Below are 57,671 nucleotides of genomic sequence, written 5' to 3'. Positions count from 1 at the left end.
CGTACCCGCTGGACAGCCACCTGCGGCTCGGCGTCGAATACAACCACGGTGACGTGGAAACGCACTTCCGCTACCCCGACGACTCCGGCAGTTTCGGCCGGGCCGTGCTGCGCTGCGTCGGCGTCGGCAGGTGCCGGCGGGAGCACGGCGGGGTGATGTGCCCGTCCTACATGGTCACCCGGGAGGAGAAGCACGCCACCCGCGGGCGCGCCCGGCTGCTGTTCGAGATGCTCGACGGCACCGCCCGGGGCGGCGTCATCGGCGACGGCTGGCGCTCCGAGGCCGTGCACGACGCCCTGGACCTCTGCCTGGCCTGCAAGGGCTGCAAGGCCGACTGTCCGGTCAACGTCGACATGGCCACCTACAAGGCGGAGTTCCTGTCCCACCACTACCGGGGCCGGTTGCGCCCCCGCGCGCACTACTCTATGGGCTGGCTGCCGGCGGCGGCCGTGGCCGCCGCGTACGCGCCGCGGGCGGTCAACGCCCTGGCGCACGCGCCCGGGCTCAGCCGGATCGCCAAGGTGGCCGGCGGGATCGACCGGCGCCGGGACATCCCGCTCTTCGCCACCGAGTCCTTCCAGCGCTGGTTCGCCCGTCGCACGCCGGGCGGGACCGGGGCGCGCGGCGAGGTGCTGCTGTGGCCGGACACGTTCACCAACCACTTCCACCCTGGCGTCGCCCGGGCGGCCGTCGAGGTGTTGGAGGCGGCCGGCTGGCGGGTCCGCGTCCCGGCGCAGCCGGTCTGCTGCGGGCTGACCTGGATCTCCACCGGACAGCTCGGGACGGCCAAGCGGGTGCTGCGGCGCACCCTGACGGTGCTGCGCCCGTTCCTGCGCGCCGGCACGCCGGTGGTGGGGCTGGAGCCGAGCTGCACGGCCGTCTTCCGCAGCGACGCCCGCGAGCTGTTCCCCGACGACCGGGACGTCGACAAGCTGCGGGAGCAGACCGTCACCCTGGCCGAGCTGCTGCGCGACCACACCCCCGGCTGGCGGCCGCCCGCCCCGCCGGCGCGCGCGCTGATCCAGACCCACTGCCACCAGCACGCGATCCTCGGCACCGCCGCCGACCAGGAGGTGCTGCGGGCCGCCGGGGTGCGCGCCGAGTTCCTCGACTCCGGCTGCTGCGGCCTGGCCGGGAACTTCGGTTTCGAACAGGGGCACTACGAGGTCTCCGAGGCGTGCGCCGAACGCGTGCTGCTGCCGGCCGTACGCGGCGCCGCCGAGACCGACGTCGTCCTCGCCGACGGGTTCAGCTGCCGGACCCAGGTCGAGCAGGGCGCCGCCGGCGGTCGCACGGCGATCCACCTCGCCGAACTGCTCCGCGCCGGCCTGCGCGGCGAGCCGGTGACCGGCCGACCCGAACGGCGGTGGGCCGAACGCCCCGAGCCGCCGTCCCGGGCCGCGCGGCTGCTCGCCGCCGGCCTCGTCGGCGCGACCGCGCTCGCGCCCGTCGCCGCGCTGGCCGCCCGCTGGCGCGGTGGACGGCGGCGTGCGGCGCCGGGCCGGTGACGCCGTGCGGTTGAGCGCCGCCGCGTACCGGGTGCCGACCGACGCGCCGGAGGGCGACGGCACCCTCGCCTGGACCGACACCACGATGGTGCTGGTCCGCGCGGAGGCCGACGGGCACGACGGGATCGGCTGGACGTACGGGCCGGCCGCCGTCGTCCCGGTCGTGACGGACCTGCTCGCCCCCGTGGTCACCGACCTCGACCCGGACGACGTGCCCGCCGCCTGGTCCAGCATGCGGCGGCGGCTGCGCAACGCCGGCCGGCCCGGGATCGCCGGCCTCGCGCTGTCGGCCGCCGACTGCGCCGTGTGGGACCTCAAGGCCCGCCGGCACGGGCTGCCGCTGGCCCGACTGCTCGGCACGGCCCGCCGACGGGTCCCGGTGTACGGCAGCGGCGGGTTCACCACGTACGACGCGCAGCGGCAGCACGGGCAGCTGTCCGCCTGGGTGCACGACCAGGGCATCCCCCGCGTCAAGATCAAGATTGGTGGGTCCTGCGGGACCGAGGTGCCGCGCGACCTGGCCCGGATGGCCGCGGCGCGGCGCACGATCGGCGACGCCGCCGAGCTGTACGTCGACGCCAACGGCGCCTACCAGCGCAAACAGGCGATCCGGGTGGCCCGGGCCGCCGTCGACCTCGACGTGCGCTGGTACGAGGAGCCGGTCAGCTCCGACGACCTCGCCGGCCTCGGGCTGGTCCGCGACCAGGTGCTGCCCGACGTGGCGGCCGGCGAGTACGGCTTCGACCTCGCCTACTTCCACCGGATGGCCCCGTACGTCGACTGCCTCCAGATCGACGTCACCCGCTGCGGCGGGATCACCGAGTTCCTCCGGGCGGCGGCGGTGGCCGCGGCGGCCGGGCTGGAGGTCTCCGCGCACTGCGCCCCGCACCAGCACCTGGCGGTCGCCGCGGCGACGCCGAACCTGCGGCACCTGGAGTGGTTCCACGACCACGTCCGCATCGAGTCGATGCTGTTCGACGGGGCGGTGCCGGCGACGGGGGGCGCCGCGCCCGTGCCGCTGGACCGGCCGGGCAACGGGCTGGAGCTGCGCGCGGCCGAGGCCGAGGCGTACCGGGTGCGTTGAGGCGCCGCCCGCACGTGGGTGTCGGCGGCGGAGTAGCGCACGAAGGTGCCCTCGCGGCGCCCCGCACCAGGCCGGGCCGGGATCAGGCCGCGCGGATCAGGTCGGCGGCCCGCCAGGCGAGCGCCATCACCGGGGCGTTGAGGTAACCGGAGACCAGCAGCGGCAGCACGGAGGCGTCGACGACCCGCAGCGCGTCCACGCCCCGCACCCGCAGCCGCGGGTCCACCACCGACTCGTCGTCCGGGCCCATCGCGCAGGTGCCGACCGCGTGGTAGCCGCAGTAGCCGAGCCGTACCGCCGCGTCGACGATCTCGTCGTCGTCCTGCACCTCGGGCCCGGGCAGGGTCTCCGCCGAGATCCGCTTCGCGATCGGCCCGGTGGCTAACAGCTCCCGCACCCGGCGGAGGGCGGCCACCATGACCCGCCGGTCGTGCGCGGTGTCGAAGTAGTTGGCGACGACGCGCGGCGGCGCCTCCGGGTCCGCGGACGTGATGGCCAGGCTGCCCTCGCTGTCCGGCCGGGTCACCGTGGCCAGGGCCATCAGCCCCGGCTCGGTCTCCAGCTCCAGCGCGCGTCCCGGACGCCGTGGGGCCGCCGAGAACGGCGCGACCAGCAGCGTCGTGTCGGGACGCTCGGCCTGCGGGTCGGACCGGACGTACGCCCCGACGTCGTGCACCGGCAGGGCGAGCAGCCCGCGGCGGGTCAGCAGGTAGCGCAGCGCGGCCCGCGCCTGGCCGAGCGGGCTGCCGAGCACGTGGTTGTAGCCGCCCCTGGCGGCCAGCCGGAACTGCGTCGGCACCGCCCGGTGCTCCCGCAGGCCGGCGCCCACCCGGGGGCGGTCGAGCAGCACGTCCACCCCGGCGCGGCGCAGCGTGTCGGCCGGCCCGATGCCGGAGAGCTGCAGCAACTGCGGGGTGGCGAGCGCGCCGGCGGCGAGGACGACCTCGGCGGCGGCGGCGTAGTCGACCGTCCGCCCCTGCCGCCGGGCGCGTACCCCGACCGCCCGGCCGCCGTCCAGGAGGATCCGCAGCACGAGGGTGTCCACGGCGACGGTCAGGTTGGGCCGGTCCCGGACCGGGTGCAGGAAGGCGTCGGCCGCGCTGCTGCGGCGCCCGTCGCGGATGGTCGCCATGACATAGCCGATCCGCTCGTCGTCGCCGTCGTTCAGGTCGTCCGCCCGGCGCCAGCCCAGCTGCTCCCCGGCGGCGATCGCGTCCTCGCACAGCTCATCGGTGCCGGTCGCGGTGGACAGCCGCAGTGGTCCGCCGGCCCCGCGCATGTCGGAGGCGCCGAGCGGGTTGTCCTCCAGCCGCTTGAAGATCGGCAGCATCGTGTCCCACCCCCAGCCGGGGTTGCCGAGGCGTTCCAGCTCGTCCCAGTCGGGGCGGTCACCGCGGCCGTACACCATGCCGTTGATCGAGCTCGACCCGCCGACCAGCCGGCCGCGCTGCCAGACCTCCTCGTGGCCCGGCCCGGCCTGCGCCGGGTAGTGCCAGGCGGTGCGCCGGTCGTCCATCAGGCGGCTGAAACCCTTGGGGATACGGACGAACGGGCTGCGGTCCCAACCGCCGGCCTCGATCAGCAGCACCCTGGTGCGGCGATCCTCGGTCAACCGGTTGGCCAGCACGCATCCGGCAGAGCCGGCACCGACCACGATGTAGTCGAACTCCTCCACGAGGCACTCCCGTCCACGGGCACGAACGTCGCACACACCGTAGTTCGTCGGTCACCTATCGGAGAAGGTGGGCGTGCCGCCGCGTGTGCCCGGTGAACGGCCGCCGTCTCCGGTCGCGGAGACCCGACGACCGCCGGGATCTCCGCGACCGGCGTCCGTCATGCGGTGGCGGGCGGCAGGTCGGCGCGCCGGGGCGGGTCGGCGCCCGCTCTCGGGCAGGTCGGCGCGGCGACCACGGGGGCGTGGTCGAGCAGGGCGGCGAGCCGGTCCCCGTCCAGCTCGCCGGCAGCTATTTGACCTTGCGGGTCGACCTGGCGACGATGTCGTCGTACTCGGGGTGCCGGGTCAGCCAGTCGGCGAGGAACGGGCAGACCGGCACGACGGCCCGGCGCCGGGCGCGGGCGTCGTCCAGCACCGCGCGGGCCAGGGCCGAGCCGACCCCCTTGCCCTCGTACGCCGGGTCGACCTCGGTGTGGGTGTAGACGATGATGGCGCCGGTCAGCTGGTAGGTGACCACCCCGGCGACGGCGCCGGTCTCGTCCCGCGCCTCGAACCGCTCCCGCTCCGGGGCGTCTGTCGCAGTCAACTGCACACCGCCATCCAACCACGCCGGGAACTGTCCCGGCCACGGGTGTCCGCGACCGGCCCTGGGCAGGCCCGTCCGCTCCCGTGAACGGGCGTTTTTCTGGGATGTCGCCCGTCTTCTTCGCCTTTCCGCGTGGCTGGTCGGCTATTTCCCGAGAGGGCGGATGGGTGGGCGGCGCGGCAGATCTGCCGGCGTCACTCGAAATGCCGCCTGTACGCGCAAAAGCTCGACCCCGCGGGTCGGGCGGGCGCGGCGGCACGGCCGGCTGCGGGACAAATCCCTCCGCGGTCGATGTTTCGAGACTGTCAACCGCCCGAAACCTTTGCCCCCGGCTTCCGGTGGAGACTGCGGCGGGGATTGATGGAACTGCCCAGCATACGGGAAATTGATCGAGAATCATATATCTCTACAATCGACCGGCGTCGGCCTAGGATCGCGTCACTGTTGCAACACTCATCGATTGATGCGCCATGCGCGCACGATCAGGTAACAGAGGGAGACAGGGTAGATGAGGCTCGCACGATCATCCGGGCGCCACTGGCGCGTCGCGGCCGTGGCCGCCGCGGCCGTGGCCGCCGCGGCGTTCGCCACGCCCGCCTTTGCCGCGCCCGCCGAGGGGCAGATCCTCCGCGCCGGCGGCCCGACCGCGGTCACCGACTCGTACATCGTGGTGCTCGACGACGGCGTGGCCGGCAGCGCCGTCGCCGCCAACGCCAAGACGCTGGTCGGTCGGCACGGCGGCGTGGTCAAGCGGACGTACCAGAACGCCCTGCGCGGCTTCGAGGCGCGGATGTCGGCGGCGCAGGCCAGGCGGCTGGCGGCCGACCCGTCGGTGAAGTACGTCCAGCAGAACCACACCGTGACGCTCTCCGGCACGCAGTCGCCGACGCCCTCCTGGGGCCTGGACCGGATCGACCAGCGCAACCTGCCCCTGAACAGCTCCTACACCTACCCGAACACCGGCTCGGGCGTGAAGGCGTACATCATCGACACCGGCATCCGCTTCTCGCACAGCGACTTCGGCGGTCGCGCGGTGAGCGGCTTCGACGCCATCGACGGCGGCGCCGCGGACGACTGCAACGGGCACGGCACCCACGTGGCCGGCACGGTCGGCGGCACCAGCTACGGCGTGGCCAAGACCGTCAACCTGGTCGGCGTCCGGGTGCTCGACTGCGGCGGCAGCGGCAGCTACGCCCAGGTCATCGCCGGCATCGACTGGGTCACCGGCGACCACGCCGCCGGCCAGCCCGCGGTGGCGAACATGAGCCTCGGCGGCGGCTTCGACCAGGCCACCAACGACGCGGTGACCAGGTCGATCGCCGACGGCGTGACCTACGCCGTCGCCGCCGGCAACGAGTCCGCCTCGGACGCCTGCGGCAAGTCCCCGGCCAGCACCCCCAACGCGATCACCGTCGGGGCCACCGAGAGCAACGACGCCCGGGCCAGCTACTCCAACATCGGCACCTGCCTGGACATCTTCGCGCCGGGCTCGGGGATCACCTCGGCCTGGTACACCAGCGACAGCGCCACCAACACCATCAGCGGCACGTCGATGGCCAGCCCGCACGTCGCCGGCGCGGCGGCCCTGGTGCTCACCGCCAGCCCGTCGTACACGCCGCAGCAGGTGCGCGACAAGCTCGTCAACGACGCCACCAACGGCGTCGTGACCAACCCCGGCGCCGGCTCGCCGAACAAGCTGCTCTACGTCGGCAACATCGTCCCGCCGACGCAGGACTTCTCGATCAGCGTGTCGCCGAACTCCGGCTCGGTCAACCCGGGCAGCTCCGTCACCGCGACGGTCGGCACCACCACCACCATCGGCAGCCCGCAGACGGTGAGCCTCAGCGCCAGCGGCCTGCCCACCGGCGCGACCGCGACCTTCAGCCCGTCGTCGGTCACCTCCGGCAGCTCGGCCGCCCTGACGATCAGCACCACCGGCAGCACCGCCCCGGGCACCTACGCGGTGACCATCACCGGTCGGGGCACCGTGACCACCAACACCACGTCGTACACGCTGACGGTCAACGGCCCGCCCGGCTGCTCGCAGACCAACGGCACGGACGTCACCATCTCCGACAACACCACCGTGGAGAGCTCGATCACCATCTCGGGCTGCTCCGGCAACGCCTCGGCGACCAGCACCGTCGCGGTGGACATCGTGCACACCTACATCGGTGACCTGGTGGTCACCCTGGTGGCGCCGGACGGCACCGGGTACGTCCTGCACAACCGGGCCGGCGGCGCCGCCGACAACATCAACCAGACGTTCACGGTGAACCTGTCCAGCGAGGTCGCCAACGGCACCTGGAAGCTGCGGGTCCAGGACGCCGCCGGCGGGGACACCGGCTACATCAACAGCTGGACGCTGAACCTGACCGGCGGCGGCACGCCCGGCTGCACCGGCACCAACGGCACCGACGTGACGATCCCGGACAACAGCACGGTGAACAGCACCATCGCCATCAGCGGCTGCTCCGGCAACGCCTCGGCGACCAGCACCGTCGCGGTGAACATCGTGCACACCTACATCGGTGACCTGGTGGTCACCCTGGTCGCCCCGGACGGCAGCGCGTACGTCCTGCACAACCGCGCCGGCGGCGGCACCGACAACATCAACCAGACGTACACGGTCGACCTCTCCTCGGAGGCCCGCAACGGCACCTGGACCCTGCGGGTCCAGGACGCGGCCACCGCGGACACCGGCTACATCAACAGCTGGACGCTCAACCTCTGATCCGCCGACCGCGGACCGACCAGCCGGGCCCCGACCTGACGTCGGGGCCCCGGCCTCTGCCGTGGCACCTTCGCCTCGCCTCGCCTCGTCTCGCCGGGCCGGGCCGGCGCCGGGCCACCAGTCGCCTCCCGGCCGGCCCGGTTTCGCGGGAAGCCCGGAACGCCGCCCGCGCCCGGCGGCGGTACGCGATGGTGGAGGAGACCCGGCCCAGGAACGGGGCCGGGCCGGGCGACAGCGCGGGCCGGAGGCGACAGCGTGCCGACCAGGGTGTTCATCGAGCGCGTCGGGACGCTGTTGGATCTCACGGGCGTACTGGTCATCGCCGTCGGCGTCGCCGGCGCCTCCGCCCTTTTCCTGTACCGCTGCTGGCGTACCCGCCGCGTCGTCGACCTCTACCGTCCGTACCGGCAGGCGGTGGGCCGGGCCATCCTGCTCGGCCTGGAGCTGCTCGTCGGCGGCGACATCATCCGGACCGTGGCGGTCGCCCCGAGCTTCCGCAGCGTCGGCGTGCTGGCGTTGATCGTCCTGGTGCGGACCTTCCTCAGCTTCTCGCTCGAGGTTGAACTCGACGGGCGCTGGCCGTGGCAGCCGAGGAGGCCCGCACCGGCGGACACCAGGGCGGGGCCGCCGCGCTGACCGCCCGGGTCAGGGGATTTGGCGCGAATCGCAGAATTGCAGCGGAACAGGCTGGTTAAGGTGAATTCGCGCTGGTTCTGGGGGTGCCCGGACGAGCAGACACCGGCGGCCCCGTGCCCGGCAGGAAGGAAACGCACATGAGCCACAGCGCGGCCGTCGTTCCGGCGCGCCGGGTCGAGCAGGCCCGGACACGGGAGAACTTCCCGGTCGCGTTGCGGATCCTGCCCCGCCGGTACCGCCGCCACCTGCTCGCGCTCTACGCCTACGCCCGTCAGGTCGACGACCTCGGCGACGAGGCCCTGCCCGCCCCGACCGACCGGCTCGCCGCCCTCGACGAGGTCGAGGCCGAGCTTCGCCTGCTCTACGCCGGCCGCCGGGTGACCCACCCGGCGGTCCGCGTCCTCGTCCCCACCGTGGCCGAGTGCCGGCTGCCCCTCGACGCGCTCGTCCGGCTGGTCGAGGCGAACCGGGTCGACCAGCGGGTGACCCGCTACGCCACCTTCGACCAGCTGGTCGAGTACTGCACCCTGTCGGCCAACCCCGTCGGCGAACTGGTCCTGCGCGTCTTCGGGCAGGACAGCCCGGCGCGGATCGCGCTGTCCGACCGGGTCTGCACGGCGCTGCAGATCGTCGAGCACCTGCAGGACGTGGCCGAGGACCACCGCCGCGGCCGGGTCTACCTGCCGGCGGAGGACATGGCCCGGTTCGGCGTCACCGAGGCCGACCTCGCCCGCCCCACAGCCGGGCGCCAGCTTCGGGAACTGGTCGAGTTCTCCGCGGAGCGGGCCCGGGCGTGGCTCGACGCCGGCGCCCCGCTCGTCTCGGCCCTGCACGGCTGGGCGCGGCTCGCGGTGGGCGGCTACCTGGCCGGCGGCCGGGCCACCCTCGACGCGCTGGCCGCGGCCGACCACGACCCGCTGCGGACCACCGTCCGCCCCCGGGGCCGGCGCGTCCTGCTGCGTTGGCTGTCCGCCACCGTGAGGAGCGCCGGATGACCGCGACCTGCGACGTCGACACGGCCTACCGGCGCTGCGAGCAGATCACCCGCAGCCGGGCCGCCAACTTCGCGTACGGCATCCGGCTGCTGCCACCGGCGAAGCGCCGCGCCCTCTCGGCCATCTACGCCACCGCCCGGCGCATCGACGACATCGGCGACGGCACCCTGCCGCCGGACGAGAAGCTCGACCGCCTGGAGCGGACCCGCACCGAGCTGCACGTGCTGCCCGGCGACGGCCGGGACCCGGTGCTCACCGCGCTCGCCGACGCCGCCGCCCGGATGCCGATCCCGCTCGCGGCGTTCGACGAACTCGTCGACGGGTGCGCCGCCGACGTGACCGGCCGCGCGTACGCCACCTTCGACGAACTGCACTGGTACTGCCGATGCGTGGCCGGGTCCATCGGCCGGCTGTCCCTCGGCGTGTTCGGCGCCGCCGACCCCGGCCGGGCCCAGCCCCTGGCCGACGCGCTGGGCGTGGCGCTGCAACTGACCAACATCCTGCGCGACCTGCTCGAGGACCGGGCCGCCGGGCGGACCTACCTGCCGGCCGAGGACCTGGACCGGTTCGGGTGTTCCCTACGGCTCGACGGCACCCGCTTCGCCGACCCGCCCGACCGGCTGATCGCGCTCGTACGCTTCGAGGCGCGCCGGGCCGCGCAGTGGTACGACACCGGGCTGCGGCTGCTGCCCCTGCTGGACCGGCGCAGCGCGGCCTGCACCGCCGCGATGGCCGGCATCTACCGCCGGCTGCTCGACCGGATCGCGGCGGACCCCCTCGCCGTCACCCACAGCCGGGTGTCGCTGCCCGGGCGGGAGAAGGCCTGGGTCGCCGCACGCGCCCTCGTCGGGCGCACCGGATGAGCGCCCCGGGCCCGCCGCCGGGCGGAGCCGGCAGCGTGTGCGTCATCGGCGGCGGCCTGGCCGGCATCGCCGCCGCGATCCGCCTGGCCGACCTGCGCCTGCCGGTGACGCTGCTGGAGAGCCGCCCGGAACTCGGCGGAGCGACCTACTCCTTCCGCCGCGGCGGGCTGACCGTCGACACCGGCCAACACGTCTTCCTCCGCTGCTACGACGCCTACCGCGGCCTCCTGGACCGGCTCGGCACCACCGCCGGCACCCGGGTGCAGCCGCGGTTCGCGGTGCCGGTGCTGCTGCCGGGGCGGCCCCCGCACCTGCTGACCCGCCGCCGCCTGCCGGCGCCGGCGCACCTGCTGCCCGCGCTGGCCGGCTACCGGCCGCTCGCCCCCGCGCAGCGGCTCGCCGCCCTGCGGGCCGCCGCCGCGCTGCGGCACGTCGACCCCGACCTGCCCGAGACCGACGCGCGCAGCTTCGGCGACTGGCTCGCCGACCACGGCCAGGACGCCCGCGCCGTGCGTCGGTTCTGGGACCTGGTGACGGTGGCCGCGCTGAACCTGCCCAGCGCCCGTGCGTCGCTGGCGCTGGCCGCCCGGGTGTTCCGGACCGGGCTGCTGGAGGCCGCGGACGCCGGCGACATCGGACGGCCGCTGGTCCCGCTGACCGACCTGCACGCCGCCCCGGCCCGACGGCTGCTGGACCGGCTCGGCGCCCGGGTGCACATCCGCGCCCGCGTCCGGTGGATCCACCCCGAACCCGTCGGCTTCCGCGTCGGCACCGACGCCGGCGAGATCGCCGCCGACGCCGTCGTCCTGGCCGTGCCGCACCAGGTCGCAGCCGCGCTGGTCCCGCCGGCCGCCGCGCCCGCCGCCGGCGACTGGCACCGCCTCGGCGCGGCGCCGATCGTCAACGTGCACCTGCGCTACGCCCGCCCGATCACCGGGCTGACCATGGCCGCCGCCGTGGAGTCCCCGGCGCAGTGGATCTTCACGCGGCCGGACCCGGAGGACGGCCAGTACGTGGTGGTGTCCCTGTCCGCCGCCGACGCCGAGCTCGAGCGGCCCACCGCCGAGCTGGTGGCGACCCAACGCGCGGCGCTCGCCGCGCTGTTCCCCGCCGCGCGGCACACCCCGCTACGCGACGCGTTCGTCACCCGGGAGCCGCGGGCCACCTTCCGGCAGGCACCCGGCACCCGGGCGTACCGGCCGGCCACGGCCACCGGCCTGCCCGGGCTGGTACTCGCCGGCGCATGGACCGACACGGGCTGGCCGGACACGATGGAGGGCGCGGTGCGCAGCGGCCAGCAGGCCGCCGACGTCGTCGCCCGCCAGCTCGCGTCCCGGCCCCGACACCACACGGAGGCCGCACGATGACCATCGCCCGCAGCGACAGCACCACCCTGGTCGCCACCCACGTGGAACCGGCCATCCGGGCGCTGCTGGACCGGCTGGACCCGGCCAACCGCCTCGTCGCCGGCTACCAGCTGGGCTACTGGAACGCCGACGGCACACCGGCGGCCTGCCAGGGCAAGGGACTGCGTCCGGCGCTGGCGCTGTTGTCGGCCCAGGCCACCGGCGCCGAACCCGGGGCCGGCGTGCCGGCCGCCGCCGCGGTGGAACTGGCGCACAACTTCTCGTTGCTGCACGACGACGTGATGGACGGCGACACCGAGCGCCGCCACCGACCCACCGCCTGGACCGTGTTCGGGGTCGGCCCGGCCGTCCTCGCCGGGGACGCCCTGATCGGGCTGGCCCACGAGGCGCTCGCCGAGGCTCCCGGCGGCGGCGCGGCGGTGCGCCGGCTCGCCGTCGACGTGCGGGCCCTGATCTGCGGGCAGGCCGCCGACCTGGAATTCGAACGCCGCGACGACGTCACGCTCGACGAGTGCCTTGGCATGGCCGGCAACAAGACGGCCGCGCTGCTGGCCGGCTCGTGCGCGCTCGGGGCGCTGCTGTGCGGCGGGCCGCCGGGGCTGGTCGACGGGCTGTCCCGGTTCGGCTTCCACCTCGGGCTGGCCTTCCAGCTCGTCGACGACCTGCTCGGCATCTGGGGCGACCCGCGGCGCACCGGCAAACCCGTCGGCTCCGACCTGCGGGCCCGCAAACGCAGCATCCCCGTGGTGCGGGCGCTGACGGGCGGCGGCAGCGCCGCCGGTGACCTGGCGGAGCTGTACCGGTCACCGGCGCCGCTGACCGACGACGACGTGGCCCGCGCGACCGGGCTGGTCGAGGCGAGCGGGGCCCGCGACTGGACGCGGCGGCGGGCGGCGCGGGAGACCGAGCGGGCCCGGGCGGAGCTGGCCGAACTGGACCTGCCCGAGCACGTACGCCGGGAACTCGCGGACATCGCCACCTTCATCACCGGACGGGATCACTGATGACCGAACTGCTCTCGCCGAAGCCGACCGGGTCCGTCGTCGAGGCCCCGCCCGCCGCCGTGACCCCGTCCGACGCCGCCCGGGCGGCGCTGCGCCGCGCCAGTGACCACCTGCTCGGCCTGCAGGACGCCGCCGGCTGGTGGAAGGGGGACCTGGCCACCAACGTCACCATGGACGCCGAGGACCTGCTGCTGCGGCAGTTCCTGGGCATCCGGACCGCCGAGCAGACCGCCGAGTCCGCGCGCTGGATCCGCTCCCAGCAGCGGCCCGACGGCGCGTGGGCCACCTTCCACGGCGGCCCGGGCGACCTGTCCACCACCGTCGAGGCGTACCTGGCGCTGCGGCTGGCCGGCGACGCGCCCGACGCGCCGCACATGGCGTCGGCCGCCGCGTTCGTCCGCGCCCACGGCGGGCTGGCCGCCAGCCGGGTGTTCACCCGCTTCTGGCTGGCCCTGTTCGGCCACTGGCCCTGGCACCGGCTGCCCGCCGTGCCCCCCGAGCTGGTGCTGCTGCCGTCCTGGATGCCGTTCAACGTCTACGACTTCGCCTGCTGGGCCCGGCAGACCATCGTCCCGCTGTCCGTCGTCCGCGCGCTGCGCCCGGTGCGCGACCTCGGCTTCACCGTCGACGAGCTGCGCGTCGCGGCCGCGCCGCCCCGGCCGCCCCGGCTGCGCACCCGGGCCGGCGTGCTGCACCGCCTCGACCGGCTCGCCGCCGGCTACGAGCGGGTCGCCCGCGGCCCGCTGCGCCGCAACGCGTTGCGCCGGGCCGCCGAGTGGATCGTGGCCCGTCAGGAGGCCGACGGGTCCTGGGGCGGGATCCAGCCGCCGTGGGTGTACTCGCTGATGGCGCTGCACCTGCTCGGCTACCCGCTGGACCACCCGGTCCTGCGGGCCGGCCTGGCCGGACTGGAGCGGTTCACGGTGCGCCAGCAGACCCCGGACGGTCCGGTGCGCTGGCTGGAGGCGTGCCAGTCGCCGGTCTGGGACACCGCGCTGGCCGTCACCGCGCTGTCCGACGCGGGGCTGCCGGCCGGGCACCCCGCCCTGGTCCGGGCCGGCGCCTGGCTGCTCGACGAGGAGATCCAGGTCCGCGGCGACTGGGCCGTACGCCGGCCGCACACCCCGGTCGGCGGCTGGGCGTTCGAGTTCGACAACGACGGGTACGCCGACACCGACGACACCGCCGAGGTGATCATGGCGTTGCGGCGTACCGACGTGCCGGCCGACGCCGCCGTGCTGCGCGCCACCCGCTGGCTGCTCGGCATGCAGTGCCGCGACGGCGGCTGGGCCGCGTTCGACGCCGACAACACCCGGGCGGTGCTCGCCGACCTGCCGTTCTGCGACTTCGGCGAGGTCATCGACCCGCCGAGCGCCGACGTGACCGCGCACATCGTCGAGGCGCTGGCGGCGGAGAACTTCGCCGACACGGTGCCGGTACGCCGCGCCGTGGCCTGGCTGCTGCGGGCGCAGGAGCCGGACGGGTCCTGGTTCGGTCGCTGGGGGGCCAACCACGTCTACGGCACGGGGGCCGTGGTGCCCGCGCTGGTGGCCGCCGGTCTGCGGCCCGGCCACCCGGCGATCCGCCGGGCCGTCGACTGGCTGCTCGCGCACCAGAACCCCGACGGCGGGTGGGGCGAGGATCTGCGCTCCTACCGGGACCCGGCCTGGGTCGGCTGCGGCGAGTCCACCGCCTCGCAGACCGCCTGGGCGCTGCTCGCCCTGCACGCGGCCGGCCACGGCGCGGGGGAGCCGGCGTCCCGCGGGGTGGCCTGGCTGGTCGCCACGCAGCGCCCCGACGGCGGCTGGGACGAGCCCCAGTACACCGGGACGGGCTTCCCCGGCGACTTCTACATCAACTACGGCCTGTACCGGCTGGTCTTCCCGATCAGCGCGCTCGGCCGCATCCTGGACGCCCGCGCCACCGGCCTCGACGCCGAGGTGTTGGCGTGAGCGCAGCGGAGGACCATCCGTCCTGGACGCTGTACGCACCGATGCGCTCGGAGGCGTCGGCGCTGCGGCGCGGACTGGCCGACCACGATCCGCGCGGCCGGCCGGCGCTGCGGCGCACCGGCGTCGGGCCGCGCCGCGCCCGGTCCGCCGCCGCCCACCGGCCGGGCGACGGCACCCCGGTCGCCGTCGCCGGCATCGGCGGCGGGCTGGCCCCCGGGCTGGCGTCCGGCGACGTCGTGGTGGCCAGCGAGGTGCGCGCCGACCCACTGGCCCCCGACAGCCCCGCGGGTGCGGTCCGGATGCCGGACGCCGCCGTGCTCGCCGCCGCCCTGCGCCGCCGCGGGCTGCGGGTGCACGTCGGCCCCGTGCTCAGCACCGACCGGCTGGTCGACGGCGCGACCCGGGCCCGGCTGGCCGCGACCGGGGCGCTGGTCGCCGACTGCGAGTCGGCCTGGCTGCTGGCCGGGTGCGCCGACCGGCCCACGGCCTGCGTACGCGTGGTCGCCGACACCGCCGCCGGGCCGCTGTACCGGCCGGCGACGCTGCGCCGGGTCCGCGCCGCGCTGGCGGTGCTGCCGGTCGTCGCGGCGGCGCTGACCGAGTGGGCGGCGGCAGGCAGCGGCCTGCGGCGGGTCCTGCTGGCCTCGCCCCGGTCCTTCTGCGCGGGGGTCGAGCGGGCGATCGCGGTGGTGGAGCAGGCCCTGGACCGCCACGGCCCCCCGGTGTACGTCCGCAAGCAGATCGTGCACAACGCCCGGGTCGTGGCCGACCTGCGGGCCCGCGGCGCGGTCTTCGTCGACGACCTCGACGAGGTTCCGGACGGGGCCCTCACCGTCTTCTCCGCGCACGGCGTGGCACCCGCGGTACGCCGGGAGGCCGCCGACCGCGGGCTGCCGGTGATCGACGCCACCTGCCCGCTGGTGACGAAGGTCCACGCCGAGGCGCGCCGGTTCGCCGGCCGGGGCGACACCGTCCTGCTGATCGGGCACCCCGGTCACGAGGAGACCGACGGCACGCTCGGCGAGGCACCTGGGCGGATCCGCCTGGTGTCCGACCCGGCCGCGGCCGAGACGGTGCAGGTCGACGACCCGGATCGGGTGTCGTACCTGGTGCAGACGACCCTGGCCACGGACGAGGCGGCGGGGATCGTCGAGGCGCTGCGCCGCCGGTTCCCGGACCTGGCCGGCCCCGGCTCGGACGACATCTGCTACGCCACCACCAACCGGCAGCGCGCCGTCACCGAGGTCGCCGGGCGCGCCGACGTCGTCCTGGTGCTCGGCTCCGACAACTCCTCGAACTCCCGGCGGCTGGTGGAGGTCGCCGAGCGGGCCGGCGCGCGGGCGTACCTGGTCGACGACGTGAGCCGGGTGGACCTGCGCTGGCTGGCCGGCGCCACCACGATCGGGGTCTCCGCCGGGGCCTCGGCGCCGCCCGCGCTGGTCGACGAGGTCGTCGCCGTGCTCGGCGCGCTCGGGGCGAGGGAGGTGAGCGAGCACACCACGACCGTCGAGGACGTCGCTTTCACCCTTCCGAAGGAGGTACGGCAGCCATGAGCATGCCGCTGCGCCAGAGCCTGCGGATCGCGAGCTACCTGGTGGCACAGAAGATGCGCGGCCGGACGCGGTTCCCGCTGCTGCTGGAGCTGGAGCCGCTGTTCGCCTGCAACCTGAAGTGCGCGGGCTGCGGCAAGATCCAACAGCCGGCGCACCTGCTCAAGCGCCGGATGCCGGTGGCGCAGGCCCTGGCTGCCGTACAGGAGTGCGGGTCGCCGATGGTCTCCATCGCCGGCGGCGAGCCGCTCATGCACCCGGAGATCCACACCCTCGTCGCCGAGCTGGTGCGGCGCAGGAAGTTCGTCTTCCTGTGCACCAACGCCGTCCTGCTGCCGAAGCACATCGACAAGTTCCGCCCGTCGCCGTACTTCGCGTTCACCGTGCACATCGACGGCCTGCGGGAGCGGCACGACGCGGCGGTGTGCAAGGACGGCGTCTTCGACGCGGCGGTGGCCGCCGTACGGGAGGCCAAGCGGCGCGGCTTCCGGGTCACCACCAACACCACCTTCTTCAACACCGACACCCCGCAGACCGTGATCGAGGTGCTCAACTACCTCAACGACGAGCTGCGGGTGGACGAGATGATGCTCTCCCCGGCGTACGCCTACGAGAAGGCGCCGGACCAGGAGCACTTCCTCGGCGTCACGGAGACGCGGGAGCTGTTCCGCAAGGCGTTCGCCGGGGGCCGGCGCCGCCGCTGGCGGCTCAACCACTCGCCGCTGTTCCTGGACTTCCTCGAGGGGAAGGTCGACTTCCCCTGCACCGCCTGGGCGATCCCGTCGTACTCCCTGCTGGGCTGGCAGCGGCCCTGCTACCTGATGGCCGACGGGTACGCGGCCAGCTACCGCGAGCTGCTGGACTCGACCGACTGGGACAGCTACGGCCGCGGCCGGGACGCGCGCTGCGCGAACTGCATGGCGCACTGCGGGTACGAGCCGACGGCCGTGCTGGCGACCATGTCCTCGCTGCGCCAGTCGCTGCGGGCGGCGCGCGACACCTGACTCCCCGCCGTGCCCGGGACGCCGCCGTCAGCCGAACCGGGCGGCCAGGCGCCGGTACGCCCCCGGCAGCAGCGCCCGCACCGCCACCGGCAGGCGCAACCAGCCCGGCACGTAGACCTCGGCCCGGTCCCGCACGATCGCGTCGGCCAGCGCGTCGGCCACCCGCTCCGGCGGCAGCGGACGGGGCCGGCGGCGCCGGTACGGTTGTCCCCGGCGGGCGAAGAACGGCGTGTCGACCACCCCGGGAACCACCACGCTGACGCCGACCCGGCGACGGGCCAGCTCCAGCCGCAGGCTCTGCGCGAAGACGTCGAGGCCGGCCTTGCCGGCCGCGTAGACGGCCTCGCCGCCCACCCCGAGCCGGCCGGCGATCGAGCCCACGAACACGAGGTGACCGCCCCGGTGGCACATCCCGGGCAGCACCGCCCGGGTCAGCTCGATCGGCGCGCGCAGGTTCACCGCGAGCAGTTCGTCGGCGACCGCGTCGGCCATACCGCCGAACGGGCCGGCCCAGCCGACGCCGGCGTTGTTGACCAGGACGTCCACCCGGGTGTGCCGGGCCAGGACGCGCTCGGCCAGGTCCCGCCCCGCGCCGGGCCGGGCCAGGTCGGTCAGCAGCGTGGCGGCGCCGGTCTCGGCGGCCAGCCGGGCCAGGCCCTCCCGGTCCCGGCCGGCCGCCACGACCTGGCTGCCCGCGCGGGCGAGCCGTCGCACCACGGCCGCCCCGATGCCCGACGACGCGCCGGTGACCAGGACCACCGCGCCGGTCAGGCGCACCGCGACACCCCCGGCGGGACCGGGCCCCTCCGCCGCCGGGCGGGTTCGCCGTCCGCCGCCGCGCCCCCGGGGGCGCCGTCGAGCAGCTCGGCGAGCCCGGCGCGCACCGCGTCGACGAACGCCGCGCCGGCCTCGGCGAGCGGGTCGTCCAGCAGCACCCCGACATCGATGTTGTCCCCGCACCGCAGCACCCCCACCCCGACGGGTACGCCCCGGGCGAGCGCGACGACCGGCGTGGCCCCCAGCAGCGGGGCGCCGGCGAGCAGCCGCGACTGCCACGGCGTCGACACGTAGGAGACGACGACGTTGAGGTGCCGGTCGGTGTAGACACGCCGGGCCAGCGCCCGGTGCAGCGGCGCGGGCAGCGCGCCCATCGCCCGCATCACCACGCCGGCCGCCTCGGCCTCGCCGCTGCCCAGCGCGGCGCGCAGCGACTGCTGGACGGCCGCGACCCGGCCCCGCGCCGGGAACCGCCCCAGCGGGAGGTCGAGGGTGACCGCACCCGTCCAGTTGCCCTGGGTGGGCGCCCGCTGTCGCGGGTTGTCGGAGACGGCGAACATCGCCCGCAGCCGCGGCGGCGCCCCGTGGGGGTCGAGGACGTCCAGCGCCCCGGCGGTGAGGGCGAGCATCAGCTCGCTGGCGTGCGCCCGGCAGGCCCGCGCCGCGCGGAGCACCTCGGCGGCCGGCAGGGTCGCGGTGACCAGCCGGCGGCGCGGCGAGCGCAGCGGACGGTTGAAACCGGTGGCCGGCGCCGGCCCCTGCGTGGCCAGGCGGGCCAGGCCGCGCGCGACCAGGCCGAGCCGCAGCGGCGGCCCGCCCCGCGGCGCGGCGGCGACGGGTACCGGACCGGTCCCGGCCACCGGCCCGCGTCCCGTCCCGGCGGGCGCCGCCGGCCCGGCGACGTCCGGACGGTCCAGCAGCCGGGTCAGGACGCCGATCGCGGCCAGCCCGTCGCCGAGGCAGTGGTGCAGTTTGACGGCCACCCGGGTCCGCCCGCCGGGAAGGCCGCCGACCAGGAGCATCCGCCAGGGCGGCCGGTCGACGGCCAGCGGTTCGGACCAGAACCGGTCCAGCGCGGCGCCGCCGTCGTCGCCCGGTGCGACCCGGACCTCCTCGACGTGCTCGGCGGGATCGACGTACCGCTCGAGCACCCAGCCGGGCCGCCGCCACCGCCCCCGGTCGACCAGGCGGCGGCGCAGGCTGGCGATCACGGGCAGCCGCCGGGCCAGCAACGCCGTGAGGTCGGCCGCGTCGACCGGGCGGCCGTCCGGCCGGGGCCCGAGCTCCATGACCGTGCCGATCTGCTGGGCGACCGTGTCCGACTGCACGTGCAGGAAGAACGCGTCCTGCGGTCGCAGCGGCCAGCTGGCCGGCCGGGCGGCCGTCCGGCGAGGTTCCGCGCCCGCGTCGTCGGCCGCCGGGGACCGTGCGGCGGCCAGCGCGGGCAGCCCGAGGTCCGGCAGGCGCGGATGGGACGCGGGCGCGACCGGGGGCCGCCGGCCGAAGAGCTGGCTGCGGACGCAGGCGACGAGGGCCTGCGGGCTGCGGGCCGTCTCGGCCAGCCCGGCCGCGCTCATCAGCGCCGCGTTGGCCACGCCGTGCGCGGCGATCGGCCGGTACATCACGATCGGCGTCCCGGTGGCCCACGCCTCGAGCGCCGTGGCTCCGCCCGCGTTGGTCACCACCAGGCTGGCGGCCCGCAGCAGGGTGGGCATGTCGTCGACCCAGTGCCGGACCTGCAGCCGGCCGGGCGGAACGTCCAGCGCCGCCAGCCGCGCCACCAGCCGCTCGTTGCGCCCGCACACGGCCACCACCTGCACCGCGTCCCCGATGCCGACGAGCGCGCCGATGGCCTCCTCCACGTGACCGAAGCCGTACGAGCCGCAGGCGACCACCACCGCCGGCCGGGTCGGGTCGAGACCGCAGCGCCCGGCGGCCTCGGCCCGGTCGCCGGGACGGAACCGGTCGAGCACCGGGGGCGCCGCCACCCCCAGCCGCGCGCCGGGCGCCGCGACCGCCGCCACCGGCAGCGCCGCCGGATGGACCAGCACGTCCAGGTCCAGCTCGGAGTAGACCCAGGACGGGTGCGGCGCGAAGTCGCAGACCCACGCCCCGAGCGGTACGCCGAGGCCGCGACGCCGGCGCAGCCAGGCCAACCCGGCGCTGCCCAACGGGTACGTGGAGACGATCAGATCCGGGTCGAACGCCTCGACCACCGGTGCCAGTCCCCGGCCGGCCCAGGCGCCGGTGAACCACTTGGAGGCGGTCGCGAACCAGGGGTACCGCCAGATCGACGCCCAGAAGAACTCGTACAGCCAGGGCGTCGCGTCGACGTTGGTGACGTAGGTGCGCCGGAACAGCCGGCCGACCCCCGGGCCCATGACGTCGAGGGTGTCCACCCAGCCCACCCGGCTGCCCGGCCACAGCGTGCGGGCGCGTTCGGCCAGCGCCCGCCCCGTGGCGTCGTGCCCGCCGCCGATGTCGGCCGAGACGACCAGCACCCGCCGGGGCAGCGGCTCGGCGCCCCCGCCCGGCGCCCCCGGCCGCGCCTCCTCCCGGTGGCTCCCGCGGGACCCCGGCCGGGCGGCCGGGGGTGGCGCGGGGGTCGCTGGCATCTCGGGCGCTCCCAGGCGGTGGGTGGGGGAGGGACGCCGGGAGTCGCCCCTCCAGGGCGTTCACCAGCTTAACGACTTCTTTACGGATAGATGGGATATCTTCGGACATTAGGTGCCCGCCGGGCGGCACTGCCGGGAGGCGTCATGGCAACGGGGCGACCAGGGGCGCGGCGGGCGCGACCCCCGCGGCCCCGCCCGCTCGGCGTACCCGTGCTGACGCCCGTCCCGGCCGGCTGGTGGTTCGACGCCCTGCTGGTCGCCGCGTTCGCCGCGCTCACCGCGGCGCTGGCCTGGTCGCCGCCGCTGCTGCGCCTGGACATCGCCGTGCGGGACTGGTGCGACGCGCACCGCCCGCCGCCGGTGTACGTGGTGATGCGCATCCTCGACGGGTTCGGTCAGGGCGGACCGCTCACCACGGTCACCGTGCTGGTCTCCGGCTGGCTGGCCTGGCGGCACCGCACCGTGCGCCCGATCGTCCTGGCCGGCCTGGCTCCGATCGTGAGCACGCTGCTGATCGTCGGCCTGAAGCGGTGGACGTCCCGGGGCGCCCCGCACCACGGGTCGGCGGGCATGTACGGCGACGGCTGGGAGGAGTACTACCCGTCCGGGCACGTGAGCAACGCCGTCGTCTACCACACGGTGCTGGCGGTGCTGCTCGCACCGTATCTGGCGGCGGCGCCGCGCCGCCTGCTGCAGTGGCTGCCCGGCCCGCTGGCCTTCACCGGCGCCACGTACCTGAGCTACCACTGGCTCACCGACAGCATCGGCGGATACCTGCTGGGGCTGCTGATCGCGCGGCTGCTCCTGCGGCTGCCGTGGCGCACCCTCCCGCTGCCGCGCCGCCTCGACCGGCGACCGCCCTGAAGCGCCGACCGGCGTTTACCCCCGGTCGGGCCGGGTAGGCCCGGCCCGCACGCGACACCGCAAGGAGACGGTATGGCCGCCGGGACGATCGTGGTTGACGAGGCGCCCGCCATTCCGCCCCGCCCTGAAGGACGGGGCATCCTGGCGGTGCACCGGTGAGCGACACGGGACAGTTGGCGGCCGGCGCGCCGCTCGCCCTCGCCGCCGCCGCCGCGTTCGGCACGTGCTCGGTGCTGCAGTACCGCGCCTCCCGCCAGGTGCCCGAGGAACGGGCCGGGCAGCCGCGGCTGCTGGTGCGGCTGTTCCGCGTGTCGATCTGGCGTTGGTCGGTCGTGCTGGCCGCGGCGGCGTTCGCCCTGCAGGTCGCGGCCCTGAGCCTGGTGCCGCTCATCCTGGTGCAGCCGCTGCTGGTGACCGGGCTGATCTGGTACGTCCTGGTGCTCGCCGCAGCCGAGCACCACCGGCCCGACCCGCCGCTGCTGCTGGAGTCGACGCTGTGCCTGCTCGGGCTCGCCGCCTTCCTGGCGGCCACGCGGCCCACCCGCGGTCAGGGGCAGGGGTTCGGCTCCGTCGGCTCGGCCCTGCTGCTCGGCGTCGCGGTGGTGATCTCGGTGGGGCTGTGCCTGCTGGCCGCGGTGCGGCTGGAGCGCCGGTGGCGCCCGCTGCCGCTGGCCCTCGCGGCCGGCGTCTGCTACGGCGTGACGGCCGGGCTGATCAGCAGCCTCGGCTTCCACCTCGCGGCGAGCCCACTGTCGGTGTTCGGGCAGTGGCAGACCTACGCCATCGCCGTGCTCGGCCCGTTCGGCGTGCTGCTGAGCCAGAACGCCTACCAGGCCGGCCCGATGGGCGCGCCCGCCCTGGCGACCATCACCGTCACCGACCCGTTGGTGTCCATCGCGGTCGGGCTGCTCTGGCTGGACGAGCGGATCATGACCGGCGCCGGGCCCGCGGTGGGCCAGGTGCTCGGGCTCGCGGTCGTGGCCGTCGCGGTCTTCCTGCTCGCCCGGCGGGCGCCCCTCGCCACCGACGGGTAGGTTTCTCCACGTGGCCGGACGGGTAGTGTCCCACCGCGTCGATGGCATCGCGGACTCGCGGCCGTCAGTACCCGCCAGCAGAACAGGATCTCGTCGGCCATGAGCGAGCTGACCGCCCACCTCGACCTGCCCCTCGGCATACACGCGCCCGGTGCGGCACGTCGGGCGGTGACCGCCCTGCTCGAGGGCTGGGGTTTCCGGGACGAGGAGTGGCTCGACGCCGCGGCGGTGGTGACCAGCGAGCTCGTCACCAACGCGGTACGCCACGGGGGCGGTTGCGTGGAGTTCACCGCCGAGGCCCACGAGGGGAGGGTCGTGCTCTCGGTCGCGGACGGCTCCTCGGTCGTGCCCCGTCGCCGTGACCCCGATGGCGTCGGGGGGCGGGGCATCGCGGTGATCGAGGCCCTGTCGGCGCGGTGGGGCGTGCACGATCACGAGGGCGGCAAGCGGGTCTGGGTCGAGTTGCGCCCGTACCCCGGCAGGCCCGTGCGTTCGCCGGGCAGCGCGAGGGGGGAGCGGCGGTGAAGGTCGCCCGGCACGTCGACGCCGACGGGGCGGTGCGGTTGGTCCTCGCCGGCGAGCTGGACCTGGCCACGGTCGAGACGCTGTACGACAGCGTGGCGCAGGCGATCACGGCGGGCCGGCCCGGGCGGTTGGTCGTCGACCTCGCCGGGGTCACCTTCTGCGACTCCACGGGCATCGGCGCGCTGCTGGACGCCCGCACGGCCGCGAACAGCAGCGGCGTCGCGTTCCAGGCCACCAACCCGCGCGGCGTCACGCGCAGGACGATGCAGGTCATCGGGGTGTTCGAGGTGCTGACCGCCGGCACGGCCGCCTGACCCCGCGGCCGGCCCGGACGAGTCGCCGGCCCCTGTCCCGCCCCCAGGATCGACACGACTCCGCCAAGCGTGGGTCACCGCACGAGTGCTCTCGACGGCGACGGGTGGCGGTCGGCGAGCCTGCTGGAGAGACGGCGCGGTGACCCGGCCCCGGCCACGCCGACGGGGGCGGGATCGTCCCCGCAGGTCGGATCCCGCCCCACCGCCGGCCGGCGGTCGTCGCCGTGCGCCGCCCGGTCAGCGGTAGTCGCCGCGGCGGACCGGCGGGATGACCATGGTGGCCTCGTCGCTTGCCGCCACCGACTCGTCGGCGGCGGGCCGGGCCTGCGGCACGGCCGACCCGGGGTCGCCGGCGACGGGCTGGGCCGGCGGCCTGGCCGTCATCGCGGCGTCGGCGTCGCGGCGGCCGGCGGCGTAGGCGCGGGCGTGGCTGGCGATGGCCTGCGACTCCTCCTCGGCGCGGGCGAGCCAGCCCTCCCAGCGGCTCTGCATGGGGCGGACGAGGCCGCCGCCGACGCCGACGACGAGGATGCCGCCGACGGTGGCGAGCACGGCGATGAGCACCGGGGTGGTGACCGTGGTGGCCACGCCGATCTGGTTGAGGGCGGCGATGACGCCCAGGCCGAGGACGAACACCGAGGCCCCGGTGGCGAGGACCCGGCCGTAGGAGAGGCCGCCGAGGGCGCTGGAGATGACGTCCCTGACCGCCCTGGCGATGGCGGCGGCGACCACGACGATGACGATCGCGACGAACGCCCTGGGCAGCCACGCGACGACGCCGTGGATCAGGTCGGACACCGGGTTCGGGCCCCAGATGCCGAAGGCGAGCTGCAGGGTGACCAGCAGGACCGCGTAGTAGGCCAGCCTGGCGACGATGTCGCTGGCGTCGTAACGGGATCGGGCCAGGGCGGTCTTGATGCCGCCACGCTCGACCGCCCGGTCGAAGTGCACCCGCTCGAGCACCTTGTCGACGACCCTGAGCACGGCCTTGGCGATCAGCCAACCGACCAGCAGGATCGCGAGGAACGCGACCGCCTTGGGCAGGAACAGCAGCACCGAGCGGACGGCGTCGCCCACCGCGTTCGTGAAATTGTCCTTCATGGGAACGGCCTCCACGGCTATCGAAGTATTTCCCCGGCCCGACCTACCCGTGGCGCCGTCGCCCGAAACAGCAGCCCGGGCCCACCGGGAACGGCGGATCCGGCCGCAGCAGCGGTCAGACCCGAACCCGGCGCGGCGGGGTCGACGGCGGGACCCGCCGCCGTTACGGTCGCTGGCATGGTGACGGTCGCGGACGTACGGGCCCTGGCACGGACGCTGCCCCGCAGCACCGAGCACCTCATCCGCGACCGGGTGAAGTTCCGGGTCGGCTCCATCGTGTACGTCGCGTTCTCCCGCGACGAGACGACGATGGGCTTCGGGTATCCGAAGGAGGAACGGGACGCGCTGATCGCCGGCGAGCCGGACCTGTTCTTCCTGCCTCCCACGTCCGACCTGCGCTTCAACTGGGTCTGCTGTCACCTCGACCCGCTCGACCACGACCACATGACGGAACTGGTGACCGAGGCGTGGCGGATGGTCGTGCCCAAGTTCGTGGCACGGCAGCGGCTGGGCGCCTGACGGCGTCGGCCGGCCCTCGCGTCCACCAGCGCCTATATGGTGGGCGGCCGGGCCCGAGTCGTTCCCGACCGGCACGGCGGGCCCAGTCGTAGCCCGCGCGTCAGAGCCGAGGAGACCAGATGATCTTCATCACCGCCAAGTTCCGGGTGCTGCCCGAGCACGCCGAACGGTGGCCCGCCGTCGCCGACGAGTTCACCCGGGCGACCCGCAGCGAGCCCGGCTGCCTGTGGTTCGACTGGGCCCGCAGCGTCGACGATCCGACCGAGTACGTCCTGGTGGAGGCGTTCCGCGACGGGGACGCCGGGGCGGCGCACGTGCGGTCCGAGCACTTCAGGAAGGCGCAGCGGACGCTGCCGCCCCACCTCGCCGAGACGCCCCGGATCGTCACCGTCACGATTCCGCAGGACGGCTGGTCGCTGCTGGGGGAGATGGCCGTCCCCGGGGACCGGTAAGAGCCGCAGCCGTCCGGGATCCCGGGCGGGCGCGGTCGAGCGGCGGACATGGACCGGCGGTCGCTCCGCACGGTCAGCCGACCCGACAGTCCAGTACGACGGACTCGACGCAGAACAGGAGCGTGCGCCGCAGAGCGCATTTCTGCTGCAGTTTCTTCACTGCATCGGGTGCCCCCATCGGTCGGCGCCACGTCCGCTTCGCGACTCGATTTTTTGTCTGGGAGCGGTTCGACGGCTGACCCGTCCGGCTGGTGCGGCGTCCGCCAGCATTGACCGGGTTCGCTCTTGCCGATCATGCGGTTGTGGTGCCAGAAAACACGGTGAACGCCCCACTTTGTCAGGTGCCACAAATCCATGATCGACGCGCGACAGACAGTTGACGGACGATGCGTCGGAATTTACGATCCATCCCTGGATCAACAGCGATCGTGCCTCCTGCGTCACCTATGAACCCCGTCCCCAGCGCCATTTCTGGGTTACCCGTCCTCTCGGTTGGAGCTGCGATGGTCACCGAAACGTATAATCCTCTGACCGATGACACGTCCGTACACGCGCGAGCTGGTCTCGCCGCCAACCGAGCCACCGGTTGCCCAGTGTCCGAGATGGCTCCCGGACTGATGCTGGTCACCACCCATGAGGCGACCCGGCAGGCGCTGCTCGACCATGCGTCTTTGAGCAGCGCGGGGAACTTCATCCTGCACACTGGCAGCGAGGCCGTTCCATCCCTCATCTCGCAGAGCGACCCGCCTGAGCACACGTTCCTGCGTGGCGTCCTGCGTCCGGCGTTCCAGCGAAAGGCGATGGTGAACGCCCTGCCCTGGATCGGCGAACTTGCGGATGCGCTTATCGACCGGCTTCCGGCCGGTGGACCGGCGGACATAGTCACCGACCTTGCCATGCCGCTCACGTCCTCAGTCATCGGTCGCCTCGTCGGCATCCCCGAGGCTGACTGGTCATATGTGTCCCGCCTGTGTCTGGACTTGTCAGCGCACGTCCCGGGCGACATCTTCGCCATTCCCGCGTGGACCGAGCTCGAGGAATATCTGACCCGGCTGGCCATTGCTCGCCGCACCCAGCCGGCCAAAGCAGACGACATCCTGACCCGGCTCGTCACGGCCGAGGACAACGGCCGCGGGCTCACCGACCGCGAGGTCGCGTTCCACACCTTCCAGGTCGTTGTGGCTGGCCTGGAAAGTACCGCGTACACCATCGGGTGGACCGTCTACCAGCTGCTCGTCCAGCGGGCTCGGTGGGAAGAACTCCTGGCCGATGGCTCGCTCATCGCGTCGGCCCGGAACGAGGGCCTGCGCCATTGCACCGCGATTCAGTGGGTCATGCGCAAAGCGGTCGCCGACACCACCATCGACGGGGTCGCCGTGCCGGCCGGCAGCCGCGTCGTCATCAGCCTCGAATCGGCGAACCTTGACGAGACGGAATTCGGATCCGACGCGGCTGAATTCGACTTGCACAGGGGGAATTCCCGCAAGCATTTCGCGTTCGGGCATGGCATCCACCTGTGCCTGGGCAGCGAGCTGTCCCAGATCGAGATCACCTCGATTTTGGAGCGGCTGCTCGATCGGATGCCGGGCCTGCGCCTCGCCGACGGCTTCACCCCACAGGACGCCGGCGGTGCTCTCTTTCGCGGCCTTCGCCACCTGCCCGTCGTCTGGTAACCGTTCTTGCGCACCCGGCCGCCGTCGCCGAGTTGGGCGCGGTGACGGCCCGCGCCGCGGACCCGGACCGGTAGGCCATGGGAGGGCCGTCGGCGGGCGGGCCGTCCCGGGTCACGTCGTCGTCGGCTTGTACGCCGTGACCAGCTCCCACCCGCCCGGCAGCACCTCGATGCGCTCGAAGCCCACCTCCTTGAGCAGGCCGGTGTACCATTCCGCCTCCCGCAGCCGACTGAAGGCGCTGTCGACGCCGACGAGGAAGTAGCTCCAGAAGAACTGGATCGCGAGGCGGTCCGGGGTGCGGAACTCCTCGCAGATCAGCAGCAGCCCGCCCGGTTCGAGCGCCGCGTACGCCTTCTCGACCAGCCGCCGGGCGACGTCGTTCGGCCAGTCGTGCAGGACCCGGACGAACGCCAGCGCGTCGTACCCGGACGGCAGCGGCCCGGCGAAGAAGTCCCCGCCGACGAACCCCAGCCGGTCCGGGTGCCCGCACCGGGCCCTCGTCTGCTCCACCAGCGGAGCCACGGCCGGCAGGTTGTACACGTCGGCGCGTAGGTCCGGGACGTCGTCGAGGACCCGCGCGGCCAGCGTGCCGTCGCCGCCGCCCACGTCGAGGAACCGCCGCCGGCCCGACCACAGCCGGTCGGCGTGCCGGTGGATCGTCTCGACGGCCGGCCCGACGCCCGCTGACATGCTGCGCTCGAACGCGGCGGTCTGCTCGTCGGTCTTCGGCGGCCACACGAAGTCGTCCTCGGTCATGCTGACCTCGCCGCGCAGGCTCTCGGCCAGCCGGCCGTGCAGCCGCCGCCACGGGTACCGGTCCCGGTCGCGCTCGATCGCCTCCGGCCCGACGACGGCCAGCACCGCCTCCTTCAGCCCGGGTACGGCCCGGTACACCGCCTGCGCGATGTCGTCGCCGGGCTCGTCGCGCTCGACGACGCCGAGGGTCTCCAGGCAGTCGAGGAACTTGTACAGCCGCAACGGCCGTGCCCCGAGGCGCTCGGCCAGCTCGCCGAGGCGGCCCGGCCCCGCCTCGAGGGCGTCGAGCAGCCCGACGGCGAGCGCGGTCTCCAGCACGTCCACGGCCTTGGGCCCGTTGACGAGCAGGCTCATCAGCGCCCGGGGGGACAGGGTGACGCTCATCGGTCGCTCCCTCGCCGCTGGCGTTCCAGCGCGTCCATGAACTCGTCGATCTCTTCGAGGGTGTTGTAGACGTGCGGGCCGACCCGCAGGTAGCCGCGCCAGCTGCAGATCAGGTTCCGCTCGGCCAGCCGCTTCTTGACCGTCTCCCCGTCGGGGACGTCCAGGCACACCACGCCGCCGCGCCGGTGCGGCTCGGTCGGGCTGACCACGCCGATGCCGGCCGCCTCGGCCCGGTCGATGACCCGCTGGGTGCAGGCCAGCGAGTGCGCCCGGATCGCCGGCATGCCGACGCCCGCCAGCAGGTCCAGGCCGACCTGGGAGGCCAGCGAGGTCAGCGGGTACGGCGTGCCGCCGGCGAACCGCTGGGCCCCGGCCGCCCAGCCCGTCGACGGCTGGAACGTCATCGCCCGGTCGCCGGCCTGCCAGCCCGTCGCCGCCGGCTGCAGGTCGCCCACCAGGTCGGGGCGCACGTAGAGGAAGGCGGTGCCGACCCCGCACAGCCACTTGTGCGACCCGCCGAGGACGATGTCGACGCCGAGCGCGGTCACGTCCAGCGGCATCACCCCGACGGTCTGGAAGGCGTCCACGACCACCAGGGCACCGACGTCGTGGGCGCGTCGGACCAGGCGCGCCAGGTCCAGGGTGGCCCCGGAGCTGTAGCTGGCGTGCGGCACGCACACCAGCAGGGTCCGCTCGTCGATGTGCCGTTCGAGGGCGTCCTCGTCGAACCGCGGCCCACCGGAGCGGACCACGTCGAGGTGGGAGCCGTAGCGGCGGAACGCGTTCCAGATGAACGGCACGGTCGGGAACTCCAGGTCGGTGGTGACGACCCGGTTGCGGGGCGGGCGGTAGTCGAAGCAGGAGGCGACCCGCGCCAGCAGGGTGCTCAGGTTCGCGTCGGTGACCACGCTGCCCGGGGGTGCGCCGATCAGCGCGGCCACGGAGTCGGCGTACCGGGCGAGGCCCTCGAGCCAGCCCTGCCAGACGTCGTCCCGCCAGGTGCGCAGAGTCTCCCAGTAGCGGGCCAGGACGTGCTCCACGTCCCGGGGCACCGCGCCCGTGGAGTTGCTGTTGAGGTAGACGCAGCTTTCCAGCAGGGGGAACTGGGCGCGCAACGCGGCGTGCGGGCCGGCGTCGAGCGGCCGGGCCACGTCGGCGGTGGATTCCAGGTCGGGTGCGCTCACGCGGGGCAGCCTCCAGTCACATGGGTGGGAACGACGGGCAGGGACGGTGGCCGGCGTCCCGTTTGTCGAGCACGACGTCGAGGAACCGGCGCGGCAACCCGGACGGGCCGGCCGCGGCGCCCGGCCCGTCCGGGCCGACGTGCGCCCGGATCCCGTCCGACAGGGCGAGGAGTGCCCTGCCGGCGCAAATATCTGTCGGTCCGGTGGAACTCCACCACCCCGGCCGCGTGGGGAAAAATGTCGGGATCAGCCGTGCCCGACAGCCGCGTCGTCAGTTCGCGCACCGGCCGTACCTGAATTCATGAAGATGTCGTCAAGCCGGACGGTGCCGTGCCCTACGGTTCGCGAACCTCGGGGGTGCTGATTTCTTCGCCGGGAAGACCGCCCTCCGAGGTGCGGCCGAGGCCTACGCGGACCTGCCACAGTTCCGGGAAGAACCGGTACTCCATCAGCTTGGCGAGCATGTTCGCCTTGCTGTCCTTGACCCCCGCGGGCGCGTGCCCACCGATGCGGAGGGCGACCTTGTAGTGGCGCTCCCGCCAGAACACGACCCGCTCGTCCCACTCCGTCATCGCCTCCGCCAGCCGGTAGACGGGGTCCGCCGGGTCGCCGAGGTAGAGCTTCGCGAGATCCACCTGGCGCGCGGCGAGCAGGTCGGCGAACGCCCGGCCGAGCCCTCGGCTCACGGTCTGGACCTGCTTCCAGCCGGGCGACTCGGCGCCGGAGCCGTTGCCGAACGCGGGCTGCATGGACTGGAAGTCGACCGGGTTCAGGTACCGGAACATCTCCAGCTGGTCGGTGAGGAACCGTACCCCGAGCGTCGCCCGGGTCAGCATCAGTTCGGCCGCGGACAGTTCGTCGGTCTCGACGTGGGCGGTCGCCTGGGCCAGGTCGGCCGCCGCGAGCTTGAGCCACAGCTCAGCGGACTGGTGCACCACCTGAAAGAGCAGTTCGTCCCGGTGAATCATGTCCTCCGGGCGCCGTTGCAGGTCGAGCAACTCGTCCGTGCGCATGTATCGCGCGTAGTCCGTATCGCCGTTGCCCGGCAGCACAGGTGAGTAGTCCCGCTTCACGGAATTGTCCCTTTCGGTGAGTGTCGAGGGAGCTGAACCCGACCCGCGATGTCAGCGAGGATCATCGCGGCGGGCCATTATCCAACGACGCTCGGCAATAAGTCACGCCCATGTTATCCCTGTCCAAACTGGGGGGAAGGGACCCTTCTCGTCGCTTTTCTTACACACGAATGGGGCGTTCGTTAGCACATTAACAAACATTGGTCAATGGTGGCGTGAACAGTGCCACTCCTGCGGCGCCGCGGACGCGAGCGGCGGCGGAACCCGCGCCCGGCGTGCGGCGGCTCAGCCGTCCAGCGCCAGGTCGAGCACCGACCCCAGCCCGTTCGCCCGGCCCGGCTCGGCCTCCGGCAGCACCAGCACCGCGCAGCCGGCCCGCACCGCGCCGGCGTCGGCGGCCGTGTCGCCGACCATCAGCGCCCGCTCCGGATCCACCCCGAGCATCCCGCACGCCCGCCAGAAGATCGCCGGGTCCGGCTTGCACCGCCCCACCTCGTACGACAGGGCGTAGGCGTCGACCAGCCCGTCGAGCCCCCAGGCGGCGAACAGCGGCCGGATGTCGAAGCCGATGTTGCTCACCACCGCCACCTTCACCCCGCCCCGCCGCAGCGCCGTCAGGGTCGCCGCGGTGTCCGGGTACGGCACCCACCCGTCCGGCACCAGCAGCCGCTCGTACAGCGCGTCGGCGAGACCGTCGATGCCGGCGTCCACCGTCTCGGCCAGCCCCGTGTACGCGCCCCGGTGCGCGTGCGGGTACAGATCCCGGTCGGCCCACAGCTCGGCCAGCGCCGGCGGCACCCGGGCCGGCAGCGGCCCGCCCGCCCGGCCCGCGGTCAGCAGCCGGTCGGCCAGCGCCGTGGCCCGGACCCGCTCCAGGGTCACCCCGCACGCCCGCGCCGCCGCGAGCACCCACTCGTGCGGCTCCTCGACCTGGGCGAGCGTGCCGTGGAAGTCGAACAGCGCGGCCTCGACGGGCCGGCGCGACGCCCGGGTCGCGTCCTCCACGGCACCGCGGGCAATCGGACGGGGTGATTCGGCATGATCCGGCACGCCGTGCACCCTACCGACCGCCTCCGACGCCCCTGTCGGATGGCCTTGGCCGGTGGCCCGGCGGCGCACGCACTAATCTTGAGGACATGTCGAGTCCCGCCGAGCGGTACGCCGCGGCGCGCCGCCGGGCCGCGCAGGCCGCACAGTTTCCGGCGTTGGACGAGTTCGCCCTCGACCTGGGGTTCGATCTCGACGACTTCCAGCGGGAGGCGTGCCAGGCCCTCGAACGGGGCAGCGGCGTGCTGGTCTGCGCCCCCACCGGCGCCGGCAAGACCGTGGTCGGCGAGTTCGCCGTGCACCTGGCGCTGCGCGGCGCCCCCGGCCCGCCGGCGCCCGCCGGCGACGCCGAGGCGGCCACCGCCCGGCGCAAGTGCTTCTACACCACCCCGATCAAGGCGTTGTCGAACCAGAAGTACCACGACCTGGTCGACCGCTACGGCGCCGACCAGGTCGGGCTGCTCACCGGCGACAACGCGATCAACGGCGACGCGCCCGTGGTGGTGATGACCACCGAGGTGCTGCGCAACATGCTCTACGCCGGCTCGGCCACCCTCGAGGGCCTGGCGTACGTGGTGATGGACGAGGTGCACTACCTCGCCGACCGGTTCCGCGGCGGCGTCTGGGAAGAGGTGATCATCCACCTGCCCGCGTCGGTCACCCTGGTCTCGCTGTCGGCCACCGTCTCCAACGCCGAGGAGTTCGCCGACTGGCTGGTCACCGTCCGCGGCGAGACCGCCGTGGTGGTCAGCGAGCACCGGCCGGTGCCGCTGTGGCAGCACATGCTGGTCGGCCGGCGGATGTTCGACCTGTTCCACGACGCCGACGCCGCCCGCAAGCACGACGTGCACCCGGAGCTGCTGCGCTACACCCGGGACACCATGCGCCGCCTGGAGCTGGGGGAGGGACGCAGCGCCTTCCCCGGCGGCGGCCGCCGCGGCCCGCGCTGGCGCGGCCCGCTGCGCCCCGACATCGTCGACCGCCTGGACCGGGAGGGGCTGCTCCCGGCGATCCTGTTCATCTTCAGCCGCGCGGGCTGCGCCGCCGCCGTGCAGCAGTGCCTCGCCGCCGGCCTGCGCCTGACCTCCCCGGAGGAGCGGGCGGAGATCCGCCGCGTCGTCGAGTCCCGGGTCACCGCCATCCCGGGCGAGGACCTGTCCGTGCTCGGCTACTGGGAGTGGCTCGACGGCCTCGAGCGCGGCCTCGCCGCCCACCACGCCGGCATGCTCCCGGCGTTCAAGGAGGTCGTGGAGGAGCTGTTCGTCCGGGGCCTGGTCAAGGCGGTCTTCGCCACCGAGACCCTCGCCCTGGGCATCAACATGCCGGCCCGCTGTGTCGTGCTGGAACGCCTCGTGAAGTTCAACGGCGAGGCCCACGTCGACCTGACCCCGGGCGAGTACACCCAGCTCACCGGCCGCGCCGGGCGTCGGGGCATCGACGTCGAGGGGCACGCCGTCGTCGTCTGGTCGCCGGAGACCGACCCCCGGCACGTGGCCGGGCTGGCCTCCACCCGCACCTACCCGCTGCGCTCCAGCTTCCGGCCGTCGTACAACATGGCCGTCAACCTCGTCGGCAGCGTCGGCGCCCAGCCGGCCCGCGCCCTGCTGGAGTCCTCCTTCGCCCAGTTCCAGGCGGACCGGTCGGTGGTCGGCCTGGCCCGGCAGGTGCAGCGCAACACCGAGACCATCGAGGCGTACGGCGCGGAGGCCGCCTGCCACCACGGCGACTTCGACGAGTACTTCGCGCTGCGGGTGGCCATCGGCGACCGGGAACGCGCCCTCGCCCGGCAGGGCCAGCACCAGCGCAAGGCCGCCGCGGTGGCGTCGCTGGAGCGGCTGCGCGTCGGCGACGTGATCCGGGTGCCCTCGGGCCGCCGCGCCGGCCTCGCGGTCGTGCTGGACCCGGCCACCGGCGGGTTCGGCGAGCCCCGCCCGCTGGTGCTCACCCAGGACCGCTGGGCCGGCCGGGTCAGCGCCGGCGACTTCACCACCCCCGCCGAGGTCCTCGCCCGCATCCGGGTGCCCAAGCACTTCAACCACCGCTCGCCGGCGGCCCGCCGCGACCTGGCGGCCCAGGTGACCGGCACCGGCCTGGACCGGCACGCCGGCCGCCGCGGCGGCCGGTCCCGGCGGCCGGGCGCCGAGGACCACGCGCTCACCCAGTTGCGCGACGAGCTGCGCCGGCACCCCTGCCATGCCTGCCCCGACCGGGAGGAGCATGCCCGCTGGGCGGAGCGGCGCCGCCGGCTCGACCGCGACACCGAGGAGCTGCGCCAGCGGGTCGCCGGCCGTACGGGCTCGCTCGCCCGCACCTTCGACCGGATCGTCGCCCTGCTCACCGCGCGCGGCTACCTGGCCGCCGACGGGGCGGTCACCGACGCCGGGCGGATGCTCGGCCGGATCTGGACCGAGGCCGACCTGCTGGTCGCCGAGTGCCTGCGCCGGGGCGTGTGGGACGGGCTGTCCCCGGCCGAACTGGCCGCCGCCGTGTCCGTGGTGGTCTTCGAGGCCCGCCGCGACCTGGACGAGCGGGCGTCGCTGCCGCGTGGGCCCGTGGCGGAGGCCGTCGAGGAGACCCTCAAGCTGTGGGGCGAGATCGAGGCCGACGAGGCCGGCCGGGGACTGGCCGTCACCCGCGAACCGGATCTCGGCTTCGCCTGGCCCATCTACCGGTGGGCGCGCGGCGAGGCCCTGGCCAAGGTGCTGGCCAGCGGCCACCAGCTCGACGGCGAGATGCCCGCCGGGGACTTCGTCCGGTGGGCCCGGCAGGTCGTCGATCTGCTCGGCCAGCTCGCCGACTCCGGCGGCGCGTCGGCCGACCTGCGCAGCACGGCCCGGCAGGCGATCGCCGCGGTCAACCGCGGCGTGCTCGCCTATCACGCCGCGAGCTGAGCGCCCCGGTACTGGCCGGCACCACGCTGGCCGCCGGCCCAGGGCCAGCGCGCGCCGATCTTGCACTTTCGGCCCACGAAATGAGCCGATTACCCGTTTTGCCGGGGCCGAAAGTGCAAGATCGCGGCGCAGGGCGGGCGGCGCGGGCGGGCGGCGCGGGCGGGGCGGGTTAGTTAGGCGGTGGTGGCCAGGGCGTCGACCAGGCGGCGGCAGGAGCCTGCCAGGTTCCACCGCTGGGCCAGCTCCAACAGCCGGTCCGGGTCCGCCGGCGCCTGCGGCAGCGTGGTGGGCAGGGCCGGCAGCGGCACGTCCAGCGCCACGCGCACCACCTTCGGGGCGACGGCCAGGTAGTCGCGGGCGGCGTCGAGCTTGGCCCGCAGGCCGGGGGCGAAACCGGAGGCCGGGTCGTCCAGCGCGGCGAGGATCGCGTCGATGCCGCCGTACCGGTCGACGAGCCGGGCCGCGGTCTTCTCCCCGACCCCCGGCACGCCGGGCAGCCCGTCGCTGGGATCGCCGCGCAGGGCGGCGAAGTCGGCGTACCGCTCGGCGGGAACCCCGTAGCGGCCCCGCACCGCCGCGTCGTCGCAGTCCTCCAGCTTCGCCACCCCCCGCCCCACGTAGAGCAGCCGCACCCCGCGCGCGTCGTCGACGAGCTGGAACAGGTCCCGGTCGCCGGACACCACCTCCACCGGGCCCGGCTGGGTCGCCGACAGGGTGCCCAGCACGTCGTCCGCCTCGTACCCGGCCGCGCCGACGGCGGTGATGCCGAGCGCCGCCAGCACCTCCAGGATCACCGGCACCTGCGGGGACAGGGTGTCCGGCACCACCTCGCCGCCCTCCGGCGCCACCCGGTGCGCCTTGTACGACGGCAGCAGCGCCACCCGCCAGTCCGGCCGCCAGTCGTGGTCCAGGGCGCAGACCATCCGGTCCGGCCGGCGGGTACGTACCAGCGTGGCGAGCATGTCGAGGAAGCCGCGTACGGCGTTGACCGGGGAACCGTCCTCGGCCCGTGCCGCCGACTCGGGGACGCCGAAGTAGGCCCGGAAGTAGAGGCTGGGAGCGTCGATCAGCATGATCGGGGGTCGGTGTGCCACGCCGGACAGCCTGACACAGCGCACCGACGGTTCCGCCACACGGGCGGCCCGGCCGGGCGAGCCCCCGCCGCTGTGGCCCGGATGCCGGCGAAAAGCGTCGAGGCGGGGCCGCGCGGCGGGCAGACTGCCTGGCATGGCGTTCGTACCCGGCCTGACGCTCTGCCGGCGCTTCCACCACGAGGTGCTCGCCCCCCTGCTGGCCGACCGCTGTCCAGGACTGCGGTACGCGGCGGCGCTGCTCGACGGCGGTTCCGAGCTGCTGGGCCTGGACACCGCCCGCTCCACCGACCACGACTGGGGTCCCCGCGCCCAGCTGTTCGTGGCGGCCCGCGACACCGATCGGATACCCGAGGTCCGGGCCGCCCTCGACGCCGGCCTGCCCGCCGAGTTCCTCGGCTGGCCGACCCGGTACGTCGGGCACGGCGACGCCCGCCTCGGGGTCGTCGACGCCAACGGCGACCGGCACGGCGTGACTGTCGACGAGGTGGGTGGCTGGCTGCGGGATCGACTGGGTTTCGACCCGACCCGGGGCGTCGCCGTCGGGGACTGGCTGGCGACGCCGACGCAGCGGCTGGCCGAGGTCACCGGCGGGGCCGTGTTCCACGACGGACTGGACGGCGCGCTGACCGCCGCCCGCGCGGCGCTGTCCTGGTATCCGGACGACGTGTGGCGGCACGTACTGGCGGCCGCCTGGACGCGCGTCGCCCAGGCCGAGCACCTGCCGGGCCGCTGCGCGGAGGTCGGCGACGAGCTGGGCAGCCGAGTCGTGACCGCCGTCCTGGCGCACGATCTCATGCGGCTCGGCCTGCTGCTGCACCGCCGCTGGCCCCCGTACGACAAGTGGCTCGGCACCCTCTTCGCCGGGCTGCCGCCGGCGGCGCCCGTGGTCGCGGCGCTGACCGACGCCCTGGCCTCCGACGCCTGGGCCGCCCGGCAGGCCGGGCTGGCCCGGGCCCTGGAAACCCTGGCCGCCTGGACCAACGACACCGGGCTGGCCACCCCGGTCGACCCGATCGTGCGGCCCTTCCACCGGCGGCCGTTCCTGGTGCTGCACGCCGGCCGGTTCGCCGTCGCGCTACGCGCCGCGATCACCGACCCGACCCTCCGGGCACGCCCGCCGCTCGGCGCCGTCGACCAGTACGTGCACAGCGCCGACGTGCTCACCCACCCCGACCGGACCCGCCGGGTCTGCACGGCGATCCTGCCGCCCTGACCGGGAAACGGTCACCGTCCGTGGTGCACGAACGGCGCCCACCGGCTGGGCTGGTAGGGGTCCTGCTCCCGAAGCTTCCTGACCACGGCGTGCAGCGCGCCCGCGGATCGCGCCGGCTCGACCGCCCCGTCGGGCCCGGCCAGGCCGCTGTACAGGTCCTCGGTGACGGCGACCGCGGTGTCGTCGGCGATCGCCCACAGGGTCGACACGACGTGCCGGAAACCGGCGACCTGCAGGGCGGCGGCCAGGTGACCGGCCTCGTCCGGCAGGTCGGCCGCACCCATGGCCGTGTGGCAGGCGGACAGCACCGCCAGGTGCGCGCCGTCGAGGTCGAGGTGCGCGATGTCGCCCATGGTCAGCGGGGCGTCGGCGAGGAACAGCGCCGCCCGGCCCTCCGCGTCGGTCTCGCCGTGGCAGGCGAAGTGCGCGCAGCTGTGGCCGGCCAGTGCCGCCATCACCCGCGCCCTGGTGGCCGCCGGCCCGGTCAGCGCGGTGGCGGGGAACCGCGCCCGCAGCAGCTGGGCCTCCCGGGCGGCGGAGGGCAGTTCGGGTAGCCCCGTCACGTAGCCCGGCCGCTCGTCGTACGCCGCCACCAGCAGGCGGTGCGCCCGCACCGCCGAGGGGCGGCGGGCGTGCCGCAGGGCCCGCAGCGTCGGGGTCGTCGACGACACGACGCGGTCGAGCACGCTGCGCCCGCTGGGCGCGTCGTCCGGGTCGTGGTAGCCGGCCGCGTGCAGCGGCGCCAGCGCGAGCGGCCCGGTCGGGCACCACCACAGCCGCGCGCCGGCCGGGGCCGGGAGCGCGGCGAGCACGGGCGCGGCCACCACGTCCCACAGCCATTCCAGGTACGCCAGGAGCACCTGCTCGCGCGGCCCGGACGACGTGCCGCCCGTGCCGACCCGGGCCACGACGTCGAGATACCGGTGGGTGCGTTCGCGGGCCTGCTCGGCGGTCAGCTCGGGCAGCGGGACGACCCGTACGTCCCCGCCGGTCAGGACGAGCGCGTCGCACCGGTGACGGCTGACGTTCACCAGCACCACGGGGCCGTCCGCCGCCGCGGCCGCCAGCTCGGCGAACGGCGTGGGTAGCAGGAAGCGCGCGAACCCGGGCCGGGCGCGGACGGCCGCGACGGTGTCGTCCCAGTCCTCCGCCAGCCGCCGCCGGCGCTCGGCGGCGCCCGGCTCGTCCGAGCCCGCCTGCCGGTCGGACTCGGTGCGCAGCGCGGTCAGCCGCTCCGCGAGGTCCGGGTGTGCCTGCCGCAGCGCGGACAGGTCGCTGCGGGTGTCCAGCACCTGCCCCCACCACAGGGACCGGCCGTGGTCGAGCAGTTCGACGGCCTGCTGCGGCAGGCCGGCGGCCACGGCCGCCGCGGCGGCGTCGCACGCCACGGTCGGCCACCGCGTGACCAGCCGGTCCCGGTCGGCGGCGTCGAGCCCCCGCCACACGGTGAGGTGCAGCTGCTGCACCGCGTCCGCGTAGGCCCGGGCCGCGTCGCGCCAGCCGGCGCGGCCCTCGGCGGCGAGTTCGGCGCGCAGCCCCGCCAGCGTCGTCAGCGCGTCCATCCGCTCGAAGGAGCGGCCCGCTCCGCTCTCGGCCACCCCGTCGAGCACCGCGACGGCCTCCTCGGCGCGGCCGAGGTCCCCGAGCACCTGGGCGAGGCCCAGCAGGGCGGTCACGCGGATCGGCGACCGCCGCGGCGCCACGGCGAGGACGAACCGGAACTGCTCGACCGCGTCGTGCAGGTCGTCCTCGCCGCCGGGCCCCGCCCCGCGGTTGCGCAGCGACAGGGCGAGGTTGAGCCGGACCTGAGGGTTGTCCTGCGCCGCCACGGCCGCGCGCAGGTGGGTCACGGCCGCCTCGATGTCGGCCGGGTCGTGGCCGACGAGGAACCGCTGCCGCAGGCGGTTGCCGAGGTTCGCCCGGGCGAGGGCGGCGTGGTCCGCCGTGCCGGCCGCGCTGAGCGCCGCCTGCCCGAGCTCGATCGCCTCGTCCAGGTCGAACCGCCGCCCGGTGTGCTCGAAGCGGTAGACCAGCGCGGTGCCGAGGGTGAGCAGGTAGCCGACGCGGCGGGAGTCGGTGGGTTCCGTCAGTTCGACCGCGCGGCGGCTGTGGGCGATCGCCTCGTCGAGGTCGGCGCCGGTGCGGTCGCGCAGGAATCGGTTGATCAGCGCGGCGGCGAGGTTCGTCAGGTCGCCGACCCGGTGGGCCGGGCTGGGCACCGGGCACTCGAGCGTCTCCTGCAGCAGCTCGACCGCCTCGTCCAGGTCGGCCGCCTCGCCATGCGTCTCGAACCGGCGCATCAGCGCGGGGCCGAGCGGCATGCCGATCAGCCAGCGGCCGGGGTGGTCCCGGGGCAGCGGCGCCAGCAGCGTGTGGCCGTCGTCGCGGATGCGCTCCAGCAGCGCCGGGTCCCCGGTGCGTTCGTACTCGCCCAGCAGGTCCGACAGCGCGGCGCCGTGTCGCGCCAGCTCGTCGAGGTCGTCGCCGACCTCGGCCGGCGGGCGGTGCGGTGTCATGCCGGGCCCGGCGGCGAGGGTGGCACCGGGCGGGACGCGGGCCGCGGGCAGCGGGCCACGCAGGTCGACGACCTGCGCCAGGGCGTCCTCGGCGGCGGCCCGGGCTGCCGGGTCCGCGGCGCGGTCGACGGCCAGCCGCAGGTAGTGCGCGGCGGTGTCGAGGTCGGCCACCTCGCCGGTCAGCCAGTGGCGGTCGCGGTGCAGCAGCCCGAGGTTGCGCAGCATGGCCGTCGACACGGGATGCCCGACCGGATAGAGGTCGAGCACCTCGCGGGAGACGGCCAGCATCGCGTCGAGCGCCTCGGGCGTGCCGTCGCGCTCGTAGCGGAGCTGGCGTACGTCGCTGAGCAGCGCCAGGAAGGGCAGGCGGTTGGGGTCGTCCGCCGGGCAGCGGCGCACCGCCCCCTCCACCTCCTCGGTCGCCTCGTCCAGCCGCGACAGGTCGCCCGTACGCAGCGTCCACCGGATCAGGGCGGCCCCGCGCACGGCGCCCAACGCGGCCCGGTCGGGATGGTCGGGTGGCAGCACGAACAGCACGTGCTGCAGGATCTCGGCGGCGGCGGAGTGCAGCTCGGCGTGCCCGGTCGACAACGCCAGATGGTCCATCTCCCGGCCGGCGAGCGCGGCCTCCTCCACCTGCCGCTGGGCGCCCGTGAGCAGGCCGAGCCGCAGCGACAGGCCGGCGAAGGCGCGCAGCACGAAACCGGTCGTGTCGGGCTGCTCGGTCGGCGCCAGCCGGCAGAGCTCCCGGTAGGTCTCCACGGCGTCCGCGAGGTCCCGGTGCGAGTCGGCGGCCTCGGAGCGCAGCGCCCGCGACTGGCCGAGCAGGAGCAGGACCGCGAACCGCTCGGGCGCGTCGGAGGCGCACAGGGACAGCGCGTGGTCGCCGGCGGCGATCGCCGCGTCGAGGTCGGCGACCCGGCCCGAGCCCTCGAAATCCGCCAGGCACTCCCGGGCCTCCCGCAGGGCGGCGCCGATCTCGTCGCCCGCGTGCCGTGGCCGGCTCCGTCGCCCGAACACCGCGACACCTCCCCGTGCTGGCCAGAAACCCAGGGTAGAGGAAGGTCGATAGACTCGGGGGGATTGTCCATCGAGGATCGAAAGGCGGCGCGGGTGCAGTCCGAAGCCGATTCCCTGGCCGACTGGTGCGCTCTGCTGCCGACCCTGCGCGAGCAGGCCCGCAGCAACGGGGTGCTCGACCGGCTCGACCGCGACGCCGAGCGGGTCCGGGAGGGCGGGTCCGCGCAGCGGGCGCTGCGCAAGTGGGGGCCCCGCGACTCCGTCGGCAACCAGCGCAGCTGGTCCGACCGCGCGACGGTGGGACTGGCCGTACTGCCGGGCGGGGGACGGCCGCCGGGCGCGGGTTCGGCCGATTACGTCTGTCCGCGCGACCGCTGCGCCCGCCGGGCCCACCGCGACGAGCACGGCCACCTGCCCCGGTGCACGGCCTTCGACACGCCCATGCGGCCCGCATGATCGGGCTGCTCACCGAGGTCGGCAAGCGGGTCAGTGGCCGCTGGATGACGGCGGTCCTCCTGCCGGGCGTCCTCCTGGTCGCCGTTGGCGCGGTCGCCGTGGCGCTCGGTCACACCCGACCGTTCGACCTGGAGCACCTCGCCGCGGCGGCCGAGCGCGCGGGCCGGGACCTGGCGGCCCGTCCGGGGCGGCTGGTGGTCGTCGTGTCCGCCGTCGGAGTCGGGGCGGGGCTGGCGGGTACGGCCGCGCGCGGCCTGGGGCTGCTGGCGCAGTGGTGGTGGCTGCGCGAGTGGTTCCTCACCGGCGGCCTGATCACCCGGTCGCGGTGGTCGAGGCGCTCGCGTACGCTCGCGGCCGCCCGCCGGGCGGGGACGCCCACCGTCGCCGCGTACCTGCCCCAGCGGCCGACCTGGCTCGGCGACCGGGTCCGGCTGGTCGAGGCCCGGGTACGGGCGCAGTACCACGTCAGCGCGGCGCTCGTGTGGCCGCGCCTGTGGCTGCTGCTCGACGCCGACGCGCGGCAGCCCGTCACCGACGCCCGGACCCGGTACGGCGAGGCCGTCGCGCTGGTGGGCTGGGGGTGCCTCTATCTCGCGCTGGGCCTGCGGTGGTGGCCGGCCCTGCTCGTCGGGGCCGGCGTGCTGCTGACCGCCTGGCGGCGCCTGCGCGACACGCTGGCCGAACTGGCCGAGCTGATCGAGTCGGCCATCGACCTGCGCCTGCGCGACCTGGCCGCGGCCCTCGGCCTGCCGCTGGCCGGGGCCGAGGTGAGCGCGTCGGAGGGGCGCGCGCTCGACGACCGGCTGGGCAAGTCGGGTCCGACGTAGCCACACGGTAGGGAGAGACCACGTGGGATTCCGTTGGCGCAGGCCGGCCCCGCTGCCGGCCGACCTGGAGCGACGCTCGCGGGCGGCCCTGGCCCTGTTCGACGCGGGCCAGTACGCGCCGGCGGAACGGGCGTGGCAGCGGCTGCTGGCCGACTGCGAGCGGGAACTCGGCCCCGAGCACCCGGAGACGGTCGTCACCCTCGACCGCCTCGGGTCCGCGCTGTTCCGCCTGCGGCGCCTCGTCGAGTCGGCGGATCGGCACCGCGAGGCGCACCGGCGGGCGGTCGGCACCTTCGGCCGCGACCACCCGGCGACGCTGACCTTCGCCCACAATCTCGGCTGCGCGCTGGCCGTGACGCACCAGTGGGCCGAAGGGCTGCCGGTGCTGCGGGACACCCTGCGCCGGAAGCGACGCCGGCTCGGCGCGGCCCACCCGGAGACCCTCGACACCGCCAAGACCCTCGGCGCCTCGCTGTACATGGCGGGGGACGCGCCGGCCGCCCTGGAGATCCTGGAACCGGCCCACCGGGCGGCGGTACGCAGCTTCGGGCCGGACGATCCGCTCACCCGTGAGATCGGCGACAACCTCGCCATCGTGCTGCGCAACTCCCGCCGCGTCCACCGTCCGCCGCCGTAGGTTCGCCCGGGCGCTGGCCGAGGCATACCGCCCGCGAGTGCGCGACGAGTGCGACGGTGAGGCGAGGTGACCGCGTTGGGTCGACGGCCGGCTGGGGAAACGGTGGTCGGACGGCTTGCACGGGCGGCTCCCGCCTGCGGGCGTGCCTCTGGCATGATGTCGGCCGTGTCCGTCCCGCCCGACCTACATCAGCCGCTCGAGCGCCCTTCTCCGACGACCGGTGGGGGCCGGCACCGCCCGATCGACGACGGCCGCCGGACGATGTGGTTCGCCGTGACGGGTGCCGCCGTCGCGCTCGTTGTCGCCGGGGTGATGGTCGCCGTCGCCGGAGACGACGGCGAGGCCGGGTCCGGTCCGTCGGCGGCCGTCGCCACCACCGCCGCGCAGGAGCCGGTCCCCACGGAGGAGACGGTGACCGACGAGGCCTCCGCCACCCCCTCGACATCCCCGTCCCCGGCGCGTCGGGCGCCGCGTCCGGCCGAGCTCGTGACGCAGCTTCGAACGACCGTCGACGGGCTGGTGCGGCAGGGTCAGCTACCCCGTAAGACCGGTCGTGAGCTGGACAGACGTCTGCGAGAAGTTGGGCAGAGGGTCGCTGACGGTGACCTGGACAAGGCGCGGGAGGAACTGCGCGAGTTTGCCGACAAGCTGGCCGACCTCCGCCGGGAGGGCAAGGTCGGCGAGGGCGCATACGGGCTTCTCTCCGCCGGCACGACACAACTCGCGCAGGCGATGCAGACCCGCTGACCAGGCCCTCGACAGGCGGCCGGACGGCTCACGGCGTCGCTCCCGGCGACGCCAGGGCGCCGACAACTCGCGATCGGGCTGCGCGACTTCCGCCGACAATGAAGGTACAACTCTGGGCTTCCTCCTGCCGCGACGTCCCCGCGCGGTGCCTCGCGATCCTGAACGGTCCGGTCAACCGCGCTGCCGCGCCATCCGGTGCATGAGCGGGGACGCCAGGCCGGGCGGCGGCGACCTGCCGCGCCGAACGACAACCGGGGTACGGCGCGGCCCGAACGACCGTTAAGCTGACCGGGTGGGAACCGACGAGTTGTACCCCGCCGACCGGCTGGCCGCCGCCCGGCGTGCCACCGCCGCGGCCGGCCTCGACGCGCTGCTGCTCACCCCCGGCTCCGACCTGCGCTACCTCACCGGCTACGACGCGCACGCCGGCGAGCGGCTGACCTGCCTCGTGCTGCCCGCCGACGGCGAGCCCACCCTCGTCGTCCCCGCCCTGGAACGTCCCGCCGCGGAGGCGTCCCCGGCGCCGGCCACCGGCGTGCGCATCGTCGACCACGCCGACGGCACCGACCCGTACCCGCTGGTGCGCGCCGCCCTCGGCGGGCCGGTCGCCGCGGTCGGCCTGGCCGACCGGATGTGGGCCGAGCAGGTCCTCGCCCTGCGCGCCCTGCTGCCCAGGGCGGCTCAGCGCCTGGCCGGCGACGTCCTGCGCGAGCTGCGGATCCGCAAGTCCCCGGCCGAGGTCGCCGCGCTCGCCGAGGCCGGCGCCGCCATCGACGCGGTGCACGCCCGGATGGGCGAGTGGCTGCGCCGCGGCCGCACCGAGGCGGAGGTGGCCACCGACATCGCCGTCGCGATCCGCGTGGCCGGCCACGTCACCGTCGACTTCGTCATCGTCGCCGCCGGTCCCAACGGCGCCAGTCCGCACCACGGCACCTCCGACCGCCCGATCGGCGTCGGCGAGCCGGTGGTGGTCGACATCGGCGGCACCATGCCGTCGGGCTACCGCTCCGACAGCACCCGCACCTACGTCGCCGGCGGCCCCGCCCCGGCCGAGTTCACCGACTACTACGCGGTCCTGCACGCCGCCCAGCGCGCCGCCGTCGCCGCGGTCCGTCCCGGCGTCACCGCCGAGGCCGTCGACGCCGCCGCCCGCGACCTGATCGCCGGCGCCGGGTGGGGTCCGGCGTTCCTGCACCGCACCGGCCACGGCATCGGCCTGGACGGCCACGAGGACCCGTACGTGGTCGCCGGCAACTCCCGGCCCCTCGAACCGGGCATGGCGTTCTCGATCGAGCCGGGCATCTACCTCGCGGGCCGACACGGCGCCCGCATCGAGGACATCGTCGTCTGCACGGCGGACGGCGTCACCCGGCTCAACACCACCCCCACGGAGCTCACCGCGCTATGAACGTCGACCGGATCCTGCCCACCGACGAGGCCCACGACCTGCTCGACCTCGCCACCGAACTGGCCGACCGGGAACTGGCCCCCCGCGCCGCCGGGTTCGAGCAGCGCGCCGAGTTCCCCCGCGAGGTGCTGCGCACCCTCGGCCGCGCCGGTCTGCTCGGCCTGCCGTACCCGGAGGAGTACGGCGGGGCCGCCCAGCCGTACGAGGTCTACCTGCAGGTGCTGGAGATCCTCGCCAGCCGCTGGCTCGCCGTCGCCGAGGCGGTCAGCGTGCACACCCTGTCCTGCTACCCGCTGGCCCAGTTCGGCACCGACGAGCAGCGCAAGCTGCTGCCCGACATGATCGGCGGCGAGCTGCTCGGGGCGTACTGCCTCTCCGAGCCCCAGGGCGGCTCGGACGCGGCCGCGCTGACCACGCGGGCGGTGCGCGACGGCGACTCCTACGTCGTCACCGGCACCAAGGCGTGGATCACCCACGCCCGGGTCGCCGACTTCTACAGCATCTTCTGCCGCACCGGCGAGCCCGGGCCGAAGGGCATCTCCTGCCTGCTGGCCGACCGGGCCACCCCCGGCATCCTTCCGCAGGCCGCCGAGCGCACCATGGGCCTGCGCGCCTCCCCGGTGGCCCAGATCGCCTTCGACGACGCCCGCGTACCGGCCGAGCGGCTCGTCGGCGGGGAGGGGCGGGGCTTCACCATCGCCATGTCCGCCCTGGACTCCGGCCGGCTCGGCATCGCCGCGTGCGCCGTCGGCCTGGCCCAGGCGGCCCTGGACTACGCCGTCGGCTACGCCCGCGAGCGGCAGCAGTTCGGGCGCGCGATCATCGACTTCCAGGGGCTCGGCTTCACCCTCGCCGACGCGGCCACCCAGATCGCCGCCGCCCGGGCCCTGACCCTGCACGCGGCCCGGCTGCGCGACGCCGGCCGGCCGTACTCGACCGAGGCGGCGAAGGCGAAGCTGTTCGCCACCGACGCGGCGATGCGGGTGACCACCGACGCGGTGCAGGTGCTCGGCGGCGCCGGCTACGTGGCCGACCACCCGGTGGAGCGGTACATGCGCGAGGCCAAGGTGCTGCAGATCGTCGAGGGCACCAACCAGATCCAGCGGCTGGTCATCTCCCGGGCCCTGGCCAGGGGCTGAGGCGGCGCGGTGCGTGACCGCGCGGTCCGCCGAGCGTCACGCCGGGTGGACCGGTCGTCGCGCAACGGCGTGTTTCCCGGTAGGTTGCACGCCGTGGAGGAGATCGACCGGGCCATCGTCGCGGCGCTGACCGCCGACGGGCGGCTGTCGTACACGGATCTGGCGGAGAAGGTGGGTCTGTCGGTGTCCGCGGTGCACCAGCGGGTCCGCCGGCTGGAGCAGCGCGGGGTGATCAGGGGGTACGGCGCCCGGGTCTCCTTCGAGGCGCTGGACCTGCCGCTGACCGCGTTCGTGGCGATCCGGCCGTTCGACCCGTCGCAGCCGGACGACGCCCCGGAGCGGCTGGCCCACCTGCCGGAGATCGACTCCTGCTACTCCGTGGCGGGGGAGGACTTCTACCTGCTGCTGGTGCGGGTGGCCAGCCCGGCGGACCTGGAGCGGCTGCTCCAGGAGATCCGCACCGCCGCGAACGTCACCACCCGCACCACCGTGGTGCTGTCCACCCCGTACGAGAACCGGCCGCCGAAGATCAATGGCGAGCGGTCGGCCCGGGGGCGGCCGCGGGCGCCGGGGGAGCCGGCTGGTTCCACCGCAGGATGACCTGCCGGCCGTGCTCGTGACCGAGGACGCTGACGGTGGCGGTGTCCAGGCGCAGGCGGCCGCCCGCCGACGGCGGCAGGCCGATCCACCGGGCCCCGAGCACCCGTAGGGCGTGTGCGTGGCCGACGAGGGCGACGTCGCCGCGGGCGAGCAGGGGCGTGACCTGGGCGAGCACCCGGTCGAGCCGCTCGCCCACCTCGGTCGGTGACTCGCCGCCGGGGCAGCCGTCGGTCCACAGGTTCCAGTCCGGGCGGTCCTCGTGCACCTCGGCGGTGGTGCGGCCCTCGTACTCGCCGTAGTTCCACTCGGCCAGGTCGGGATCGGTCGTCAACCCGGCCACCCCGGCCAGCTGCGCGGTGCGTAGCGCCCGCCGGCGCGGGCTGGCCAGCGCCCGGACGAATGCCGTGCACCAGCCTCCTAGGATGCCCTAGAGAGTGTGCACGCCATGTCGGCGAAAGGGCGGTTTTCCGGCCGCGTGCATGGCGCCATTTCGCCGACATGGCGTGCGTTTCCGGCACCGGCGGGCGGGCATGCGGGTGGGGAGGGGCGTTGGCCCCCGGAACCGCCGGAGCAGAGGAGTCGAGATGAGCTTCACCGACAAGGCGAAGAGCAAGGCCCAGCAGATGGCCGGCGCCGCCAAGGAGCGGATCGGCGACGCCACCGACAACGAGCGGATGCGGGCCGAGGGTGCCGCCCAGCAGCAGGAGGCCCGGGGCCGGGAGGCGGCGGAGCGCGCCGGCCAGGAGGCTCGGCAGAAGTTCTCGAAGTGACGCGGTGAGCGGGCGGGTCCGGGGAGTCCCCGGACCCGCCCGAGCCGTCCGCGCCGGGGCCGGCCGGCGGAGGCCCCGGTCCTGGGGTGGGGATCGGTCAGGGTGGCCGCCTTGGGGCGTGTGCCGACGGACCGTCCGTATCCTTGCCCGGGATCGGCGCGTTCGGCGAGACGTCGACGTTCGAGGAGTGGGACGACGGTGGCAGGCGCTTCGTTGTCCTCATGGCTGCCTCGGCGAGGCACTGGGTCGACCCGTCGATCGGCTGGCCGCGGGCGCACGACGTGCTCCGTCCCGGAGGCTGGCTGGCGCTGCTCGGCAACGTGGTTGTCCGCCGGCCGGGGGAGCCGGAGGTGTACGCCGAGAGCGCCGACCTGCACGAGCGGTTCTCTCCCGGAAATCCCGACTGGGGTCACCCGCCGCTTGAGGACGAGGTGCGCGCCACCGGCGAGGGCTGGGGACTGATCGACGCTTCCGCCAGCTTGTTCGGCCCGACGATCGTGCGTTGGTACCCGACCGTCCAGTGGTTCGACGGGGACGGCTTCGCCGACCTCCTTCGCTCGACGTCGCCGTACCGCAGGCTCGATCCCGATGTGCGGGAGCCCCTGCTCGACGCCATCGCCGGGCGCATCCGTACCCGGATGGGCGACCGCGCTTCCCGCCGTTATCTGAGCGTCCTCCGTGTCGGAGAGCGCGCCGGGTGAGCCCAGGAGGACGTTGTTCCACCGAGCGAAACGCCCATGATCGTTGACGGCTCAGCGGCACCTTTCCCGGCGTGTCGAGTAGCTGAGCTGCCAGCCCTCACGGTTCGGCCCCCTCAGGGGGCTGCGGCCGGGGCGGGGCGCGGAACGCGCGTCCGCCCCGGCCGCGCTCGGGTCAGGAGACCTGGGTGATCCGGATGGCGTCGGCGATGATCAGGCCGGTGCCGCTCGTCCACCGGCTGACTCCGACGCGGTTGGCGTCGCCGGCGGGCAGGTTGAACGTGCCGAGGCTGCGCCACTGTCCGCCGGTCGCCCGCTGGTCGACGTTCACGGTCACGTTGCCCGTGGAGGTGGCGATGACGTACGGGGCGGAGCTGTTGTAGCCGGCGTTGGCGGGCCACCAGGCGTCCACCCGGTAGTTGCCGGTGGCCGGGATGTTGACCTTGTACCAGGCGGCGTCGCTGGCCGCCACGGGGTCGGCGTAGCGGTAGTCGGCGCCGTAGCGCTGGCTGGAGTACGAGGACACGCCCCAGTTGGCGCTGGCGGTGAACCGCCCGGCGGTGGCGTTGTCGACGATGGTGCTCCAGGCGGTGCCGCCGGACATCTTGGCCGCGACGTCGGCGCGCATGACGTTCAGGTCGATGAAGGACGGGTCGATCTTGCCGGTGGTGCTGGTCTCGCGGTGGCCGCGGGCGTAGCTGGAGTCCTTGCCGAGCTGCTTGAGCACGGCGGCGGTCGCGGCGATGGAGGCGTTGTACTGGGCGGCGGTCATCTCCTGGCTGACGCCGTTGTAGTCGATCTCCCAGCCGATCAGCATGGTGTTGCCGTCGCCGGCGGGGATGGGGCCGCTGGCGCGGGCGGTACCGGCGTGGTTGGCGCGGCCGGCGGAGATGATGTGGAAGACGCCGTGGTAGTCGACCAGGGCCTGGCAGAGCGGGCCGGGCAGGTCGGAGCGGCCGTTGATGCAGATGTTGAGGGCCGGGTGCGGGTTGGTGGCGCTGGAGGTCGCGGCGGTGTGGTGCCACAGGACGCCGATGGGGTTGAAGTCGCCGGGGCGCATCCGGTTGCGCCAGTCGCCCTCCTCGACGACCTGGACGCCGGCGGCGCGCAGCACGTCGGCCAGCCAGGGGATGGTGGCCATCAGGCCTCCTGGATGAGGTCGGCGAGGCACTCGACCCGCTTGGCGGCGGCTGCCGGTGCGGGGCGGGCGGTGACGGTGAAGGCGGCGGCCAGCAGGGCCGGGATGCCGAGCAGTCCTCGGCGCCGCAGGCGGGGGGATCGGGGAGTGGTCACAGCGCTCCTCACAACGACGTACGTCGGTCGTGCCCAGCTCGGGCGACCGAGGTTGACGGGCACGCTATACGGTCATGACCTTCTATGTCGATACCCTTCACGCTCATGTCCGAGGTTGAAGGTTTCCGACCACCGGTCCACCCCTAGTGTCCTAGGACGCACTGCGCGGCGTGCGCCCCGACACCCACGCGCGTCGAAGGGGCCCGGGCAGGAACCCCGGGGCCCTTCGACGACGTCGAGACGGTCAGTCGTTGCGGTGCTCGTGCCACCACTTCTGGCCGGTCTCCGGGAGGGTGTCGATCGGGTCGTAGTAGGCGTAACGCTTGTCGAGCGCCTCCAGGTCGGCGGACTCGATGGAGGTGCGGTAGTTCTTCGTCCAGTACGAGATGCCCAGCTCCCGGTCGTACTCGGTGAGCATGTGCACCCAGCGCTTACCGACGAAGGGCACGTCGCAGACGATGCGCGGGGTGGCGTAGCCGGGCAGGTAGCCCATGATGTCGTGCTGGAGCTGCTGGGCGTGCCAGACGGGGACCCGCCAGTGCTCGGCGTTGGGGATCATGTCGCACATGTAGAAGTAGTACGGCAGGATGCCCGCCTCGCCCTGCAGCGCGAAGCACAGGTCGAGCAGGTCGGCGTTGGTGGCGTTGACGCCGCGCATGAGCACGCCCTGGTTGCGTACGTCGCGGACGCCGACGTCGAGGGCGGTCTGGGCGGCCCGGGCGACCAGCGGGGTGATCGACTGCCGGTGGTTGACGTGGGTGTGGATGGCCAGGTTGACGCCGCGGCGGGCGGCGGTGCGGGCGACGCGCTCCAGGCCCTCGACGACGTCGGGCTGCAGCCAGTGCTGGGGCAGGCCCATGAGGGCCTTGGTGGCAAGCCGGATGTCACGGATGGTCTCGATCTCCAGCAGCCGCATCAGGTACGACTCGAGGTTCTTCCACGGGACGTTGGCCACGTCGCCGCCGGAGACGACGACGTCGCGGACGCCGGGGTGGGCCCGCAGGTAGCTGATGTGGGCGTCGTAGCGGTCGACGGGCTTGAGGGTGAGCTTGAGCTTGTCGACGGCGGGGGTGGAGTTGCCGACGAGGTCCATGCGGGTGCAGTGGCCGCAGTACTGCGGGCAGGTGGACAGCAGTTCGGCGAGGACCTTGGTGGGGTAGCGGTGGGTGAGGCCCTCGGCGACCCACATGTCGTGCTCGTGGAGGGAGTCGCGGCTGGCGTACGGGTGGGAGGGCCAGTCGGTGCGCCGGTCGGAGGCGACGGGGATCATGTAGCGCCGCACGGGGTCGGCGAGGAACGCCTCGGTGCTCATGGGTTCGAACGGCACCATGGTGTTGAGCATCTGTGGGGGCACCAGCATGGACATGGTGGCCAGGGCCTTCTGGTCGGCCTCGAGGTCGGCGTAGAAGGTCTCGTCCACTCCGTCGCCGAGGACGGTGCGCAGCTGCTTGACGTTCTTGACGCAGTTGGCGCGCTGCCACTGGGCGTTCTCCCACTGCTCGCGGGTGACGTGGCGCCAGCCGGGGAAGCGGGTCCAGTCGGGTTCGACCAGGGGGCTGCGGTGGTACTCGTACGGCTGCCCGGCGGTCGCCGCGGCGGCCGGGGCGTGACGGGGCTGAGGCATGGTCTCAGCCGGTCGGGTCTGGGTCACGGCCCCTCCTCGGTGCGTGTGCTTGTGATCGGCGGCCCGTAGGCTACTGGAAAATATCCGGTGAAGAAATTAGTCTGCCGGAAGTTTTCCCGCGATGCGAGCTCTGGCCAGGGCTTCGGGCGGCTGGACAGGGGAGGTCGGCGTGACGTCACCGGTGGGTCTGCACCGCGTCGTGGAACCGGCGGGGGTGCTGCCGCAGGCGGCTTGGCGGCTGGATGCCGACCCGGCGATCGCGCCGAACGAGGTGCGCATCCGGGTGGAGCGGCTGAACCTGGATGCGGCGAGTTTCCGACAGTTGTCGGAGAAGCACGGCGGGGACGGCGAGAAGGTCCGCGCCGAGGTCCTGGAGATCGTCTCCACGCGGGGGAAGATGCAGAACCCGGTGACGGGCTCGGGCGGGATGCTGATCGGCACGGTGGACGAGGCGGGCCGGCGGTCCCCGCTGGGGCTGCGGCCCGGGGATCGGGTGGCGACGCTGGTGTCGCTGACGTTGACGCCGCTGACGATCACCGACGGCCTGGCGCGTTGGGACGGGCGCAGCGAGCAGGTGCCGTGCGACGGGTACGCGATCCTGTTCGCCCGGTCGATCGCGGCGGTGCTGCCGGCGGACCTGCACCCGGAGTTGTCCCTGGCGGTGCTGGACGTGTGCGGGGCGCCGGCGTTGACGGCGCGGGTGGTGGCGGAGCATGTGGCGCGGCGGGAGCGGGCTGGTGATCCGCGGCCGGTGACGGTGGCGGTGATCGGCGGGGCGGGTAAGAGCGGGTCGCTGTCGTTGGCGGCGGCGCGGCGGGCGGGCGCGGGTCGTACGGTCGGGGTGGTGCCGGTGGCGGCGGAGCGGGATGCGCTGGCGGCGGCGGGGTTGGCGTCGCAGGTGGCGTTGGCGGACGCGCGTGATCCGGTGGCGTTGTCGACGGTGGTGACGTCGGCGTTGGGGGCGCCGGCGGATGTGACGGTGGTGTGTGTGGACGTGCCGGGTTGTGAGCACGGGGCGGTGCTGGCGACGGCGGACGGTGGCACGGTGATTTTCTTCTCGATGGCGACGAGTTTCGCGGCGGCGGCGTTGGGCGCGGAGGGTCTGGCGGCGGACGTGACGATGCTGGTGGGTAACGGGTACGTGCCGGGGCACGCGGAGTTGGCGTTGGAGTTGCTGCGCGGCGAGCCGGGGGTGCGGGCGTTGTTCGAGGCGCGGCTGGCGGCAGACTGAGTGTCATGACGAATCCCTCGACGTCGCGTCCGGCGGTCCTGTATCGCGGTGGCGTGCTGCACTGTCCTGCTGATCCGAGTGCGACGGCCCTGCTGGTGCGGGATGGTCGGATCGCCTGGTTGGGGTCGGGGGCGGATGCGCCGGCCGCCGATCGGGTGGTGGAGTTGGGTGGGGCGTTGGTGACGCCGGCGTTCGTGGATGCGCACGTGCACGCGACGGACACGGGTCTGGCCCTGTCGGGGTTGGATCTGTCGGGGGTGCGGTCGGCCGGGGAGTTGTTGGACGCGGTGGCGGCGTTCGCGGCGGGGCTGCCGGCGGATGCGGTGGTGCTGGGGCACGGTTGGGACGATTCGACGTGGTCGCGGCCGGTGCCGCCGGGGGCGGAGGAGTTGGATCGGGCGGGCGGTGGGCGGCGGGTGTATCTGTCGCAGGCGTCGATCCATTCGGCGTTGGTGTCGGGGGCGTTGTTGGCGGCGTGCCCGGACGCGGCGGCGGTGGCCGGGTTCGACGGGTCGGGGTGGTTGCGGCGGGACGCGCACCACGTGGTGCGTGCGGCGGCGTTCGCGTCGGTGACGCGGGCGCAGCGGGTCGCGGCGCAGCGGCGGGCCCTGGAGCATGCGGCGTCATTGGGGATCGCGGCGGTGCACGAGTGTGGTGGGCCGGGGATCTCCGACGAGGAGGACTTCACGGACCTGTTGGGCGTCTCGGGGGACGGGGTGCCGGAGGTGTACGGGTACTGGGGTGAGTTGGGGGGTGCGGCGCGGGCCCGGGAGTTGGGTGCGGTCGGGGCGGGTGGTGACCTGTTCGCGGACGGGGCGTTGGGGTCGCGGACGGCGCACGTGTCGGGGGCGTATCTGGACGGGGAGCCGGGGGCGTGCGGGCACGGCTATCTGTCGGCGGAGCAGGTGCGTGACCATCTGGTGGACTGCGCGGCGCAGGGGATGCAGGGTGGGTTCCACGCGATCGGTGACGCGGCGATCTCCACGGTGTTGGAGGGGCTTGCGGCGGCGGCGGAGCGGGTTGGTCTGGACCGGTTGCGGGCGGCGCGGCACCGGGTGGAGCACGCGGAGATCATGAGCCGGCGGTTGATCGCGGGGTTCGTGGAGTTCGGGGTTGTGGCGTCGATGCAGCCGGCGTTCGACCGGTTGTGGGGCGGGGCGGGGCGGATGTACGAGTCGCGGTTGGGGTTGGCGCGGTCGTTGGAGTCGAACCCGATGGGTGCGATGCATTCGGTGGGGGTGACGTTGGCGTTCGGGTCGGATTCGCCGGTGACGCCGTTGGATCCGTGGGGTTCGGTGCGGGCGGCGGCGGCGCATCACAATCCGGTGCAGCGGATGAGTGAGCGGGCGGCGTTCGCGGCGCACACCCGGGGTGGGTGGCGGGCGGTGCATCGTGACGGTGAGGGTGTGTTGGCGTTGGGGGCGGCGGCGACGTTCGCGGTGTGGTCGACGCCGGCGGGGGTGCAGCGGGGTTTGCCGGTGTTGCAGGCCGACGACCCGGAGTTGCGGGGTGCGGAGGATCCGACGCCGTTGCCGGTGTGCCGGGCGACGGTGCTGCGGGGTGACGTGATCTACGAGGAAGGTCTGTGACGGCTTTGACGGGCAAGCTTGACCTGGATCCGGCGCTGGTGGCGCGGGCGCGGGAGTTGGCGCGCCGTGCGGGGCGGCCGGTGGTGGATCTGGCGCGTAGCCACACGACGGTGTCGGTGGAGCGGGCGGTGCTGCGGCTGGCGGGGGTGACCGGCGCGGATCCGGATGGGATTCCGTGGGTGAACCGGCTGGTGGACGCGGTGGTGGCGGACGTCGGGTTGGGGCACGGGGTGGCGGCGCCGGTGTTCGACGCGCTGGCCCGGGAGGGCCTGACGGATGTGTCGTTGCTGGCGCAGAAGGCGGCGGCGGGTTCGGTGCGGTTCGAGGTGCCGTCGGGGAGGGCGGCGACCGCGGCGCGCAGGGCCGCGCGGAGGGCGGTCGCCGCGGGGGTCCGGGTGATCGATCGGCGCCGGGTGGAGCGGGATCGGCTGGTGAAGCGGTACGGGGATCCGAGGCAGCGGCCGTGGATCTATCTGATTGTGGCGACGGGTGACATCTATGAGGACATTCCGCAGGCGCAGGCGGCGGCGCGGGCGGGTGCGGATGTCATCGCGGTGATCCGGTCGACGGGGCAGTCGTTGTTGGACTATGTGCCGGAGGGGGCGACGCGGGAGGGGTTCGCGGGGACGTACGCGACGCAGGAGAACTTCCGGTTGATGCGGGCGGCGTTGGACTCCTCGTCGAAGGAGTTGGGCCGGTACGTGCGGTTGACGAACTACGCGTCGGGGTTGTGCATGCCGGAGATGGCCGCGCTCGCCGGTCTGGAGCGGTTGGACATGATGCTCAACGACTCGATGTACGGGATTTTGTTCCGGGACATCAATCCGATTCGTACGTTCGTGGATCAGCGGTTTTCGCGGCAGGTGCACGCGCGGGCGGGGATCATCATCAACACGGGTGAGGACAATTATCTGACCACTGCGGATGCGGTGGACGAGGCGCACACGGTGACGGTGTCGCAGCTGTTGAACGAGTTCTTCGCTCATGAGGCGGGGTTGGCGGACTGGCAGCTGGGGTTGGGGCACGCGTTCGAGATCAACCCGGATGTGCCGGAGTCGTTCCGGCTGGAGTTGGCGCACGCGTTGTTGGCGCGGGAGTTGTTTCCGGAGGCGCCGTTGAAGTGGATGCCGCCGACGAAGCACATGACGGGGGATGTGTTCCGGGGGAACCTGCTGGATGGGTTCTTCAATCTGGTGGGCACGATGACGGGGCAGGGGATTCTGCTGGTGGGGATGATGACGGAGGCGGTGGTGACGCCGTGGTTGTCGGACCGGGACATCGCGCTGCAGAACGTGCGGTACGTGTTGGGTGCGGCGGGCGGGTTGCACGAGGATTTCGTGCCGGCGCCGGGCGGGTTCATCCAGCAGCGGGCGCACCGGGTGCTGGGTGAGGCGGTGGAGCTGTTGGAGCGCATCGGTGAGCAGTCGTTGTTGACGGCGATCGCGGAGGGCACGTTCGGGATCATGCGGCGGCCGGCGGACCGGGGTAAGGGCCTGGACGGGGTGGCGCGGCACGAGGCGGACTACTTCAACCCGGCGACGGAGATCCTGGAAGGGGAGGCGGCATGACCGCTGTGGATGTCGGTGCCGCGGCGCCGGGCGGCGCCGCGGCGAAGAAGATCGTCCGGCCGTACGGGGACACCACCGGTGACGGGATGGTGCAGGTGTCGTTCACGCTGCCGGTGCCGCACGACAAGCGGGCCGAGGGTGCGGCGGTGCAGTTGGCGAACAGGATGGGCATCGATCCGGCGATGCTGGTGCACGCGAAGCAGATGGGTGACGGGTTCACGTTCTTCGTGGTGTACGGGCGGGTGAACCATCTGGTGGACCTTTCCGCGGTGCAGGTGGTGGAGCGGGATTTTCCGCTGCTGTCGGCCAAGGAGGTCAACGCGGTGGTGAGGCAGCGGTTGCGGCGGAAGCTGTCGGTGGTGGGGGCGTGTGTCGGCACGGACGCGCACACGGTGGGCATCGACGCGATCCTGAACGTGAAGGGCATTGCCGGGGAGAAGGGCCTGGAGTACTACCGGGAGTTGAAGGTCACCAATCTGGGGGCGCAGGTGAGTGTGCCGGATCTGGTGGAGGCGGCCCGGGTGGAGCGGGCGGACGCGGTGTTGGTGTCGCAGGTGGTGACGCAGCGGGACGCGCATCTGCACAACACGCGGGAGATGTCGGCGGCGTTCCGGGAGGCGTTGCCGGCCGGTAGGCGGCCGTTGTTGATCGTGGGTGGGCCGCGGTTCGACGAGACGATGGCGGCTGAGTTGGGGGTGGACCGGATCTTCGGTCGGGGCACCACCCCGGGTGAGGTGGCCAGCTTCCTGGTGCACGCGTTGATCACGAGCAAGAGGGCGAAGGCATGAGTGATTCCCGGGTCGGTCTGACGGTCGTCCACCGGCGGTATGTGCCGTACTCGCATGCGCACTACGCGGGGAACCTGGTGGACGGGGCGTACGCGTTGGGGTTGTTCGGGGATGTGGCGACGGAGGTGTGTATCCGTAGCGACGGGGACGAGGGGTTGTTCGCGTCGTACTCGGATGTGCAGTTCCGGGCGCCGATGCGGGCGGGTGACGTGCTGGAGGTGACGGCGACGGTGACGCGGGTGGGCACCCGCAGCCGCACGATCGACTTCGTGGCGCGGGTGGTGTGCCGGGGCCGCCCCGACAAGGGCGAGTCGGCTGCGGAGGTGCTCGCCGAGCCGGTCGTGGCGGTGACGGCGACGGGCACGGTGGTCGTGCCGGCTCGGGCGTGAGCGTCGCGGTCTGCGCGGACGTCGGGTCGACGTACACGAAGGCGGCGGTGGTCGACCTCGACGGGGCCCGTCTGGTGGCGGCGGCGTCGGCGCCGACGACGGTGGGCACGGACGTGCTGCACGGCCTGGACGCGGCGGTCGCGGCGGCGACCGCGGGTGTCGGGGTGCGTGCCGTGCCGTGGTACGTGTGTTCGTCGGCCGGTGGGGGGCTGCGGCTGGCGGTGGTCGGCTACGAGCAGCTGGTGACGGCGCAGGCGGGCCGGCGGGTGGGGTTGTCGGCGGGGGCGAACGTGGTGCACGTGGCGGCGGGCAGGCTGGCCGGGGCGGACGTGGCGGCGTTGCGGGCGGCCCGCCCGGACGTGGTGCTGCTGGTGGGCGGCACCGACGGTGGGGACGCCGAGGTGCTGACGCACAACGCGACGCGGTTGGCGCGGGCGCGGTGGCGGGTGCCGGTGGTCCTGGCGGGCAACGTCGACGTCCGCGACGAGCTGCACGCGTTGCTGGCGGGTGCGGGGGTGCCGGTGACGGCGGCGGACAACGTGCTGCCGCGCATCGGGGTGCTGGCGCCGGCGTCGGCGCGGGCGGCGATCCGGGAGGTGTTCCTGCGGCATGTGATCGGCGGGAAGCGGCTGTCGCGGGGGTCGCGGTTCGCGCGGCTGGTGCGGGCGGCGACCCCGGACGCGGTGCTGACGGGGGTGGAGGTCCTGGCGGACGTGGTCGGCGGTGACCTGGTGGTGGTGGACGTGGGTGGGGCGACCACGGACGTGTACTCGGTGCTGACGCCGGACGAGCGGGACAGCGGCCCGGGTCGGCAGGTGGCGGGGTCGCTGTGGCGGGCGCGCACGGTGGAGGGGGATCTGGGGATGCGGTGGAGCGCCCCGGGGGTGGTGCGGGCGGCTGCCGAGGAGCGGCTGCTGGCGGCGGGTGAGCAGGACACTCTGGGTGCGGCGGCGGCGGTGCGGGCCGCGGATCCGGGGTTTCTGCCGGTCGACGCGGCCGGTCGGGCGGTGGACGGGCGGATCGCCGCGCTCGCCGCGACGGTGGCGGTGCGCCGGCACGCCCGGGGTGGGGCGACGGGGGAGCGGGACGGCCGGGATCTGCGGGACGTGCGGCTGCTCGTCGGGTCGGGGGGTGTGCTGCGTCACGCTCCGAGCGTGGACGCGGCGGTGGTGCTGGAGGCGGTGTTGACCGACCACGCCGGTGGGTGGCCGGTGCCCCGGGACGCGCGGGTGGTGGTGGACGTCGACTATGTGCTGGCCGCCGGGGGTTTGCTGGCGGCGGAGCATCCGCGGGCGGCGGGGGCGCTGCTGCGCCGGCACCTGCTGGCGGGGTGAGACACGCCGCCGCGACACGCCGTGCGGGGTTGGGCGACAGGCCGGGGGCGGGTTGACAGGGCCCCCGGTGCGGCGCGTACCGTCTTTGAGTCCTACTACGGGAAGTGGCTGTTGTTCGCTTCGTCCCTTCGTCCGCTGGCCGAGTGACCTTTTTGTCGGGTTACGGCGGCCAGGTCCAGCGGGCGGGGGTCGGCGGGGCGGCGCGAACCGGCCACGGTTACCGGTGTACGGGCAGGGTGAGGTGCACGGCCAGTAGACAACGGCCGGGCGGGGGCAGCCAGTCCACCGTCAGGTCGGTCCGAAGGTCGGCGTGCCTGATCCTCGCCCCACCGGCCGGGGAGGGCCTGGGAGCATCGGGGCACGGCGTACGCCGTGCCCCGATTTTCGTTCAGGGGCCGGCCCGGCGCGTGGCCGGCGGTGGTGGGTCCGTTCATGTCGGCTCTTCGAACTTAAGCGGGGTTGAGGTGTCCGCGGTGGCGTCGCGTGGTGGTGGTGCGGGTGCGTAGGCGTTGGTTTTCGGGGTTTCGGAAGCCGTAGGCGTCGCGGGCGATGGTTTTGATAAC

Annotated in this window: 49 protein-coding genes and 2 pseudogenes (1 of these 51 running past the window's edge); 36 read left to right on the top strand and 15 right to left on the bottom strand. The window is 74.3% G+C overall.

All coding sequences use genetic code 11. From position 1 onward, the window contains the following. On the top strand, nt 1–1,508 hold the end of the coding sequence (locus tag ABGB16_RS16645) for an FAD-linked oxidase C-terminal domain-containing protein (RefSeq protein WP_347668987.1). It extends 1,585 nt beyond the left edge of the window; 1,508 of the gene's 3,093 nt are visible here — the last part of the coding sequence; its start codon lies beyond the left edge, outside the window; its stop codon occupies nt 1,506–1,508. After that, nucleotides 1,477–2,592: an enolase C-terminal domain-like protein gene (locus ABGB16_RS16640; protein WP_347668967.1), complete on the top strand. Its 1,116-nt coding sequence runs from the start codon at nt 1,477–1,479 to the stop codon at nt 2,590–2,592. The genes ABGB16_RS16645 and ABGB16_RS16640 overlap by 32 nt, the downstream gene beginning before the upstream one ends. An 82-nt stretch (nt 2,593–2,674) precedes the next feature. On the opposite strand, the gene ABGB16_RS16635 is transcribed toward ABGB16_RS16640, so the two are convergent. Both ABGB16_RS16635 and ABGB16_RS16630 read right to left on the bottom strand, forming a co-directional pair. Beyond that, complete coding sequence (locus ABGB16_RS16635; RefSeq protein ID WP_347668966.1) at nt 2,675–4,267, bottom strand: GMC family oxidoreductase N-terminal domain-containing protein; 1,593 nt, start codon at nt 4,265–4,267, stop codon at nt 2,675–2,677. Nucleotides 4,268–4,556: 289 nt separating this feature from the next. Beyond that, a complete protein-coding gene (locus ABGB16_RS16630) occupies nt 4,557–4,871 on the bottom strand; it encodes a GNAT family N-acetyltransferase (protein ID WP_347668965.1) in 315 nt (104 codons plus the stop codon). Nucleotides 4,872–5,361: 490 nt separating this feature from the next. Here ABGB16_RS16630 and ABGB16_RS16625 point away from each other — a divergent pair, with 490 nt between their 5' ends. From ABGB16_RS16625 to hpnH, 10 genes and pseudogenes are all read left to right on the top strand, one after another. After that, nucleotides 5,362–7,587, top strand: coding sequence for a S8 family peptidase (locus ABGB16_RS16625; protein WP_347668964.1), 2,226 nt, complete (start codon nt 5,362–5,364; stop codon nt 7,585–7,587). A gap of 255 nt (nt 7,588–7,842) precedes the next feature. Continuing rightward, nucleotides 7,843–8,223 (top strand): DUF1622 domain-containing protein, encoded by a 381-nt coding sequence (locus ABGB16_RS16620; protein ID WP_347668963.1) that lies wholly within the window; start codon nt 7,843–7,845, stop codon nt 8,221–8,223. Nucleotides 8,224–8,360: 137 nt separating this feature from the next. After that, nucleotides 8,361–9,218 carry a squalene synthase HpnC gene (gene hpnC, locus ABGB16_RS16615; protein WP_347668962.1) on the top strand — a complete coding sequence of 286 codons (858 nt, stop codon included), beginning with the start codon at nt 8,361–8,363 and terminating at the stop codon, nt 9,216–9,218. Further along, a complete protein-coding gene (gene hpnD, locus ABGB16_RS16610) occupies nt 9,215–10,081 on the top strand; it encodes a presqualene diphosphate synthase HpnD (RefSeq protein ID WP_347668961.1) in 867 nt (288 codons plus the stop codon). The genes hpnC and hpnD overlap by 4 nt, the downstream gene beginning before the upstream one ends. After that, nucleotides 10,078–11,448 (top strand): hydroxysqualene dehydroxylase HpnE, encoded by a 1,371-nt coding sequence (gene hpnE, locus ABGB16_RS16605; protein WP_347668960.1) that lies wholly within the window; start codon nt 10,078–10,080, stop codon nt 11,446–11,448. The genes hpnD and hpnE overlap by 4 nt, the downstream gene beginning before the upstream one ends. Then, nucleotides 11,445–12,452, top strand: a complete 1,008-nt coding sequence (locus tag ABGB16_RS16600; protein WP_347668959.1) for a polyprenyl synthetase family protein — start codon at nt 11,445–11,447, stop codon at nt 12,450–12,452. Before hpnE ends, ABGB16_RS16600 begins: the two co-directional genes overlap by 4 nt. Then, nucleotides 12,452–14,404, top strand: a complete 1,953-nt coding sequence (shc, locus tag ABGB16_RS16595) for a squalene--hopene cyclase (RefSeq protein WP_347668958.1) — start codon at nt 12,452–12,454, stop codon at nt 14,402–14,404. Before ABGB16_RS16600 ends, shc begins: the two co-directional genes overlap by 1 nt. Nucleotides 14,405–14,445: 41 nt before the next feature. Next, nucleotides 14,446–14,946 (top strand): annotated as a pseudogene (locus ABGB16_RS16590) (hypothetical protein); the annotation flags it as partial. A 51-nt stretch (nt 14,947–14,997) separates the two neighbouring features. Further along, nucleotides 14,998–15,957, top strand: coding sequence for a 4-hydroxy-3-methylbut-2-enyl diphosphate reductase (gene ispH, locus ABGB16_RS16585; protein WP_347668986.1), 960 nt, complete (start codon nt 14,998–15,000; stop codon nt 15,955–15,957). Next, on the top strand, nt 15,954–16,958 hold the full coding sequence (gene hpnH, locus ABGB16_RS16580; protein WP_347668957.1) for an adenosyl-hopene transferase HpnH: 1,005 nt from the start codon (nt 15,954–15,956) through the stop codon (nt 16,956–16,958). Before ispH ends, hpnH begins: the two co-directional genes overlap by 4 nt. A gap of 27 nt (nt 16,959–16,985) precedes the next feature. Here the strand turns inward: hpnH and ABGB16_RS16575 are convergent, their stop codons facing one another. After that, complete coding sequence (locus tag ABGB16_RS16575) at nt 16,986–17,735, bottom strand: SDR family NAD(P)-dependent oxidoreductase (RefSeq protein WP_347668956.1); 750 nt, start codon at nt 17,733–17,735, stop codon at nt 16,986–16,988. After that, nucleotides 17,726–20,350 carry a wax ester/triacylglycerol synthase domain-containing protein gene (locus tag ABGB16_RS16570; RefSeq protein WP_347668955.1) on the bottom strand — a complete coding sequence of 875 codons (2,625 nt, stop codon included), beginning with the start codon at nt 20,348–20,350 and terminating at the stop codon, nt 17,726–17,728. Before ABGB16_RS16570 ends, ABGB16_RS16575 begins: the two co-directional genes overlap by 10 nt. Before the next feature lie 210 nt (nt 20,351–20,560). On the opposite strand from ABGB16_RS16570, the gene ABGB16_RS16565 reads away from it, so the two are divergent. The 4 genes from ABGB16_RS16565 to ABGB16_RS16550 all read left to right on the top strand — a co-directional run bounded on the left by ABGB16_RS16565 (nt 20,561) and on the right by ABGB16_RS16550 (nt 23,087). Further along, nucleotides 20,561–21,214 (top strand): phosphatase PAP2 family protein, encoded by a 654-nt coding sequence (locus ABGB16_RS16565; protein ID WP_347668954.1) that lies wholly within the window; start codon nt 20,561–20,563, stop codon nt 21,212–21,214. Between the two features lie 155 nt (nt 21,215–21,369). Beyond that, nucleotides 21,370–22,248 carry a DMT family transporter gene (locus ABGB16_RS16560; protein ID WP_347668953.1) on the top strand — a complete coding sequence of 293 codons (879 nt, stop codon included), beginning with the start codon at nt 21,370–21,372 and terminating at the stop codon, nt 22,246–22,248. Nucleotides 22,249–22,347: 99 nt separating this feature from the next. Continuing rightward, nucleotides 22,348–22,773 carry an ATP-binding protein gene (locus ABGB16_RS16555; RefSeq protein ID WP_347668952.1) on the top strand — a complete coding sequence of 142 codons (426 nt, stop codon included), beginning with the start codon at nt 22,348–22,350 and terminating at the stop codon, nt 22,771–22,773. After that, the gene (locus ABGB16_RS16550) at nt 22,770–23,087 is read left to right on the top strand and encodes an STAS domain-containing protein (RefSeq protein ID WP_347668951.1); all 318 of its coding nucleotides are present in this window, start codon (nt 22,770–22,772) and stop codon (nt 23,085–23,087) included. Before ABGB16_RS16555 ends, ABGB16_RS16550 begins: the two co-directional genes overlap by 4 nt. A 237-nt stretch (nt 23,088–23,324) precedes the next feature. Here the strand turns inward: ABGB16_RS16550 and ABGB16_RS16545 are convergent, their stop codons facing one another. Beyond that, entirely contained in the window at nt 23,325–24,188 is an 864-nt protein-coding gene (locus ABGB16_RS16545) for a hypothetical protein (protein WP_347668950.1), read from the bottom strand. A gap of 177 nt (nt 24,189–24,365) precedes the next feature. On the opposite strand from ABGB16_RS16545, the gene ABGB16_RS16540 reads away from it, so the two are divergent. From ABGB16_RS16540 to ABGB16_RS16530, 3 genes are all read left to right on the top strand, one after another. Beyond that, the gene (locus tag ABGB16_RS16540) at nt 24,366–24,707 is read left to right on the top strand and encodes an MmcQ/YjbR family DNA-binding protein (protein ID WP_347668949.1); all 342 of its coding nucleotides are present in this window, start codon (nt 24,366–24,368) and stop codon (nt 24,705–24,707) included. A gap of 119 nt (nt 24,708–24,826) precedes the next feature. Next, nucleotides 24,827–25,159: a putative quinol monooxygenase gene (locus tag ABGB16_RS16535; protein ID WP_347668948.1), complete on the top strand. Its 333-nt coding sequence runs from the start codon at nt 24,827–24,829 to the stop codon at nt 25,157–25,159. 617 nt (nt 25,160–25,776) lie between these two features. After that, the gene (locus ABGB16_RS16530) at nt 25,777–26,832 is read left to right on the top strand and encodes a cytochrome P450 (protein ID WP_347668947.1); all 1,056 of its coding nucleotides are present in this window, start codon (nt 25,777–25,779) and stop codon (nt 26,830–26,832) included. Nucleotides 26,833–26,943: 111 nt separating this feature from the next. Here the strand turns inward: ABGB16_RS16530 and ABGB16_RS16525 are convergent, their stop codons facing one another. The 4 genes from ABGB16_RS16525 to ABGB16_RS16510 all read right to left on the bottom strand — a co-directional run bounded on the left by ABGB16_RS16525 (nt 26,944) and on the right by ABGB16_RS16510 (nt 31,279). Next, complete coding sequence (locus tag ABGB16_RS16525) at nt 26,944–27,972, bottom strand: methyltransferase (RefSeq protein WP_347668946.1); 1,029 nt, start codon at nt 27,970–27,972, stop codon at nt 26,944–26,946. Continuing rightward, entirely contained in the window at nt 27,969–29,156 is a 1,188-nt protein-coding gene (locus tag ABGB16_RS16520) for an aminotransferase class V-fold PLP-dependent enzyme (protein ID WP_347668945.1), read from the bottom strand. The genes ABGB16_RS16525 and ABGB16_RS16520 overlap by 4 nt, the downstream gene beginning before the upstream one ends. A gap of 335 nt (nt 29,157–29,491) precedes the next feature. Further along, nucleotides 29,492–30,229, bottom strand: a complete 738-nt coding sequence (locus ABGB16_RS16515; protein ID WP_347668944.1) for a tryptophan 2,3-dioxygenase family protein — start codon at nt 30,227–30,229, stop codon at nt 29,492–29,494. 285 nt (nt 30,230–30,514) lie between these two features. Further along, nucleotides 30,515–31,279 (bottom strand): HAD-IA family hydrolase, encoded by a 765-nt coding sequence (locus ABGB16_RS16510; RefSeq protein WP_347668943.1) that lies wholly within the window; start codon nt 31,277–31,279, stop codon nt 30,515–30,517. 86 nt (nt 31,280–31,365) lie between these two features. Here ABGB16_RS16510 and ABGB16_RS16505 point away from each other — a divergent pair, with 86 nt between their 5' ends. Further along, complete coding sequence (locus ABGB16_RS16505) at nt 31,366–34,167, top strand: DEAD/DEAH box helicase (protein ID WP_347668942.1); 2,802 nt, start codon at nt 31,366–31,368, stop codon at nt 34,165–34,167. Between the two features lie 173 nt (nt 34,168–34,340). On the opposite strand, the gene ABGB16_RS16500 is transcribed toward ABGB16_RS16505, so the two are convergent. Beyond that, nucleotides 34,341–35,240 (bottom strand): 5'-3' exonuclease, encoded by a 900-nt coding sequence (locus ABGB16_RS16500; protein ID WP_347668985.1) that lies wholly within the window; start codon nt 35,238–35,240, stop codon nt 34,341–34,343. Nucleotides 35,241–35,394: 154 nt separating this feature from the next. Between ABGB16_RS16500 and ABGB16_RS16495 the strand changes: the two genes are divergently transcribed. Next, on the top strand, nt 35,395–36,474 hold the full coding sequence (locus tag ABGB16_RS16495; protein ID WP_347668941.1) for a DUF4037 domain-containing protein: 1,080 nt from the start codon (nt 35,395–35,397) through the stop codon (nt 36,472–36,474). 11 nt (nt 36,475–36,485) lie between these two features. Here ABGB16_RS16495 and ABGB16_RS16490 read toward each other — a convergent pair whose 3' ends face one another. Further along, nucleotides 36,486–40,010, bottom strand: a complete 3,525-nt coding sequence (locus tag ABGB16_RS16490) for a CHAT domain-containing protein (RefSeq protein ID WP_347668940.1) — start codon at nt 40,008–40,010, stop codon at nt 36,486–36,488. A gap of 93 nt (nt 40,011–40,103) precedes the next feature. Between ABGB16_RS16490 and ABGB16_RS16485 the strand changes: the two genes are divergently transcribed. The 7 genes from ABGB16_RS16485 to ABGB16_RS16455 all read left to right on the top strand — a co-directional run bounded on the left by ABGB16_RS16485 (nt 40,104) and on the right by ABGB16_RS16455 (nt 45,824). Next, complete coding sequence (locus ABGB16_RS16485; RefSeq protein WP_347668939.1) at nt 40,104–40,466, top strand: hypothetical protein; 363 nt, start codon at nt 40,104–40,106, stop codon at nt 40,464–40,466. Then, the gene (locus tag ABGB16_RS16480) at nt 40,463–41,293 is read left to right on the top strand and encodes a hypothetical protein (RefSeq protein WP_347668938.1); all 831 of its coding nucleotides are present in this window, start codon (nt 40,463–40,465) and stop codon (nt 41,291–41,293) included. The genes ABGB16_RS16485 and ABGB16_RS16480 overlap by 4 nt, the downstream gene beginning before the upstream one ends. A gap of 22 nt (nt 41,294–41,315) precedes the next feature. Continuing rightward, entirely contained in the window at nt 41,316–41,930 is a 615-nt protein-coding gene (locus ABGB16_RS16475) for a tetratricopeptide repeat protein (RefSeq protein ID WP_347668937.1), read from the top strand. 273 nt (nt 41,931–42,203) lie between these two features. Continuing rightward, on the top strand, nt 42,204–42,677 hold the full coding sequence (locus ABGB16_RS16470; RefSeq protein ID WP_347668936.1) for a hypothetical protein: 474 nt from the start codon (nt 42,204–42,206) through the stop codon (nt 42,675–42,677). A 292-nt stretch (nt 42,678–42,969) separates the two neighbouring features. Beyond that, nucleotides 42,970–44,085 (top strand): Xaa-Pro peptidase family protein, encoded by a 1,116-nt coding sequence (locus ABGB16_RS16465; protein WP_347668935.1) that lies wholly within the window; start codon nt 42,970–42,972, stop codon nt 44,083–44,085. Beyond that, the gene (locus ABGB16_RS16460) at nt 44,082–45,224 is read left to right on the top strand and encodes an acyl-CoA dehydrogenase family protein (protein WP_347668934.1); all 1,143 of its coding nucleotides are present in this window, start codon (nt 44,082–44,084) and stop codon (nt 45,222–45,224) included. Before ABGB16_RS16465 ends, ABGB16_RS16460 begins: the two co-directional genes overlap by 4 nt. A gap of 93 nt (nt 45,225–45,317) precedes the next feature. Next, nucleotides 45,318–45,824: an Lrp/AsnC family transcriptional regulator gene (locus ABGB16_RS16455; RefSeq protein ID WP_347668933.1), complete on the top strand. Its 507-nt coding sequence runs from the start codon at nt 45,318–45,320 to the stop codon at nt 45,822–45,824. Here the strand turns inward: ABGB16_RS16455 and ABGB16_RS16450 are convergent. Then, nucleotides 45,754–46,212 (bottom strand): annotated as a pseudogene (locus ABGB16_RS16450) (histidine phosphatase family protein); the annotation flags it as partial. The gene ABGB16_RS16455 and the pseudogene ABGB16_RS16450 sit on opposite strands and share 71 nt — an antisense overlap. Nucleotides 46,213–46,408: 196 nt before the next feature. On the opposite strand from ABGB16_RS16450, the gene ABGB16_RS16445 reads away from it, so the two are divergent. Both ABGB16_RS16445 and ABGB16_RS16440 read left to right on the top strand, forming a co-directional pair. Beyond that, the gene (locus ABGB16_RS16445) at nt 46,409–46,594 is read left to right on the top strand and encodes a CsbD family protein (protein ID WP_347668932.1); all 186 of its coding nucleotides are present in this window, start codon (nt 46,409–46,411) and stop codon (nt 46,592–46,594) included. A gap of 143 nt (nt 46,595–46,737) precedes the next feature. Beyond that, nucleotides 46,738–47,295, top strand: coding sequence for a hypothetical protein (locus ABGB16_RS16440; RefSeq protein WP_347668931.1), 558 nt, complete (start codon nt 46,738–46,740; stop codon nt 47,293–47,295). Nucleotides 47,296–47,467: 172 nt separating this feature from the next. On the opposite strand, the gene ABGB16_RS16435 is transcribed toward ABGB16_RS16440, so the two are convergent. From ABGB16_RS16435 to ABGB16_RS16425, 3 genes are all read right to left on the bottom strand, one after another. Next, nucleotides 47,468–48,433: an N-acetylmuramoyl-L-alanine amidase gene (locus tag ABGB16_RS16435; RefSeq protein ID WP_347668930.1), complete on the bottom strand. Its 966-nt coding sequence runs from the start codon at nt 48,431–48,433 to the stop codon at nt 47,468–47,470. After that, nucleotides 48,433–48,585, bottom strand: coding sequence for a hypothetical protein (locus ABGB16_RS16430; protein ID WP_347668929.1), 153 nt, complete (start codon nt 48,583–48,585; stop codon nt 48,433–48,435). The genes ABGB16_RS16435 and ABGB16_RS16430 overlap by 1 nt, the downstream gene beginning before the upstream one ends. A gap of 244 nt (nt 48,586–48,829) precedes the next feature. Continuing rightward, entirely contained in the window at nt 48,830–50,236 is a 1,407-nt protein-coding gene (locus ABGB16_RS16425; RefSeq protein ID WP_347668928.1) for a lysine 2,3-aminomutase, read from the bottom strand. A gap of 154 nt (nt 50,237–50,390) precedes the next feature. Here ABGB16_RS16425 and ABGB16_RS16420 point away from each other — a divergent pair, with 154 nt between their 5' ends. The 6 genes from ABGB16_RS16420 to ABGB16_RS16395 are packed head-to-tail and all read left to right on the top strand — an operon-like array spanning nt 50,391 to nt 57,108. Continuing rightward, complete coding sequence (locus ABGB16_RS16420; protein ID WP_347668984.1) at nt 50,391–51,440, top strand: zinc-binding alcohol dehydrogenase; 1,050 nt, start codon at nt 50,391–50,393, stop codon at nt 51,438–51,440. Between the two features lie 5 nt (nt 51,441–51,445). Continuing rightward, entirely contained in the window at nt 51,446–53,029 is a 1,584-nt protein-coding gene (locus ABGB16_RS16415; RefSeq protein WP_347668927.1) for an amidohydrolase family protein, read from the top strand. 5 nt (nt 53,030–53,034) lie between these two features. Further along, nucleotides 53,035–54,597 (top strand): lysine 5,6-aminomutase subunit alpha, encoded by a 1,563-nt coding sequence (locus ABGB16_RS16410; RefSeq protein ID WP_347668983.1) that lies wholly within the window; start codon nt 53,035–53,037, stop codon nt 54,595–54,597. Continuing rightward, complete coding sequence (locus tag ABGB16_RS16405; protein ID WP_347668926.1) at nt 54,594–55,385, top strand: OAM dimerization domain-containing protein; 792 nt, start codon at nt 54,594–54,596, stop codon at nt 55,383–55,385. The genes ABGB16_RS16410 and ABGB16_RS16405 overlap by 4 nt, the downstream gene beginning before the upstream one ends. Then, nucleotides 55,382–55,774, top strand: coding sequence for a hotdog domain-containing protein (locus tag ABGB16_RS16400; protein ID WP_347668925.1), 393 nt, complete (start codon nt 55,382–55,384; stop codon nt 55,772–55,774). Before ABGB16_RS16405 ends, ABGB16_RS16400 begins: the two co-directional genes overlap by 4 nt. Then, nucleotides 55,771–57,108: a glutamate mutase L gene (locus ABGB16_RS16395; RefSeq protein ID WP_347668924.1), complete on the top strand. Its 1,338-nt coding sequence runs from the start codon at nt 55,771–55,773 to the stop codon at nt 57,106–57,108. The genes ABGB16_RS16400 and ABGB16_RS16395 overlap by 4 nt, the downstream gene beginning before the upstream one ends. Nucleotides 57,109–57,671 lie beyond the last annotated feature (563 nt).

The organism is Micromonospora sp. B11E3, from assembly GCF_039871625.1.
GTDB lineage: Bacteria > Actinomycetota > Actinomycetes > Mycobacteriales > Micromonosporaceae > Micromonospora.
Note: the sequence above shows the minus strand (reverse complement) of the source record. Positions and strands in the feature narration are given on the sequence as shown.

Bases quoted from the DNA above. Each gene is read 5' to 3' on its own strand.
- hpnE (WP_347668960.1), top strand. From the start codon at position 10,078: ATGAGCGCCCCGGGCCCGCCGCCGGGCGGAGCCGGCAGCGTGTGCGTC.
- ABGB16_RS16480 (WP_347668938.1), top strand. From the start codon at position 40,463: ATGATCGGGCTGCTCACCGAGGTCGGCAAGCGGGTCAGTGGCCGCTGG.
- shc (WP_347668958.1), top strand. From the start codon at position 12,452: ATGACCGAACTGCTCTCGCCGAAGCCGACCGGGTCCGTCGTCGAGGCC.
- ABGB16_RS16415 (WP_347668927.1), top strand. From the start codon at position 51,446: ATGACGAATCCCTCGACGTCGCGTCCGGCGGTCCTGTATCGCGGTGGC.
- ABGB16_RS16625 (WP_347668964.1), top strand. From the start codon at position 5,362: ATGAGGCTCGCACGATCATCCGGGCGCCACTGGCGCGTCGCGGCCGTG.
- ABGB16_RS16505 (WP_347668942.1), top strand. From the start codon at position 31,366: ATGTCGAGTCCCGCCGAGCGGTACGCCGCGGCGCGCCGCCGGGCCGCG.
- ABGB16_RS16400 (WP_347668925.1), top strand. From the start codon at position 55,382: ATGAGTGATTCCCGGGTCGGTCTGACGGTCGTCCACCGGCGGTATGTG.
- ABGB16_RS16535 (WP_347668948.1), top strand. From the start codon at position 24,827: ATGATCTTCATCACCGCCAAGTTCCGGGTGCTGCCCGAGCACGCCGAA.
- ABGB16_RS16445 (WP_347668932.1), top strand. From the start codon at position 46,409: ATGAGCTTCACCGACAAGGCGAAGAGCAAGGCCCAGCAGATGGCCGGC.
- ABGB16_RS16525 (WP_347668946.1), bottom strand. From the start codon at position 27,972: ATGAGCGTCACCCTGTCCCCCCGGGCGCTGATGAGCCTGCTCGTCAAC.
- ABGB16_RS16545 (WP_347668950.1), bottom strand. From the start codon at position 24,188: ATGAAGGACAATTTCACGAACGCGGTGGGCGACGCCGTCCGCTCGGTG.
- ABGB16_RS16570 (WP_347668955.1), bottom strand. From the start codon at position 20,350: ATGCCAGCGACCCCCGCGCCACCCCCGGCCGCCCGGCCGGGGTCCCGC.
- ABGB16_RS16435 (WP_347668930.1), bottom strand. From the start codon at position 48,433: ATGGCCACCATCCCCTGGCTGGCCGACGTGCTGCGCGCCGCCGGCGTC.
- ABGB16_RS16540 (WP_347668949.1), top strand. From the start codon at position 24,366: ATGGTGACGGTCGCGGACGTACGGGCCCTGGCACGGACGCTGCCCCGC.
- ABGB16_RS16555 (WP_347668952.1), top strand. From the start codon at position 22,348: ATGAGCGAGCTGACCGCCCACCTCGACCTGCCCCTCGGCATACACGCG.
- hpnD (WP_347668961.1), top strand. From the start codon at position 9,215: ATGACCGCGACCTGCGACGTCGACACGGCCTACCGGCGCTGCGAGCAG.
- ABGB16_RS16530 (WP_347668947.1), top strand. From the start codon at position 25,777: ATGCTGGTCACCACCCATGAGGCGACCCGGCAGGCGCTGCTCGACCAT.
- hpnC (WP_347668962.1), top strand. From the start codon at position 8,361: ATGAGCCACAGCGCGGCCGTCGTTCCGGCGCGCCGGGTCGAGCAGGCC.
- ABGB16_RS16405 (WP_347668926.1), top strand. From the start codon at position 54,594: ATGACCGCTGTGGATGTCGGTGCCGCGGCGCCGGGCGGCGCCGCGGCG.
- ABGB16_RS16495 (WP_347668941.1), top strand. From the start codon at position 35,395: ATGGCGTTCGTACCCGGCCTGACGCTCTGCCGGCGCTTCCACCACGAG.
- ABGB16_RS16460 (WP_347668934.1), top strand. From the start codon at position 44,082: ATGAACGTCGACCGGATCCTGCCCACCGACGAGGCCCACGACCTGCTC.
- ABGB16_RS16500 (WP_347668985.1), bottom strand. From the start codon at position 35,240: ATGCTGATCGACGCTCCCAGCCTCTACTTCCGGGCCTACTTCGGCGTC.
- ABGB16_RS16600 (WP_347668959.1), top strand. From the start codon at position 11,445: ATGACCATCGCCCGCAGCGACAGCACCACCCTGGTCGCCACCCACGTG.
- hpnH (WP_347668957.1), top strand. From the start codon at position 15,954: ATGAGCATGCCGCTGCGCCAGAGCCTGCGGATCGCGAGCTACCTGGTG.